This is a genomic window from Thalassobaculum litoreum DSM 18839, assembly GCF_900102465.1.
GTDB lineage: Bacteria > Pseudomonadota > Alphaproteobacteria > Thalassobaculales > Thalassobaculaceae > Thalassobaculum > Thalassobaculum litoreum.
Genome location: NZ_FNBW01000022.1, coordinates 1 through 48,254, shown reverse-complemented (window position 1 = coordinate 48,254; position 48,254 = coordinate 1). Strand labels below are relative to the sequence as shown.

Here is a 48,254-nt window from a genome sequence, read left to right as displayed (position 1 = left end):
GGTCGCGCTGACGCTGGTTCCGGCCTGGCCGATCGTGACGGTCCGGGCGTTCGTGCTGTCGTCGCCGACCGAGACGGTCTCGATATTGGCCAGGGTCGTGAAATTGCCGTCGCCGGTGACGTTGACAGTCTCGGTGCCGGCCGCGGTGACCGTTCCGGAGAATTGCGCGAGCTGCGACGCAGCGATGGTGGCCGTAGCGCCGCTGGCCAGGGTCAGGTTCTCGAAGTTGCTGACCGCGGCGCCGGCGATGCTGCCGCCGTCGCCGATCGACAGGGTGTCGGTGTCGCCTTGCCCGTTCAGCGTGCCGGTCGCGGTGAGGGTTCCGACATCGACCGTGTCCGCCCCGCTGCTGCCGGCGAGGTTCTGGCCTGCCGCACCCAGGGTGAAGGTGATTCCGCTTGCGCCAAGCGTATAGCTCTCGACCGCGGCCTTACCGGTGGTGACGGTGTCGCCGCCGGTCGCCGAGAGGGTGACGCTCTCCGTGCCGGCCGCCGTCACCGTGCCGGTGAACGCGTCGTGCTGGGCCACCGTCATGGTGACCGACGCACCGGTCTCCAGGGTCAGGTTTTCGAAGTTGCTGACGGTGGCGCCGGCGATGTTGTCGCCGGTGTCCAGGATCAGCGTGTCAGACCCGCCAGCACCGCCGTTCAGGGTGCCGCTCAAGGTGTCGACCGCCGCGCTCGACTGCACCGTCTGGTTGGCGCCGTCGTTGCCGGTCATGTTCTGGCCGGCGGTCTGCAGGGTGAGGGTATAGGCCCCGTTTAGGACATAGCTCTCGATGTCGGCGTCGGCGAGGACCTGGCCGTCGCCGTCGAGGGTCGTCAGCGTGATGACCTCGGTGCCGGTATTGCCGTTGATCGTGGTGAAGGCGTCGTGCTGCGCTTCCGACATCGTGACGGTGGCGTTGGCCGCCAGGGTCAGCGTCTCGAAATTGGTCAGCGTAAAGCCGGCGGTGGTCAGGTCGCTGCCATTGGCCAGCACGATCGTGTCTGTGCCGGCGCCGCCATTCGCCACCGAGGTGCTGGTGATGTGGCTGGCATCGGCGATGGTCAGGGTGTCGTTGGTCCCGACGAAGACTGAGCTCGAGACCAGGCCGGCGCCAGTGGTGGTGTTGAAGCCCGCCGCGTTGGTTGTATCGCTCACAGAAGCGGACGTGAACGCGATGTTGTCGAGGCCGACCCGCCAGCTGGAGGTGACGGTAGTCGAAACCGTAAAGCTGGTGACACCGTTCCAATCGGTGGGATTGAGGGTGGCGATCGCCCCGACGATGGATCCGCTGTTGTCGGCGAGGACAACCGCGGTTCCGGTATTCGGCGTGAAGACATAGTTGCCTTCGTTGGCAAGGTTCGCGAATTCCCCGATCTGGAACTGCGTGATGTTCACCGCGCTTTCGAAGGTCAGCGTGTAGCTGACCGAGCTGGCGATGACGCCGGGATCCAGGAAGCCGGAGCTGACGCCGGCCATGGGCGTGCCGTCGCTCTTGACGACATGGATCGTCGTGCCGGACTCGTTCGTCGTCAGGGTGTTGACGGTGTTGATCGTGGTGACGATGCCGAATGTCGCCTTCGCCAAGGTCGCCGGGTAGGCGGCTTGCGCCTTCGTACCGAAAGCGAGAGCGCCACGTGCGGGGATGTGCCAGCCGCCGCCCAGATGGGCTGCGCCGACCGGACCCTCGGAGGCCGCCACCGATCGGCCGGTCAGGGCCGTCAGCGCGGCGACGAAGTCAGCGCCGAGCGCTCCCTGCGCCACCGAACAGCCGTACAGCACGATCTCGGCGTCGTCGGACAGCGCGTCTCGGATCGCGGCCATGAGTGCGGGACGCGCGGCCAGCGCCGCGGCGTCGATCCGCTGTCCGGACAGGGCCAGCGCGCCTGGGACGCCGTGCGAAAGAATGTGAAGTGCCGGAACCTCGCGGCGCCCCGACAGGGTCAGCGCGATCGTCGCGATCGGATCGCCGTTCCGGGGGAGTCGAACGACCTCTACATCTGGCCGCAGCCCGGCGAGCAGCGTGGAGACGTTATCGACATCCTGGTCAACGAACAGGATCTCGGCAACGCCTTTCGCGCGAACGATTGCTCGCCGGTTAGGAGACGTCTTCAACATGGTTCGTTCCTTCTTAACGGACTGAGCACTGCGAGAGCGTCAGGTTCGACTTCCGCGTCCATCACCTGCTGATCACCTCGGCCGGGACCGTGAGAACGGGCCGCTCGCCACTGGTTAAAATCAGCGTTAAATTTCCTTTAAATTGTCTGTAATTATACAGAAAAGGCCTTAAAGGGTGCTTAAAGCACTGAGTTAATTTTATGTTTACAACGTCAAATTTCCCACTAATCCGAAGGGGTATTCGTACTGAACACGATCCAATCAGGGGTTGCCGGTGCCTTTGGCGGATCCTGACGCGGGACGCGCCCCGCCCTTCGGTTCAATGTTCACGTGCACAATGGGACAGCACGACGCTTCCAAGGACGACAGACGTGATGGTTAAGTTGCATTCGCATTTTTCCCGGGTCCGGCCATTGCCTCGGCCGCGACTTGGGTTGTCCGTCCGTCGTAGGCTTGCCGGCATGTGCATGGTTGATCGGTTCATCTACCCCCTGGAGTATCGGCCGTGAACCGGGCGTCGCTACGCATGCTTCAGGAAGGCATCCAATGCCAGCGCGCCGGATTTCCCGGTCGTGCGGCCCGGCTGTACCGGCGCATCCCGCCGGACGACCAGCATTACGCCGACGCGCTCAATCTGCTGGGGATGCTCAGTTACGAAGAAGGCCGGGCGGACGAGGCGACGGAGCTGCTCCAGCGGTCGATCCGCGCGAAACCCGACGCGGCAACGGCCTGGGGCAACCTCGGCGGCGTCGCCCACCATTTGGGCAGGCGGCCCGCCGCGATGGCCTGCCACCGCCGGTCGATCATCCTGGCGCCGGAGCAAGTGGACAGTGTCATCGGCCTGTCCCGGCTTGCATCCGAGACCACCCGGATCGCCCTGCTCAGATGGGCGGTGACGGTGTCGCCGCTCGATGAGACGGCAAACCAGGAGATCGGTACGGAACTGGCCGAGGGCGGAGATCTCCCGGCGGCGATCGGCGGATTCCGCCGCGTGCTCGCCGCTCACCCGACCGCGTCCGCCGCGTTGTTCAGCCTCGGCAACGCGCTGCGCGATCTCAAGCGCCCCGGGGAGGCCGAACGGCTGTATCGCCGCACGCTGTGCCTCCTTCCCGGCAGCGGCAACGTGCAGAACAACCTGGGGCTCCTGGCCTTCGTCAGGGCAGACTGGGCGACGGCCGAAGCATGGTTCTCGGCCGCCAGCCGCGGCGATCCACGACTTGCGGCGGCCTGGTCGAACCGCGCACGCACGCTGCAGAAGCTGGGCCGCGAGTCCGATGCGATCCGTCCCTACAAACGTGCCCTGCTGACCGATCCGACAGACATCGCCGTGTGTTGCGAACTCGCCGGGTTGCTTGAGGCCAAAGATTGGGCCCGGCGTGCCATGGCCCTCGACCCGGTCTCGCCACAGCCGTACAGCCGGATGGCCCTGCTCGCGACGAAGAATGAGGGCCGCGCCGGCGTCCTGGACTGGCTGCATCGCGGCGCGGTGGTCCGGCCGGACGATCCGGATGCCTGGTACAACATCGGCGTCGAGCTCGGCCGCGCCGGCGATCCGCAGGGGGCGGTGACCTACGGCACTTATGCGACCCGGGTGAGCGACACCCACGCCCGGGCGCAGCTCAACACCGCGCTGGCCCTGCTGGCGCTCGAGCGGTTCCAGGAGGGCTGGCACGCGCACACCCGTCGCTTGGAAACCTCCGAGGGCGCGGGACTCCGACGGTTCTTCGACATTCCGGAATGGGACGGAGACCCGATCGCCGGCCGACATCTGCTGTTATGGGGCGAGCAAGGTATCGGCGACGAGGTTCAGTTCCTGACCCTGGCGCCGCACCTGCGCCGGCTCGGCGCCCGGCTGACGATCATCACCGAGGAACGGTTGCGCCCGATCGTGCGACGCAGCTTGCCCGACGCGGCGGTGCCCGATGTCGGCCCGCCGACCGGCCGGACGGAGGATCACCACGGCGCCGACCTGCACCTCGCCCTGGGCGACCTTCCGGATCGTCTGCACCTGTTCTGCGGCGGCGAGGCGATCCCAGAGCCCTGGATCGTCCCCGATGCCGACCGGGCCGCCGCCCTGCGGTCGAGCCTGCAGGCCCGGCATCCCGGCAAGCGGCTGGTCGGGATCACCTGGCGGTCGATCGCCCCGAAGACCGGCGGCCGCCGGACCATCGCGCCGGCCCTGTGGCGTGACGTCCTGGCCGTGCCCGGGGCCGCCGTGGTGTCGCTGCAATACGGCGCGGGTCCGGAGGATATCGCGGCCTTCGGGGCCGAGGCCGGACTGCCGATCGACGGCAGCCACGGGGTGGATCCGGTGCAGGATCTCGACGGCCTGGCGGCCCTGGTTGCGGCGATGGATCTGGTGGTCTGTCCGGCCAACAACACGGTTCACTTTGCCGGGGCGCTGGCGAAGCCGTGCTGGACCCTGGTGCCGACCCGGCCCGATTGGCGCTGGGGACTCGGCCGGTCGGACTCGCTCTGGTATCCGCGGACGATCGTCTATCGGCAGGAGACCGACGACGACTGGTCGCCCGTCATGGCCCGGGTCGCCGCCGACCTCGCATCCTGGATCGCTCAAGGAGCCCCTTAAGCGGCCCTCGTCGGATACAGGCGAAACATGTGAGATGAATGGTGCTGCCGGAGAGATTTGAACTCTCGGCCTCTCCCTTACCAAGGGAGTGCTCTACCCCTGAGCTACGGCAGCATCCTGCGGCGGGTGAAGGGCGATGGCTCGGACCGCCGACCCGCGAGGCGCGCATACATGCCAGAGACACTTGCGGGGTGCAAGTGCGTTATCGCCCCGTCGTCGCCCGGCATGATAGGAAGGGGCGAGACGGCGCCGGCCGCGGTAGCGGCGCCTTGGACGATCCCCACATGCCCCGCAGACGGACGGAGAGACAAGAATGGCCGAGGACAGGCAGCGCGCCGGCGCGGCGAAACCCACCGGCACAGGCCGTCCCGGGACGGGCACGGGAAACCGGACCGGCACCGGTCCCGCAGAAGGCCCCGGGGCCGGAAAGGACGCGCGCACCGCCCGCCTGGAACAGGCCCTGCGCGCGAATCTGCGCCGAAGGAAGGCGCAATCGCGCGCCCGGACCGACGCGGAAGCCCCGGCGAAAGACGAGGACAAGCAGGAATAATCGGCGGAATGCCACGGTTTCGCCCGAATGGGGGTGCATCCACAAGGCGTCGCGCTTGAGCCCTCCCGCCCCCGTCGGTTAGAACCGACCAAACAACATGTTGTGTGATCCATGGACCAGATTCGAGTGCGTGGCGGACGCCCGCTTCGCGGGACCATCCCCATCAGCGGTGCCAAGAACGCTGCCCTGCCGCTGATGGCGGCCAGCCTGCTGTCCGGCAAGCCGGTCAAGCTGACCAATGTCCCGGATCTGGCCGACATCGCGTCGATGACCAGCCTGCTGCGCCAGCACGGGGTGCGGATCGACCGCGACGGCGGCGACATGGCCATGGATGCCGCCCGGATCGACAGCACGGTCGCCCCCTACGATCTGGTGCGCAAGATGCGGGCCTCGGTCCTGGTGCTCGGTCCGCTGGTCGCGCGCTTCGGCCAGGCCCAGGTCTCGCTGCCCGGCGGCTGCGCCATCGGCAACCGGCCGGTCGACCTGCACCTGAAGGGCCTGACCGATCTCGGCGCCGAGGTGAACATCGAGGCCGGCTATATCGAGGCCAAGGCCCCGGGCGGCCGGCTGCGCGGCGGGCGGGTCACCTTCCCGTTCGTGTCCGTCGGCGCCACCGAGAACCTGATGATGGCCGCCGCCCTGGCCGAGGGCGAGAGCGTGCTGATCAACGCCGCCCGCGAGCCGGAGATCAGCGACCTCGCCAAGCTGCTCACCGCTATGGGCGCGGAGATCGAGGGGGCGGGCACCGACACGATCCACATCCAGGGCAAGCCGGAGCTCGGCGGTGCCGAGCACAAGGTGGTCGCCGACCGGATCGAGACCGGCACCTATGCCATGGCCGTCGCCATCGCCGGCGGCGACGTGGTCCTGACCGATACCGACCTGGTGCTGATCGACGCGGCGGCCGAGACCCTGCGCCGGGCCGGCGTCACCCTGGAGACGGTCGAGGGCGGCATCCGCGTCGCCCGCGGCGAGGACAGGGTGCTGGGCGTCGACATGATGACCGAGCCGTATCCCGGCTTCCCGACCGACCTGCAGGCCCAGTTCATGTCGCTGATGACCGTCTCCCAGGGCGCCTCGATGATCACCGAGACGATCTTCGAGAACCGCTTCATGCACGTGCCGGAGCTGTCGCGCATGGGCGCCAACATCACCGTGCATCACGCCTCGGCCATGGTCCGCGGCGTCGAGACGCTGAAGGGCGCCCAGGTGATGGCGACCGACCTGCGCGCCTCGGTCTCCCTGGTGCTGGCCGGCCTCGCCGCCGAGGGCGAGACGGTGATCAACCGCATCTATCACCTGGACCGCGGCTACCAGGACCTGGTCGGCAAGCTGTCCGCCTGCGGCGCCGATGTCGGCCGGGTAGCGTCCGAACGGGCCGCGGCGGAGGAATAGCCATGGCCCGTCGCCCTGCACTCACGCCATTCGGGGACAAGGGGCGGGACCGGCCGCTGCGCGTGCGGGCCGAGGACCTCGAGGACCTGACCGTGGTCGCGGCCTATCTGCAGGACGCCATCGTCCCCGTCTCCGAGATGAGCTACGAGGCCGCGGAGCACCGCTTCGTCCTCGTCGCCGGCCGTTTCCGCTGGGAGATCGCGCCGGACGGCACCGTCGCCGAAGGCCAGGACACGCCGTTCGAGCGGGTGCATACCGGGATTCGCTTCGAAGGGGTGCGCAATGTCCGCACCCGGGGCATCGACCGGCGCGATCCGGGGCAGATGCTGAACCTGCTGTCGCTGGCCTATGCCGACGGAACCGTGGACCTGGTCTTCGCCGGCGACGCGACCATCCGGCTTGACGTGGACAGCCTGTCCTGTCACGTGGAGGATCTCGGCACTCCCTGGCCCACGGTGTTCCGCCCGTCCCATGACGATGGTGACGACAAGGACGGAGCGCCCAAGGCCGACTAAGTGCCGGTGGCGCCAAGGTTTTCTACGGGACGACACCTCGTGAACGCGAACGACAAGCTTGTATTGGCCGTGCCCAAGGGCCGGATCCTGAAGGCGATCGCACCGCTGATGGCGCGGGCCGGGGTCGAACCGGAGGACGCGTTCTTCGACGAGGACGCGCGTCAGCTCCAGTTCGCCACCTCCGATCCGAATCTCGACATCATCCGGGTGCGCAGCTTCGACACCGCGACCTTCCTGGCCTTCGGCGCCGCCCATCTCGCGGTGTCGGGCTCGGACGTGCTGATGGAGTTCGACCATCCGGAGATCTACGCCCCGGTGAACCTGGATGTCGGCCACTGCCATCTCGCCGTCGCCGCCCCGGCGGATCTGGCGGCCAACGAGGACCCGCAGCGCTGGTCGCACCTGCGCGTGGCGACCAAGTATCCGAATGTCACCCGCCGCTACTTCGCCCGACGCGGGGTCCAGGCCGAGTGCATCAAGCTGAACGGCGCCCTGGAGCTCGCCCCGAATCTGGGCCTGTGCCGCCGCATCGTCGACCTGGTGCAGACCGGCTCGACCCTGAAGGCCAACGGCCTGGTGGAGATCGACCGGATCGCCGATGTCAGCGCCCGTCTGGCGGTGAACCGCACGGCGCTGAAGACCCGGCCCGGGCCGGTGAACGATCTGATCTCCCGGTTCCGGGAGGCTGCCCGTGCCGCGTAGGCTGGCGACCGGCGAGGCCGGATTCGCGGCGGCGTTCGAGGATCTGGTCAATTCCAAGCGGGAGACCGAGACCGAGGTCGGCGACGTCGTCGCCGCGATCATCGCCGCCGTCATCGAGGGCGGGGATTCCGCGCTGATCGGCTATACCCGCCGCTTCGACCGGTTCGATCCGGCCGAGACCGGGCTGGCGATCGGTGCGGCGGAGATCGAGGCCGCCGTCGCCCGGATCGATCCGGAGACCCGGGCCGCCCTGGAACTCGCCGCCGAGCGGATCGAGAGCTTCCACGCCCGCCAACTTCCCACCGATTTCGAGATCAACGACCCGGCCGGCCTGCGCCTCGGCCTGCGGTGGACGTCGATCGACGCGGTCGGCCTGTACGTGCCGGGCGGGACCGCCGCCTATCCGTCCTCGGTGTTGATGAACGCCCTGCCGGCCAAGGTCGCCGGCGTGTCGCGCCGGGTGATGGTGGTGCCGACGCCCGACGGGGTGGTGAACGATCTGGTGCTCGCCGCCGCCCGCATCGCCGGCATCACCGAGATCTGGCGGATCGGCGGGGCCCAGGCCGTGGCCGCGCTCGCCTACGGCACCGAGAGCATCGCCAAGGTCGACAAGATCGTCGGTCCCGGCAATGCCTATGTGGCCGCCGCCAAGCGCCATGTCTTCGGCAAGGTCGGCATCGACAGCATCGCCGGCCCGTCGGAGATCCTGGTCGTGGCCGACGCGCAGAACGACCCGTCCTGGATCGCCATCGACCTGCTCAGCCAGGCCGAACACGACACCGCGGCCCAGGCGATCCTGATCACCGACGATGCCGATTTCGCCGACGCGGTGGTCGCTTCGGTCGAGGACCACCTCGCCACGCTGCCCCGTGCTGAGATCGCCGCGGAGAGCTGGCGCGCCCATGGCGCAGTGATCGTCGTCGGTTCGATGGAGGAGGTGCCGACCCTGGTGGACCGGCTGGCGCCGGAGCATCTGGAACTGGCGGTCGAGGATCCGGACGCCCTGTCGAACCGGATCCGCCATGCCGGCGCGATCTTCCTCGGCCGGTTCACGCCGGAGGCGGTGGGCGACTATGTCGCCGGCCCGAACCATGTGCTGCCGACCGCGCGCACGGCCCGGTTCTCGTCGGGTCTCGGCGTGATCGACTTCATGAAGCGAACCACCACCGTCGCGGCCGATGCCGATGGGCTTGGCGCGGTGGGGCCGGCAGCGATTAGACTGGCGGAGACAGAAGGCCTGGACGCGCATGCGCGTTCGATCGCGGTTCGACTGAACCGGCGCTGAACAGCTAAGGAGGGCGCATGTCGGGTGACGGCTCCGACACCGCGCCGCTGGATCCCACCGGCGATGACGCGCGGATTGTGCACATCTCCCTCGACGAGCGCACGGTGGTCCGCCGCAGCGCCGAGGTCGAGCAGGAGCGCGCGATCGCCGTCTACGACCTGCTGGAGGACAACCGATTCCGCCCGCACGAGGCCGGGGCCGGCCCGTACCACCTGCGGCTCTCCGTCGAGGAGAACCGGCTGATCTTCGACATCCGCGACACCGGCGACACCCCGATGACCCGGGTCCAGCTGCACCTGGCCCCGTTCCGCCGGGTCGTGAAGGACTACTTCCAGATCTGCGAGAGCTACTACGAGGCGATCAAGCGGCTGTCGCCGTCGCAGATCGAGGCGATCGACATGGGCCGCCGCGGCCTGCACAACGAGGGCTCGCAGATGCTTCGCGACCGGCTGGAAGGCCGCATCGCGCTCGACCATCCCACCGCCCGGCGGCTGTTCACGCTGCTCTGCGTCCTGCATATCCGGGGATGAGCCGGTGGCGGTGACCGATCCCTTCGCGACCATCCAGCAGCCGAGCGCCGTGCTCTTCGCCTGCAGCATGAACGCGGTGCGCTCGCCGATGGCCGAGGGCATCCTGAAGGCCATGGCCGGGACCCGGATCTATGTGGATTCCTGCGGCGTGGGTCGCGGGGATCTCGACCCGTTCGTGATCGAGGTGATGAACGAGATCGGCATCGACATGGGACGCCACCGGCCGAAGAGCTTCGACATGCTGGAGGACGGGTTCTTCGACGTCATCGTCTCGCTCTCGCCGGAAGCCCAGCACCGGGCGATCGAACTGACCCGGACCATGGCCTGCGATATCGAATACTGGCCGACCCTCGACGTCACCGTGATCGAGGGCAACCGCGACACCCGGCTCGACGCCTACCGCGCGGTGCGCGACAGCCTGGTGGAGCGGATCAAGGCGCGGTTTGGGTATCTCGACTCACCCCAACCGTCGTCCTGACGCACGTCAGGATCATGCCTCAACCGTCCGGGTCATGGTCCTGGATCAAGTCCAGGACGACGGAAGGTTATTCGGTCCTGTCCCCCTGGTTGGCGAATTCCAGCAGCACATCCGCGTGGCACGGTCCGTCCAGTGGGCACCAGCAGGCCAGACGCAGGCCGCGCAGATCGTCCAGGCGGGCCAGGATCTCCGCGCGCCTGTCCGGGGCGACATCCCGGTGGTCGGTGCCGGCCAGCCAGGCTCGGAAGGCGGCAACCACGGGCGGCCGCCAGTCGCCGGTGCCACCGGCCTGCCGGAACCATTCCGGGGTGAACGGGTTACCAAAGACATGCGGCCGCGCGACGCTGCGCGCATCCGGCGGCAGGCGCCATCCAGCCCGGCGGCTCAGGCGAAGGCGTTCAGGCATTTGTCCGGCCCGTTGATCTCGACGGTTTCACGCGCGATGGTGACCGGTGACGTTCGGGAAAACAACTTGACCTTTGACCCCGGCACCCGCACTTAAGGCACGCTCAAAACCGCGACAAGGAGCGATAATGGCAAAAGAAGACATGATCGAGTTTTCCGGCACTGTTGCCGAACTGCTGCCGAACGCGATGTTCCGCGTGAAGCTGGATAACGACCACGAAGTTCTCGCCCACACCAGCGGCAAGATGCGCAAGAACCGCATCCGCGTGCTGGCCGGCGACCGGGTCAATGTCGAGATGACCCCGTACGACCTCAGCAAGGGTCGGATCACTTTCCGGTTCAAGTAACCGTTCAGGGCTGGTCCGTACGATGACCGCCCCGCTGGTCTTGCGCCCGCCCCAGGGCGCCCCGTTCATCCTCGCATCCGCTTCCCCCCGCCGCAGCGCGCTGCTGGCGCAGATCGGGCTCGTGCCCGACCGGGTGGACCCGGCCGAGGCGGACGAGACCTCCTACCCCGCCGAGAAGCCCCGCCCCTATGCGGCACGCATGGCCCGGGCCAAGGCCGAGGCCGTCGCCCCGCGCCATCCGGGATGCTTCGTGCTGGCGGCCGACACTGTGGTCGCCTGCGGACGCCGCATCCTGCCCAAGGCGGAGAGCGCGGCCGAGGCGCGCCGCTGCCTCGACCTCCTGTCCGGCCGGCGCCACCGGGTGCTGGGCGGGATCTGCCTGATCGACCCCCGGGGCCGCCCGCATGAGCGGGTGGTGGAAACCCGTGTCGGCTTCAAGCGGCTGTCGGAAGCGGAGACGGCCGCCTATCTGGCGTCCGGCGACTGGTCGGGCAAGGCGGGCGGCTATGCCGTGCAGGGGCTGGCGGCCGCCTATGTGGACTTTCTCAACGGCTCCTATTCCAACGTGGTCGGCCTGGCCCTGGCGGAGACCTACACGCTGCTGAGCGGCCTCGGCTTCTCCCATGTCCGGAGCCCGGACGGGGCGCCGGTGTGAGCCCCGCCGGCCGCGCGATCCTCCACGCCACCCCCGGCGTCACCCGGGTTCTCTTCCTGCAGGGCGGCGAGATCGTCGAGATCTGGGTCGAGGGCGACGACGCCCCGAGCCTGATCGGCGGCGTCGCCCTAGTGACCGCCCGCACGGCGGGCGGCGCCTCCGTCGCTGACCTGCCGACCGGTTCGGGATATCTGCGCGACGGCAGAGCCAATGACGGCGAGAAGCTGATCGTCCAGGTCACAGGCGACGGGCCGGGCGGCAAACGTGCCGTCCTGCGTCGGCGGGTGGAGCTCGCCGGCGACGGCGTGGTGCTCACCCCGTTCCAGCCGGAACTCGGCATCGCCGCTACGGTGACGGGCAAGGCGCGGCGAGCGGCGATCCGTACCGCCGTCGCACTGGCGCTGCCCGACGGCATCGGGGCGATGGTCCGCAGCGCGGGGGCCGACCGGCATTTGGAGGACCTGGCCGCAGAGGCCGCCCGCCTCGCCGGTCTCTGGCAAATGATCACGGACAAGGCCACCCTGGAAACCCCGCCCTGCTGGCTGCTGCCACCGCCGGACCTCGCCGATCGCGCGGCCGCCCACCTGCCCGGCGCGGAGATCGTGGTCGACCGCGACGGCGCCGCCTTCCGCGCCGCCGGCGGCGAGGAGGCGCTGGACCGCGCGCTCGCCCGCAGCGTGGCGGTGGCCGACGGCATCGCTCTGGTGGTCGAGGAGGCGGAAACCGCGACGCTGATCGACGTGAACCTGGCCCGCTCACCGCGAGGCGAGGCGCTGGTGGGGGCCAATATCCAGGCGGCCGTCGGCGCGGCGGCGGTCGCCCGGCTGCGCGGGCTGCGGGGTACCCTGCTGATCGACCCGCCGCGCATGCGGGGGCGCGCGGACCGGGACCGGGTCGCCGCCGCCCTGGCCGAGGCGACGGCTTCGGACCCGGCCCCCTGGCAGATCCTCGGCTGGACGCCGGGCGGCATGCTGGAATGCCTGCGCGAGTCGCCCCGGCGACCGCTGTCGGAAGACATGCTCTCGCCGTTGGGGGAACGGCGGCGCTCGGCGCGCGCGCGGGCCTGGACGGCGCTGGCCCGCCTGGCGCGGGAGGTCGGCGGCATCGCCCGGCCGCGCCTCAGCGTGCCGGAAGATGTCGCCGGTTGGCTGGAGGGACCCGGCGCGTTTATCGTGGCCGCGGAGCGACGGCGGCTCGGCGCGCTCACTGTGGCGGCGGACCCGACGCTCGGCCCGGAAGACAGCCGGATCGACGGCAACGGATAGCAGAGAGGAGCGATGGGCGAGATCCACCCGATTGGCAAGGCGCGCAAACTGAAGTGCCCGATCTGCGGCAAGCCGAGCGAGGCGACGGTCCGGCCGTTCTGCTCGCCGCGCTGCAAGCAGGTCGATCTCGGCCGCTGGCTCGGCGAGACCTACCGCATCCCCAGCGAGGACGTGCCGGACGAGACCGAAATCGACGCCCTGGTCGCCCGCCTGGAGCGCGGCGAGGAATAGGGCCGGCGTTTCTTCAGCTCTCATTCGCTCTTCCCGGCCTCGCGCCGGAAGGCCGCCTGGGAGAAACGCCCTACCCGTCCGCCTGCACCCAGAACTGGTACATGCCGAGGAACAGGTCCGGGTGGTCGGCCTCCAGCACGTCCCAGGCCTCCAGGTCGAGGCCGCCCGGGTCGTCCGGGTTGCGCCGCCGGTATTCCGTCAGGATCGCCGGGTCGGGCAGCTCGAAGCCGAGGAAATGCAACCCCAGCTCCTCCAGAGCGTCGCGGATCCACAGCGGATCGACCGTATGCTCGCAGGTGTGCAGCAGCGCGTCCCGCACGCCCGAGGCGGCGTAGAAATCGGCCGAGCGTAGCAGCGCCCGTCCGGGATGCCCGTCCGCCAATCCATAGGTCCGACGGCGGGCCGCGCGCACCCGCTTCATCATGTCGCCGCGATCCGGCAGGTCGCGACGGATCTCATCGAGCGGCATCCGGGCGCGGCGGCTGTAGAAAGCCAGCCGCATCAGCCCGCGCGGCGCCAGCAGCCGGCGCAGCACCCGCCAGCCGCGCATCGGTTCGTCCAGATGATGCAGCACGCCGGAGCTCTCGATCAGGTCGAACCGGTCGGGGATGGAGTCCATGTCGAGGATATCGGCCTGGGCGAAGCGGATGTTGCGTACCCGCAGTTCGCGCGCCATCCGCCGCGCATAGGCGAGCGAGGCGCGCGACAGGTCCACGGCCAGCACCTCGGCATTCTCGTAGCGCAGGGCGGTCTGCAGCGCGTGGCGGCCGGTCCCGCAGCCGGCGACGAGGATCCGCGGCAGCGTCTCCTCGGTCCGCACCGGCTGCTGCAGGGCGAGCACCTGCCCCAGATGCCGGCCGATGGTCGTCCGCGGCCGGCGCGAGAGGCTGAGCCAGCGCGGATAGGGATTGTCCTCGTACTGGCTCTGCACCGCGCGGGAGACCGCGTCGGTAACCTCCGCGGCGTTGACCTCCTCCCCCAGCCGCCACTCCTCGCGGGGGTGGATCAGCGAGCGGCGCAGCAGCAGGGCGCGCGGTCCGGTGTCGCCGGCCTGCATCGCCCCGGCCTCGCGATACAGCACGTCGATCTCCGGATCGGTCTCCAGCGGCATGTACATGGCGCGGATCAGGGCCCGGTGGGGGGTCTCCACGCCGCGTCCGTGCAGGTCGGCGAGGTGGATCAGCAGGTCGCGCTCCTCCTCGGTCTCGAACCAGACCCACTCCGCCGCCCGCGCCTGCAGGGCGATGGCCGCCAGCCAGTCCGCATCGACCCGGCCGAGATTGCCGGAGACCGCATGGTCGAGCAGCCACGCCCGGCTGCGGGTCAGCCAGGCCTCCATCCCCGGATGGGCGACGATCGACCAGGACAGCGCCGAGACAATCAGCTCGTCGGCCAGGAAGGTGGTGATCGGCTTGAACCCTGCTCCGGCCGGCTTCTCCGGAAAGCCGCGCCGGGCGGTCTCCATCTCGCGCCGGATGGCCGGATGGCTGGCCCAGAGGCGGATCGCCGGGTCGGACAGCGCCTGCTGGTCCACATCGGGATTGGCCTGGAGCGCCGCCAGGGCCGCGCGCGCGCCGGGATGCGCCTTGTTATAGGGGCAGCGGCGCAGGGCGCGGACCAGCGCCTCGCGCGGTTCATAGGCGTCCGGCTCGAGCCGCCAGGCGTCGATCCGATGCTCCAGCCCACCCCGCAGATCGCCGGTCGCCTCCAGCGCGGCGGCGAGGTTGGCATGGGCTGCCAGATAGTCCGGTTTCAGGCGCACCGCCCGGCGGAAGCAGGGAATGGCCTCCGCCACCTGCCCGGCGGATTTCAGCGCGACGCCCAGGTTGTTGTGCACGTCCGGGAGCTTCGGATAGAGGCGGATTACCGCGCGATAGGCGTCGGCCGCCTCCAGGTACCGGCGGGCACGGAACAGCATGCCGGCATTCTGCAGGGCACCCGCCACCGCGGCATCGCCCACCACCGGGGCGGCACGCCCGGACGGCGGCTTCGCGGTCGGTCTCGCCGGCAATGTCCCCGGGGGCTTTCCTGGCAGCTTCATCGCGGATGCAGATCGAAAGCGACGGAGATCCGCTCGCCGGCCCCCTCGAACGGCACCGTGCGATGCCACACATAGGACGGGAACAGCACGATCATCCCGGGCGTCGGACAGACCCGGTGGACAGTCGCCGTGCCCCGGTCGGGAATGCCGTAGCCCGGATGGTTGAACTCGATCCAGCCCTCGTGGGCGGCGTCGTCTTCGCGCAACACCTCCGGCATCTCCACGTAATAGACGCCGGACAGCCAGCCGAGATTATGGATATGGCCGTCCTGATGGCCCTCCGCCCGCAGGATGTTGCCCCAGACATCCAGGGCATATCCGCCCGGCCGTCCGTCGATATGGGGATGGCCGGGCAGCGCCGGCAGGGCGTCGCCATAGGCGGCGATGGCGGCATCCAGGGCGGCGTGGAAGACTCGGATCGCCGGGTGGTCGTGGTTCAGCAGGTCGGTGACGATGGAGCCGCCGCGGATCGCCCGCTTGTTCGGGTCGTAGTCGTCGCGCCGCCGCGGGTGGGTGCGGATGGCCTCGGCGAAATCGGCGTTGAACGCCTCCAGGCTGTCGTAGCCCTGGGGGACCGGCAGCATCATCGGCCGGGTCAGGGTGCCGAATCCGGTCAGGGCGTCGGCGGGTTTCGGCCGGCCGAGGTCGAACAGCGCGGTGGTCTTCAGGGCGAGCGCGCGGATATGGGTCGGCCGGCTGGCCAGGGTTTCCTCGCACAGCGCCAGGGCCGCCTCGGCCTGGTCCAGCTTGAGCCGGGCCGTGGCCAGGTTCATCGCCACCGGGATCTCGCCCGGCCGGGCGGCCAGGGCGCGGGCATAGGGCACGATCGAGCCGGCGGCGTCGCCGAAGGCGCCCTGGCGCAGATTGCCATACGCGAACCACAGGGCGGAGGTAGCCGGGCTGACCGCCAGCGCCCGCCGATAGGCGTCGGCCACAACCTCCCGGTCGGCCTCCTCGAATTCGTCGAGCAGACGGGCGTCCAGCTCCAGGGCGGGCGGATAGTCCGGGGCGGCCCGTTTTGCCCGGTCGACAAGCCGCCGCGCCTCGCCGGCGGTGCCGGCGCGCATGCGGGCGCGGGCCAGCAGGCAGTTGGCCACGGGGTTGTCCGGCTGGACGTTCAGGATGGCGTCGCACAGGGCGGCCCCTTCGGACGCCTGACCGGCGTTGAAGTGACGGATAGCGAGGCGGAGGGCATCGGCGATCTGCATGGTCCCGGCAATGTACGGGCCGGACCCCGTCACTTCAACGCCCGCACGCCGGGTCGCGGGCCGAGGTGAAATTTCCCGCTCAGACGTGCTGGACAGGGTGGATCACGGCGGCTATATACGCCGTCGCGCTTCGGCGACGCCCAGGTAGCTCAGTTGGTAGAGCAGCGGATTGAAAATCCGCGTGTCGGTGGTTCAAATCCGCCCCTGGGCACCATTTCCCCGCTCCACCTGTCTGACCCCTGGCTCCGCGCCTAACCGCGCGTCGGTCGATCTGCATGGCGCTCGCAGCCAGCGCTCCCGTGCGCCTCGTTGCCGCCGCCGCCCGTGGCGGCGACGCGGGATCGTCATCCGAGGTTCAGAATTCCGACCGCCCCGCTTCACCCGGGTGCAACAGAGGCCGGATAAACTGGCTTACGGTCCCTTTCGGACGCCCGCCGCCCCTCGGCTCCCGCCCCGGCGCAGCGCGGACATTCTTATCCGACAACAGGAGTTCCCACCGTGTCCGATCTTCCGATCCTTGGCGCGGCCATGCCGCTGAGCGTGGTCGAAACCAACCGCGACTGGCTGCTCGAGAAGCCGCGCGACCTCGAACTCCAGGACTTCTTCGACGCCAAGGTGCTCAACGGCGACTGGATGCCGCTGGTCGAGCGCGCCAGGACGCTGCTCGACGGCCATACCGGACGGCTCGGCATCCACGGCCCGTTCTGGGGCTTCACCATCGCCTCCCAGGATCCGGACATCCAGGCGGTGGTGCGCAAGCGCCTCCTGCAGGGGCTGGAGGTCTGCGAAGCCCTCGGCGCCACCCAGATGGTCGCCCACAGCCCCTTCACCACCTGGGGCCACAACAATTACGACAACCAGCCGGAGTCCCGGGAAAAGCTGATCGGTCATTGCCACGATACCCTGCGCGAGGTGGTCGCCCGGGCGCAGGATATCGGCGTCACCATCGTCATCGAGAATATCGAGGACGTCGATCCGGCCGACCGGGTGACGCTGGCCGACAGCTTCGGGTCCGAATCGGTGGCCGTATCAATCGACACCGGCCATGCCCACTACGCCCACGGCTCCACCGGGGCGCCGCCGGTCGACTATTACGTCACCATCGCCGGCAACCGGCTTGAGCATATCCATCTGCAGGATGCCGACGGTTATGCCGACCGGCACTGGAGCCTGGGCGAGGGCACGATCCGCTGGCACGCCGTGTTCGCGGCGCTGGCCAAGCTGACCAGCAACCCGCGCCTGATCATCGAGATCAAGGACAAGACCAAGGTCCAGCGCTCCGCCGAATTCCTGGCGTCGCTCGGCCTCGCCCAATAGGGCACGCGGAGACCGCACCGCCTCCGTCGCGAGCCGGTGCGGCCCTCGTCGCCGCCGGTCGGCATAACAAATTGTCCATGTATTCGTAGCTTTTGAGTCTCTTCCGTAACGCACTCTTCTTAAGTCCGTCACGCGATCGTTTGGGATGTTGCGGCACTGATACGCCCACAGATCGGCGCGGGGAATGTCTTCGTAGCCGATGTCTTCCTGATTGCATCCATAAGGAGACGGCGCATGAGATTCCCCATCCTTGCCGCGGCCGCAGGCATTGCTGCGCTGGCGGCCGGCCCGGCTTCGGCCGACCCCATCAAGTTCGAGTACTGGTACGGGTTGAGCGGCCATCTAGGCGAGGTCGTGCAGCAGACCTGCGAGCGCTTCAACCAGTCCCAGAGCGAATTCGAGATCGTCTGCGTCGGCCAGGACGGCTACGCCCAGGCGGTGCAGAATTCGATCGCCGCGTTCCGCGCCGGCAAGCACCCGACCATCGTCCAGGCCTATGACGCCGGCACCGCCGACCTGATGATGTCGGGCGAGTTCTATCCGGTGCAGCAGATGATGGCGGACTTCAACATCGCCATCGACTGGGACAACTATTTCCCCGGCATCTCGAACTATTACGCCTCCTCGAAGGGCGAGCTGTTCTCCATGCCGTTCAACTCCTCCACGGCCGTGATGTACTACAACATCGCCGACCTGAAGAAGGCGGGCGTCGATACGCCGCCGGCGACCTGGGAAGAGTTCGGCGCCGATCTGGAGAAGCTGAAGGCCAGCGGCAAGGAGTGCCCCTTCGCCTATGCCCCGTCGAGCTGGGTCGATCTCGAGCAGTTCTCGATGGCCCACAACGTGCCGATCGCGACCAACAACAACGGCTATGACGGCCTCGACGCCGAGCTGGTGTTCAACACCACCGTCCATGTCCAGCACATGGAGAACCTGAAGCGCTGGCGGGATGACGGCCTGCTGCAGATCCGCACCTCCCAGGGCGGTCTGAACGCGCGCGACAGCTTTGCCCAGGGCGAATGCTCGTTCTATTTCGGCTCCATCGCCAGCCACGCGACCGTGCATTCGGTGGCCACGTCGGACCTGACATGGGATGTGGCCATGCTGCCGATCTACGAGGGCTACGAGCGCCACAACACCGTGGTCGGTGGCGCCTCCCTGTGGGTGCTGTCGAAGAAGACGGAAGCCGAGTATCGCGGTGCCGCGGCGTATCTCGGGTTCCTGGCGACGCCGGAGAGCGAGCGCTTCTGGTCCTCCAACACCGGCTACATCCCGGTCACCAAGACCGGTTTCAAGAACCTCAAGGACAGCGGCTTCTACGACAACGCGCCGTACAAGGGTCGCGAGGTCGCCATTGAGTCGCTGACCTACACCGAGCCGGGCCCGCTCACCCGCGGCATCCGCCTGGGCGGCTTCATTCAGATCCGCAAGGAGTGGACCGGCGAGATCGAGGCGGCCTTCGCCGGCAAGAAGACCATCCAGGAGGCGCTGGACGCGGCGGCCGAGCGCGGCAACGCGGCGATCACCAAGTTCGCCCGGCTCTACAAGGGCAAGTCGCTGCCCTGATCCCACGACGTCACGACGACGGCGGCCGCCCCATGCGGCCGCCGTTCCCTCTTTCCGGTACCGGGTGAGCAGCCGCCATGCGCCGAGCCTATTTCAAGAACAACTGGATCGCCGCCGCCCTGGTCGCCCCTCAGTTGCTGATCATCTTCGTGTTCTTCTACTGGCCGACCGCGCAGGCGCTGTATTGGGCCTTCACCCTGGAACAGCCCTGGGGCGGCGGGAACCAGTGGGTCGGACTGGAGAATTTCCAGGCCATCGTCGAGGACGAGTACTATTGGAACTCGGTGATGGTCTCGATCATCTTCGCGTTCTTCTCCACCCTGCTGTCCATGGGCATGGCGCTGGTCCTGGCGATCGCCGCCGACCGCCAGCTCAACGGCTACAAGTTCTACCGGGTCGGCCTGATCTGGCCCTACGCGGTGGCGGCACCCGCCGTCGGTCTGGCCTTCCGTTTCATCTTCAATCCCTCGGCCGGCCTGCTGTCGCACCTCAATCAGATCTGGCCCGGCATCTGGGATCCGATCATGAACGGCGACCACGCGCTCGCCATGGTGATCTTTGCCGGCGCCTGGAAGCAGGTGGCCTACAACTTCATCTTCTTCCTCGCCGGCCTGCAGGCGATCCCGCGCTCGCTCACCGAGGCCAGCGCGATGGACGGGGCCGGGGTGCTGCGCCGGGTCCGCGACATCCAGCTTCCGCTGCTGGCGCCCACCGCCTTCTTCCTGCTGGTGATCAACATCACCGACAGCTTCACCGACAGTTTCGGCATCGTCGACACCATGACCGCCGGCGGCCCGGCGCGGGCGACCGACCTCATGGTGTTCAAGATCTACGAGGACGGCTTCCGCGGGCTCGACTATTCCGGCGCCGCCGCCCAGTCGATCATCCTGATGCTCCTGGTCATGGTGCTCACCTTCTTCCAGTTCCGCTACATCGAGCGGCGCGTCCACTACACCTGAGGGCGGACCCATGATCGAACGCGCGCGCGGCCTGAACATCGCCACCCAGATCATCCTGGGCGCCGGGCTGCTGACCCTGCTGGTGCCGCTCTACCTGACCTTCGTGGCGGCGACGCAGACGCTGCCGGAGGTCAACCGGGTTCCCCCCACCTTCCTGCCGGGCACCCACCTGTTCGACAACCTGGCGGAAGCCTGGGTGCGCTCGAATTTCGGACAGAAGTTCGTGAACACCATGATCCTCGCCACCGGCGTCGTGGTCGGCAAGATCACGGTCGCGGCGATCACCGCCTTCGGCATCGTCTTCTTCCAGCACCGCTTCCGGATGCTGATCTTCTGGCTGATCTTCATCACCCTGATGCTGCCGCTGGAGGTCCGGATCGTGCCGACCTATTCGGTGGCCGCCAACGCGCTGTCGCCGTTCCAGCAGATCCTCGACGTGGTCGGCCTTACCTGGCTGCTCGAGGCGCTGACGGGCATGCGGGTCGCGCTCGAGTGGAACCTGCTGAATTCCTATACCGGGCTGATCCTGCCGCTGGTCGCCACCGCCACCGGGACCTTCCTGTACCGCCAGTTCTTCATGACCATCCCGGACGAGCTGGTCGAGGCGGCGCAGATGGACGGCGCCGGGCCGCTGCGCTTCCTGTGGGAGGTACTGATCCCGCTGTCGCGCACCAACATCGCGGCGCTGGCGACGATCATGTTCGTGTATTCCTGGAACCAGTACCTCTGGCCGCTGCTGATCATCACCGACCCCAACTACGGCGTGGTGGCGGTGGAGCTCGGCCAGCTCGTGCCGGATTCCAACACCACCGGCGGCGGCATCCCGCACTGGAACCTGGCGATGGCCGGCACGCTCATCGTCATGGTCCCGCCGGTCCTGGTGGTCATCTTCATGCAGCGCTGGTTCGTGCGCGGCCTCATCAACACCGACAAGTAGTCAGCAAGGAGAGCGGCATGGCCGATATCAACATCCGCCGGGTCGAGAAATCCTATGGCGACACCCGGGTCGTCCACGGCGTCGACCTCGACATCCGCGACGGCGAGTTCGTGGTGATCCTGGGGCCGTCGGGCTGCGGCAAGTCCACCCTGCTGCGGATGATCGCCGGGCTGGAGGCGATCTCCGGCGGCGAGATCGCCATCGGCGGCCGCGTGGTCAACGATCTGGAACCGCGCCAGCGCGGCTGCGCCATGGTGTTCCAGAACTACGCGCTGTATCCGCACATGAGCGTGGCGGAGAATATCGGCTACGCCCTGAAGATCGCCGGCATCGGCAAGGCCGAGCGGCGCGCGCGGGTGCAGTCGGTGGCCACCGCCATCGGTCTTGAGGACTATCTCGACCGCCGGCCGGGCCAGCTCTCCGGCGGTCAGCGCCAGCGGGTCGCCATGGGCCGGGCGATGATCCGCGAGCCCAAGGTGTTCCTGTTCGACGAGCCGCTGTCCAACCTGGACGCCAAGCTGCGGGTGCAGATGCGCCTGGAGATCCGCCACCTGCACCAGCGCCTGGCCGCCACCTCGGTCTTCGTGACCCACGACCAGATCGAGGCCATGACCCTGGCCGACCGGATGGTGGTCATGAACCAGGGGAATATCGAGCAGGTCGGCGCGCCGAGCGACGTCTACGACCGGCCGGCCAGCACCTTCGTCGCCAGTTTCATCGGGTCGCCGCCGATGAACCTGCTGCCGGGCCGGATGACCGAGAGCGGACAGCATGTGGAACTCGCCGACGGCCAGCACGTTCCGATCCCGACCGCCCTGGCCCAGGGGCGCGCCGGCCGGCCGGTGACCCTCGGGATCCGGCCGGAGGACATCCGACACGGCCCCGCTGCCGGCGGGTCCGGCCTGACGGCCAAGTTCGATTTCCTGGAGGAACTGGGGATGGGTCGGCTGTTTCACGGCACTCTCGGCGGCCAGGACATCATCATGCACGCCACCGACAAGACGCCGCCGGTCTTCGGCACCGCCGTCGACATCGCCTTCGATCCGTCCCGCCTTCACCTGTTCGACGTGGAGACGGGCAAGCGGCTGGCCGGCGAAAGCGGCCGGGCGGACAAGGAGCAGTGGTCCGGCTACAGGGCGACGGCCTGAGTCAGACCCGGCTCGCGGTGACCGCTCTGGCTCAGACCACCGTCCGGTCCCAGACGTCGGCGACCGTGTCGTAGCAAGTCTCGAACCGCTCCAGTCCGTGGCGCCCGCCGTTCACGAGGGCGCGGGCGTCGGCCATCCTGTCCTCGGTCAGAGCGGCGCGGATCCGCCCTTCGCGCTGCTTCAGGAAAGACGCCAGAATGCGGCCGGCTGTCTTCGGATCGTTGGCTCGACCCGGGTCGGCGATCAGATCCACGCCGATGCGGCCGCCGACCTCGTCGTAGTTAAAGCGGCCCGTCAGTTGGATGAAGCCGCGCCCACGGAATCGCTTGCCGTCGCCCGGCTCGGTATTGCCCAGATTGCCACGGTCCTCGTAGAGATCGTAATCGGCCCCTTGACCCGGCCTGCCGAACTTGGAGGTATTGTAACGGTGCGGCGGCTCGGAGACCGGCACGAACCCGGCGGTTTCGGCCTTGATGGTTGCCAGCGCCATCAGGATCATGTCGCGGTCGTCCAGCCCCTCCTCGCGCAGCCCGTCCCGAACGTGGATCATGTGGCTGTCGATGTTGCGGGCCGCACTGCGGTCGAAGCCGGTCTTGGCGATCTTCTTCAACCTCTCGAGGGTCAGCGTGGCGGCTGCGCCTGCGGACGCGACGGGCGAGGCAGGGGTCGACGCGCTCGTCGACGGGCTCGCCCCTTGCGTCCTGCCGATGCTGTCGCGCGTTACGAGCTCCACGCCGAAATGCTGCAGGATGCGGTCCATCGGGCAGATATACGTCTGCGGATCGGCACGGTCTGCATGATCGCCCCCGACCACCAGACCGACGGCGTTGTGGTAGCGATCGACGATCAGCGCCCCGCTATCTCCTCCCTTGGTGAAGGCATTGCAGGTGATCATACCCCCGTAGTTGATGTACCGGACGGCGGTCCCGTCCTGCATCCTGATTTTGTGCAGCATGGCGTTCAGGGTCGTCACCCGGGTCGTAGCCTTCCAGGCGCCGTCCACATAGGCGAACAGCTTGTCGCCGATCTGAGGACTTGGATTGACCCCCTTTGGCGGACCGCGACCGTCAATGTCGGCGGTGATCGCGGGGGTGGTGATCCGGGCGATCGCCGCATCGATCTGCGTCAGGCCGGCCGGATTGAAGTTGAGCGGCTTGTAGGCCGTCAGAGCGGCGATCACCCGATGGTCGCCATTTCGCGCGACCTCGAAGACCGGCGTCCCCGGCGCCGCCGGCCTGAGCCGAGAATAGCCGATTACGTGGGCGCTGGTCAGCAGGAACAGACCTGAGGGTCCGCGGCGCGGCGTCACAAGGCAGCCGAAGGTGCCGTGCAACCCGCCTTCAATCTTGATCGAGGTACCGCCGGCCGCCGGCTGGGTGAACTGGAGCCCCGGCTCACCCACCTCGTCCACATCGGTCGGGATCGCCGCGTCTAGGCCGGGGAGGCGCAGGATCGCGGGGACGGCGTCCTCGTCGCCGTCTACCGGAAGCTTGCGGTCGATGAAGACCTTCAGCACCAGCTCGCCGGTGCTGTTGCCGTTCACCGTGTTGATCCCCATGGCGAGACCACGGAAGCCCTCGTTTCGCATCCACGGATGGGCCGCCCGCAGTGCGTCGCCTGCCGGCCCCAGCTGCGACAGGGCTTCAATCGCCGACCGGATGTCCTCCTCGCAGGCCATGATCAGTTACCGCGCGGCGCATAGTCGCCATCGCTGGCCGCCGCCAGGATCTCCGCCAGGGCTGCCGAGGGTGTTGCGACGATGCTCTCGACGAGCTGCTTGCTGAGCAGCCCCTCCGGCCAGGTGCTCTCGAGATCCGCGATCGGCAAGCCGATCGTCTTGAGATGCGCGGCGACCGCTGACCGGGTGGCTGCATCGATCTTGCCACTCTGGGTCACGCCGAGGGACGCCTGGATCTCCTTTACCGCCGCCTCGTTCGCGGCGAGCGCATCCTCGAACGTACTCTGCGGCCCTGCCGGCGCCACGGTAGCTGCCGCGGGCGGCTGTTCCAACGTCACCCCAAGAAGCTGGACCACCGGCTCGGTGAACACGGCCACCGGATTGGCAATGTCCTTGGCGTTGGCGGTGAGCCAGGTGCAAAGCCGGCTACGCGTCGTCTTTCCAATGGTTCCGTCTACGGCGGTTCCGGTCAGACCGATCGCCGTCTGCAGGGCCCTGACATTCTTCTTCTTGCGTTCCTTTTCCGGCCCGTCCGGGTCGCCGGCCGAGACGAGCTCCAGTTCCAGCGGTGTCTGCGGTGCCTCAGCCAAGGTCTTATCGACCTGCGCGATGTTCGAACAGGCGAAGGGTCCACCCGTCAGTGCGTTGGTCTCCGCCGGCTTGTTGCCGGGCACGACCAGCTTGACCAGCGCCTTGCCGGGGCCCTTGGCTTCGGCGATCAGCAGGGTCGCGGTCGCGCCCTCGGCGACCGTGCCCTGAACCGGGTCGACAGTGACCGTGTAGCTGCCGCCGGCCACGCCGATATCGACATTGAGCCCGGCCGGCCGATTGCCGACGATCTGGGCGGTCGGAATGCCGCCCTCCGACTGCACCGAGAATTCGAACGGCGTGCCGGGGGTCAGGGTGACTTCGGTGGTGGCCGGGGTCACCGAGAAGTTGGTATCGACCTGATCGACCGTGCAGGCATCCCGCGAGCCTACCTTGGCGCGGCGGGCATTGACGATCTCGACGAACCGGTTGACCGCCTCGGCCGCCTGCCGAAGCTCCGCCGTCTCGGACTCGATGGCTGCGGAGACGCCGCCCGGATCCACCGCGGGTAGCAGTAGAAAGCCGATGCCGCCCTGGGTTCCTCCCCGCGAATCGTCGTCCTGTTGCGGCGGCGTGAAGCTGCCGAGCGGCGACAGGCCAGCCGAGTTGATTGATCTCGCGGCGCTCAGGATCTGGGTCGGGTCCGGGAGCCGGGCGACGATCTGCGTGTTCACCTGATTGACGATGCCATCGACGGTCGTGACCAGCTCGCTGGCCGCCCGATTCAGGTCGCCGTCGAGGGCGAAGCCGGCCTCCCGCGCGGTCCGGGCGAAGGCGATCGCCGCCTGGGCGTCTCTCTGCACGGCCGCCGCCACCCCAACGCTGGCGAGCTTGCCTTCCAGGCTGACGATGCGGCTAGTGAGGCCCGGAGCCGACGCTGTGCCGTAGAGACTTGTCGTAAAGCTTTCGTACTCGCCCTTCGTGACGAGCATCGGACCGACGCTGGCGACCGCACAGGTCAGGGCCTTGGCGCCCGCCATGTTGATCCGGTCGCGGACACCGTCGACGAACAGGGTGCTCGCCGTGTAGGCGGTGGCGCCACCGATGCTGAGCCCGGAGAAAAGCTCCGTGGTAGAGCCGTTGATCCCGAGATACACAAGCGTCGCGGTCAACGGGATCAGGGTCAGTGCCAGACCGGAACGGACCTTCGTCTGGTTGTCCACGGACTGGTAAAGCTCCGCGCGCCAGTCATTAGCGTACTTGATCGATTGGGGAAGGTTGCCCGCGAAGCTGTCGTCGACCGCCATGAAGGCCGGCCGACTCACCGAGTCCGGTGCGTGAACCGGAACGAGCACCCCGCTGCAGGACGTCATGAACAGGCTTGCGCTCAGCACCGCTCCCCGCGCGGCCTTGCGCAGAATCGGATCGGCAATGCCTTTCTCAAGGAATTCTCGTCGCATATCAAAGCCCCCCAGCTTGCATGCTCAGACCCAACCGGTCACCCGTCGGTGCGTGATCCCGCCTGTTGGTTCGTCGCCTCCTTGGCATGGCACATTTCGTCGCCGCATATCGCGGTCAGGTCGGGTCGACCCGACCCCCGATGCCCACCATTTGAGAGAATATCACCTTTTTATATACAATTTAAAAGAGTTCATATTATCCAACAAAAACTCGATGCAAGATCACTCTTCCCAATCCACCCGCATTCGGCTGACCGAGCCGATGGTCTCCTTGGACGGAACACGAGCGGCTGTGACGCCGCTGGCGCGCGCGGAGCTGGTCGCCCCGGATGGCGCGCCTGCGCCGGCCGAGGCCGCGCGGAATCTGGCGGCGACCGGGGAGCGGCCCGGCGAGCCAGTCTCGCGCTACGAGATCGCCGAGCGGCTCGGCAAGACGGTCGACCTACCCGACCATCGCGATGTCGACCAGGCCGTCCGCCGCCTGCGCCGCAAGATCGAGGCGACCATGGAGGTCGAGGCCCCGATCCCCTCGGCCCATGCGGTCGGCTATTCCTTCATCGGGCCGATCGGACGGGTCTGAGGCCCGCCCACGCGATCCGTATGCCGGACCGAACGCGCAGACCCGGTTGCCGGATCGCACCGGACCGGGCCTAATTCCCGACGACCGTCTTCGCCCTGGAAGCCCGCTTGACCGACCTGATCATCGATCTGCTGCCGCTCTTCATGTTCCTGACATTGATGGGCCTCGTCTTCACCAGCTACCCGATCGGGTTCGCGCTGGGCGGGACGGCGATCCTGTTCGGCTTCATCGGCATGGGGCTGGACGTGTTCTCCTATCCGGAGTTCTTCGTCTTCGTGCCGCGGGTGTGGAGCATCGCGGAGAACCTGCAGATCATCGCCGTGCCGCTGTTCGTGTTCATGGGCGTGATGCTGGAGCGCTCGCGCATCGCCCAGGACCTGCTGGAGGCGCTGCAGATGCTGCTGCGGCCCGTGCCCGGCGGCATGGCGCTGGCGGTGACCCTCATGGGGGTGATCTTCGCCGCCATCACCGGCGTGGTCGGCGCCTCGGTCATCATGCTGACCCTGATCGCCCTGCCGACCATGCTGAAGGCGGGGTACCGGCCGTCCCTGGCGCTCGGGACCATCGCCGCCTCCTCCACGCTGGGCATCCTGATCCCACCCAGCATCCTGATCGTGTTCCTCAGCGAAATGATGCAGATCTCCTTCGGCTATCTGTTCGCCGCGGTGATCTGGCCGGGACTGCTGCTCTCCGGCCTCTACCTGCTGTACATCGCCGGCTACGCCTTCCTGGTGAAGGGCGCGGCGCCCCGCCTCCCGCCGCCGCCGAAGGACCGCGACCCGCGGGAGTTCTGGGGCGTGCTGGCGCGCGGCATCGTGCCGCCGGCGATCCTGATCTTCCTGGTCATGGGCTCGGTGCTGTCCGGCCTGGCCACCATCACCGAGTCGGCGGCGGTTGGGGCTGGCGGCGCGCTGCTGCTGGCCTGGCTGCGCGGCAATCTGCGCGACGGACGGCTGCGCGAGAGCCTGCACCGCTCGGCCATGACGGTCGGCATGATCTTCGTGCTGTTCATCGGCGCCACCAGCTTCGCCTTCGTGTTCCGGATCCTGGGCGGCGACGAGATCGTCTATCTGCTGATCGACGCCGCCCAGCTCGACGCCTGGGGCATCCTGATCATGGTGATCGCGCTGATCTTCCTGATGGGGTTCTTCTTCGACGTGCTGGAGATCATGCTGATCGCCATCCCGATCTTCGGCCCGATCGTCGCCCCGCTGGATTTCGGCCCGCATATCGCCCAGGGCGACGTGCTGTACTGGTTCGCCGTGCTGGTGGCGATCACGCTGCAGACCTCGTTCCTCACGCCGCCGATGGGCCTGTCGCTGTTCTACATCAAGGGAGTGGCACCGGCGTCCATCACCATGCGGCAGATCTATGTGGGGATCGTGCCCTTCGTGATCCTGCAGATGCTCTGCGTCGCCATCGTCATGGCCGAGCCGGAACTGGTGACCGCCCTGCCGCACTGGCTGTTCATCGACTGAGGAGGGGACCGCCATGACCGCCCGCCCCGACCGACCTACCCCCTGGCGCCACATGCTGCGCGCCGCCGACGCACTGGAGCGGCCGGCGGTATGGGTCGGCCAGGCGGTGTCCTGGCTGTTCCTGCCGCTGATCGCCATCATCCTGTTCGACGCGCTGGCCCGCCGCTACCTGCGCAAGTTCGAGTTCGTGATGGAGAGCGACCTGCATTTCTACCTGAACTCGCCGGCGATGCAGGACGCGGAGTGGCACCTGCACGCGATCATCATGCTCTGCGCGCTGGGCTATGCCTGCGCCTGCAACGCCCATGTGCGGCTCGACATGCTGCGCGGAAAGCTGGGGGAGCGGGGCCGGCTCTGGGTGGAGTTCCTGGGCGGGCTGTTCCTGCTGCTGCCGTTCGTGGCGATCTTCACCGCCGACTGCTTCGACTTCTTCTGGATCGCCTGGGTGCATGACGAGACGGCGGGCGAGACCAACGGCATCGGCGAGCGCTGGTTCATCAAGTTCTTCATGGTGCTGGGACCGGGCCTGCTGCTGCTGGCCGGGCTGTCGGTGGTGCTGCGCGTCTTCGTACGCCTGTTCGGCCCGCCGGAACTGGCACAGGAGACCCGGACCGAGGCGATCACCGAACGGAATTTCTCGGCGTTCAACTGAGAGGGGGCGCCTCCCCTCATTCCCCCTTCTTCACTCCCCGGATTTATTCCGGGGCCCACCCTTTCGCATCTCGGGCGCATGGGGTCGTGCGAGGCCTTGCCGTAGGCCCCGGAATCAATCCAGGGAATGAGAGAGAAAGGGTTCGTAGGGAGCGACATCCGCAATGGAAACACCCCCGGGAACAGGCCCAGGGGTGTCCGATATCCCGAAAAGCCCGCTGCCCTCACTTCATCGGCGAATGCGCCGAGGGGAACCAGAGGACCGAGTGCATCTCCTCCAGGAAGCCGCCGGCGTCCTTCAGAAAGGCCTGCCATTCCGGGTCCTTGGCACAGGCGTTGCGGGCCTCCATGCGTTGCTCGAAGCTGTCATAGACCCAGATGTGGGAGACCTCGTTCGGCTGCCCGGCCTCGGTGTGGAAGATGCCGACATTCTTGGAGTACTTCTCGCGCGCCGGCTGCACGGCCAGGAATTTCTCCAGCCACGGCTTCGCCTTGCCGACCTTGGTGCGGTAGTAGCGGTATTCGTAGATGTGGCCCTCGCCCGACGGCGGGGCCAGCGGCTTCATCGGGTTCAGCAGTCGGATGTCCTGGCGCAGGATCAGCGGCCCGGCCTGGGTCAGGTACTTGTTCTTCCAGTCGGCGTTCTCGCCCAGGGCGGCGCGGCGCTCGGCCCGGTGGTTCAGGTCGTTGTAGGACCACAGGTGGTGCACCTGGTTCAGCGCCCCGATCTCGGTCAGCCAGTAGCCCTCCAGCGTGCCGTAGTCGTTGCCGCGGATCGGCCGGCCGATCTCGCCGGACAGGCGGGCCAGCTCCGGCGCCTTGCCGGCCGGGGTGGTATAGGTGCGCAGTTCATAGATCATTCGGGTCTCCCTCCTCATGCCGCCGGGCATCGCCGCCGGCGGTCGTTCAATACGCGATCAATCGGGTGGCCATCATCGGGTCGGTCGCGGACGGGCAGTACCGTCCAAGTCGGCACGGGTGCCTATTCGGCGGCAAGCGGCGGGACCGCCTCCTCCATCGTGTTGCAGATGCCGTGCACCCGCGTCTGGCGCATGCGGCGGCGGTAGGCATCGGCGTCGTAGCCGGCCCCGCGGTGCAGCAGACAGCGGTTGTCCCAGATCACCAGGTCACCGGCCTGCCAGGGATGGCGGTAGATCGAGGCCGGACGGGTCGCCTCGGCCAGCAGCGCGTCGAGCAGCACCCGGCTCTCGTCGTGGTTCCAGCCTTCGATCTCCTTGGCATGGGAGCCGATATAGATGTTGCGCGCGCCGGTGCGGGGATTGGCCCGGACCAGCCGCTGGCGTACCGGCGGCAGCGAGGCGGCGTGCGACTCCGACACCGGCGCCACCTTGGAGCGCGAATAGACGTAATCGTGGATGCAGACCAGCGGGTCGAGCCGGGCCTGCTCGTCCACCGACAGGCGGCCATAGGCGGCACGGCCGCTGACGAACTCCGTCTCCCCGCCCTGCGCCGGCACCTCATGGGCAGACATGATCGACACGAAGGTCGGCACCGAGCGGAACGACGAGTCCGAATGCCAGAGGTTGTTGCCGGTCTGGAACACGGTGCGCTGATGGTCGTTGCCGTATTTGGTGCCGTCCTCCATCACGTTGCCGATGGTGTGGAAATGCTCCACCTGACCGGTCGTGCCGAGTGTGACGTGGTTCGCCTCCGGCTCGCCGAGCGCCCTGGTCAGGGCCAGCTGCTGGTCGTCCTGAAGGTGCTGACCGGGGAAGACGAGAAACGAATAGGCGTCGATGGCGTCGCGGATCTCTTCGACCAGGGCATCGGTCAGGGGCCGCTTCAGGTCCGGGCCGGTCAGGCGTGCGCCGAATTCGTCATGCACGGGGGCAATGGTAAAGGCCGTCATGGGTGCTCCTCCCTCGCGAGGTCCTCGTCGGGACGCCCGTCATTGGTTGAAGCAAGCCTGGGCCAACACCGCAGCCGCCGCAAGACACGGAGTCGCGCCGGTCCGTGTGCAGCGCAAGGGTCAGCCCCAGTGGTCGCGGGGCAAGCCGTCCGGCGCCATCACCGGGTCCAGGCTGAAGTAAAGCACGCCGATGGTCATCGCGATGCCCGTGCCGCCGGCGGTGATCGGACAGTGGACGCTCTGATAGGTGCGCCACGACTTGTCGACCGCCCAGATCACATACCCCCGGCGGAACACCGGACGTCCCTCGCGCGCCGGTCGACGAAACGTGTCCAGCACCTTTTGCTGGGCGCCGCTGTAGTTGCTCTCCATCACGGTCCGGCCGGTGTAGTCGCGGTTGAGGAACCCGGTGACCGCCGTCCCCACCAGACGGTAACGGAAATCCGCCGCGTCCTCGAGCATATCCATGATGATCACATGGCCGAACCAGGGGGCGAGTTCCTCAAACTCGAAATCGGCCCGGTCCGGGACTGCACGCGATCCCCGCTTGCCGTGCCAAAGGTCCGCGAAGCCGGCGACCATGGGGTGGTCGCAGTGATCGACGACGTCGTGCTCGCGTGAGTCGTCGAAGGAGCCTGCCTGCGATGAACGCTTGAGTGATTTCATCTGGACTCCCGACCGTGCGCACCCCCTCGCGCACCAAACTGCCGATGGGAAGAGGACGTCCTGACTCTAAGGACTGTTCCTTAACGCGGCGTTACTCCACCCGTTCCACCCGTGCGCTCGGGCCTCAGTCTTCGAGGTCCACGAGACGGGGACGCAGCCGCGTCCGCACCGGCTCCAGCGAGACCAGGCAGCCCAGCGCCATAGCCGAACGCCGTATGGCTTCGTATTCCCCCATCAACATCATGACAGGCATACAAACACTACAAAGAACTCGTTCACATCGCATCGAGTCAACGTGATGATTACCACGAATCAATTCTGAGACTCTCCCCGATATTTACCTCATAGTTTTGGCGGGAGACGCATTCGGGGGATCGCGGCCTCAAAGACTCGACACCGACAGACGACGGGAGTGCCAGCACCTTTTCGGTGCCTGCCTTCCCTCCCGTCTGTCGGTCCGCATCTTCCCCGATGTCGTGCACCGCTATGAGTCCGGGGGGATGGGACCATGGGGAACTGGTCGGTGGCGATCGTCGACAGCGGCGTGACCTACGAGACGGAGGCCGTCTACGGATACAGCATTTTCGATTACGACTATTACGGCGGCGACAGCGATACCGACGGCGGCAGGATCAGCTCGCACGGCTCCCGGGTCGCCGAGGCGGTCGAGGTGACAAATGGGCAGCTCGAACGCCTCGACCTGCAGATCTCGAACAACAGCGGCTCGGTGATCTCCAGCATCGCCATCCGCAACGCCCTGCACGACGTCAACAATCTGGCGAACGAAGGCTGGCAGATCGGCTCGGTGAACATGAGCTTCGGCGGATACTCCTCCTATTGGACGAGTTATTTCCGCTCGCAGATCTCCCTGCTGCACGACCAGGGCATCTACTCGGTCGCCGCTTCGGGTAACGGGGGATACCGGACCTATCTCGAGTATCCCATGTATCCGGCCCGCTTCGCCAACGTGCTGTCCGTCGGCAGCCATGACGGCCACGGCAACCCGTCCTGGTTTTCCCAGAACTACGGTGGCGGCGTCCACATCCTCGCCGACGGCGAGAGCTTCCCCAATCAGGGCGATTTCGGCACCAGTTTCGCCGCGCCGCAGGTCGCCGCGACCGTCGCGACGATGCAGGCGCTGGTCCAGGCCACCACCGGCAACCGGCTGAGCTTCGATGAGGTCGTCGATGCCCTGCAGCAGGGCGGCCACGGTCCACGCTCCGCCGCTGATCCGGCCGACCATCAGACCACCTACTACCTGCTCGATCACGCGGGATCGGTGACCTACACCCTCGCCGCCCATGTGGACCCGAACGTCTCCTGGCTCGAATACATCGCCTCATATTCGGATCTGGAGGCGGCATTCGGACGCGACATCGTCGCCGCCCGCGACCATTTCATCCATAACGGCGTGTGGGAGGGCCGCATCGCCGAGTTCGACGGGTTGGAATACCTGGCCTCCTACGCCGACCTGCGGGCGACCATGGGGACAGACCGGCAAGCGGCCGCCAGCCACTACCTCGACAGCGGTCGCTCGGAGGGGCGCAACGTCACCTTCGACGCCGACGAATACCTGGCCGCCAATCCGGACCTGGCGGCGGTGTTCGACGGTGACCGCGATAGAGCGACGGAACACTACATCACCGCCGGCGCCGCCGAAGGACGTCCCACGAGCGGCCAGGGACTGTCGCATGCCGGCTTCGCCCCGGAGGCGGAGGACGGCACCGAGTTGTCCCGCTCGACGGCGACCCATGGCCATGTCGGCGTCGGTCAGTCGGCGAGCGCGTCGATCGGCGCCGACGGTGACCGGGACTGGTACGCGACCGAGCTGACCGCCGGACAGACCGTGGTGGTCCAGCTGCGCGGCGCGTCCGGCGAGGGCGGGACGCTCTTCGACCCGGATCTGTTCGTCTATGATGCCGACGGCCACTACATGGCCTACGACTTCGACGGCGGTGCCGGCCGCGATGCGCACCTGGCCTTCACCGCGCCCGTCGCCGGGACCTACTACCTGGAGGTCGACGGCTATCTGGGACATACCGGCAGCTATACGCTGGAACTGACCCAGGCAACGGCCGCCTCCATGGACGACCTCGCCGCCGGGGTGGATCTGGCCGACCGCGATCCGGCGACCTTCGCCGATGTTCAGGTCGCCCTGCTCTCCGACGGCCCGCTCTCCACCGATCCTTTCGGGCTGCTCTGAGCCGCCGCCGCCGGCGATCCTGGATCAGGCCGTCATATCGCGGACCCGTTCCGGGCCGAACACCACGCTGACCACCGTTCCCTTGCCGGGCTCGCTCTCCAGCCCGACTTCGGCGCCGTGAAGTTCGGCCAGCATCTTGACGAGGTAGAGCCCGAGACCGGTTCCCTCGGCCTGGGACAGCGCCGGGTTCCGGGCCCGGGTGAACGGCTCCCAGATGGTCTTCTGATCCTGCGGGTCGATGCCCGCACCCGTATCGGCCACCGCCAGGGAGAGCGCCCCGTCGGCAGCAGGTTCAAGCCGGACCACCGCCTGCCCGCCGTGGGGCGTGAACTTCAGGGCGTTGGAAACCAGGTTGGTGAGGATCTGGCGGATCGCCTTCGCGTCGGCGTAGAGCGCCGGTACCTCGTCCGGTACGTCGATCTGCAGGCTGACCCCCTTGCGGTCGGCCTCGACCCCGAGCACCGTCTTGATCGAGGCGATCTCGCGGGCGATGTCGACCCAGCTTTCGTTGATCTCGAAGCCGCCGCTCTCGATCTTCGACAGGTCGAGCAGGTCGTTCACCAGGGCCAGCAGGTGCTGGCTGCTCTCGTGAATGATCTCGGCATATTCCTGCTCGCGGGTCTTCTCCTGGTTCGCACGGTGCTGCAGTTTCAGGATCTGCGAGAAGCCGATGATGGCGGTGAGCGGCGTGCGGATCTCGTGGCTGATACGGGCAAGGAACGCACTCTTCGCCCGGGTCGCGTGCTCGGCGCGCTGCAGGGCAGAGCGAACCTGCTGATCGCGGTTCACCAGATCCGAATTCGCGTCCGCCAGATCCTGCGCGCGCGATACCAGCGCATGCTGAGCCTGCATCGCCCGGGTGATCACCACCGCGCCCGCAGCCAGCGCCAGGATCAGCAGCACGACCGCCGGCACGGCGAGGTCCCGCAGGGCGTCGAGCCCCGCCTTCGGGGGCTCCCAGTCGAGGATGGCCACCTCGGTTCCGTCCGACCGGAAAAGATGCACCGCCTGCTCGGAGGCCGTCTCCAGATCGAAGACGATCCGCAGGTCGCTCAGCGCGAAGCGCTCGGCGGTACGGGCCAGCCAGGCGTCGTCCAGCGGCCGCAACACGATCAGGATCGGACGCGGGCGCGGCTCCAGTTCTTCCAGTGTCGGCTTCTCCGGCGTGATCGCCGCGACACCGGCGACGTACGGCCCCATCGCCGTGCGCACCAGACAGGGCAGCCCATCCGGATTGTCCATTGGCGACGCCCGCGCCTGCCCGATTACCGCCGCCAGGTCTCCCACCACCCGCCCGGCAGTGTCGTCGGGGAAGGCGGGCCGATCCGGATGGGTCCAGGAAAAGGCAACGCCGTCAGCCTCATCGATGACGATCGTACCGGTGACCCCGAAGGTTTCCGAGATGTAGGTACCGAGATCGTTCTCCGCCCAGGGTCGGTCCAAATCGACCAGAACGTTCTCTATCGTCACATCCCAATAGGCATAGTCCTTGGCCAAAAGACCCATGTCGCGCGTGACATCCTCGATGGCGGTGCGCGCCAGGCGGTTGGAGGAGCGCGCCGCGGTCCGGTCGATCTCGACAACCGCAAGCCACAACGCGCCGCCCGCGAGCGCCACCGCAAACAGCACCAGCGCGCCGACCGGAACGAACAGCCTCCATGCGGGCGAGCCGGTCGCCCGAGTCACCCTAGCTTGGTCCCCGTTATTGCCTGTCACTGCTGACTCTTCCATCCTCGCCCCATGCCCCGACGCTACCATCGCGATGAGAACCGGCAAAGCGCCGCAGCGTTTGTGAGATTCCGCACATTTCAGGTCATTGCCTTGAAGATCGTCGCCCGTGCCCGGCACCCGTCGGCACGCTTAGGACCCGCGTGCACAGGGCGCCGGACATACCGTCGAGGGTCCATCAGATCGGCGGCGACGAGGCCCCGCCTCGCCTAACCGCCGGCAGGCCCATTCTGCGATCGACGGTCGATAACGAGCCTTAGGAAAGCTTATGCTCGGACAGGAAGTCCGGCTTGAAGACGAGACCGTGGCCGGGCCGTTCCGGCGGGGTGTAGACGCCTGCCTGCGGCAAGATCGGCTCCACCCAGGCATCCTCCATCCAGTCGACGTATTCGATCCAGTGCGGATTGGGGATCGCCGCCATCAGGTGGACCATCAGTTCCGGGAAGAGGTGCGGCGCGATCCGCATGCCCGAGGTCTGCGCCATCGCCGCGATGCGCCGAAGCTCGGTGAAGCCGCCGCGCATCACGTCGGGCTGCAGGATCGGGATCTTGGGATGGGCGAAGAACGGCCGCAGGTCGTAGCGGGTGAAGTGGGTCTCCCCACCGACCACCCGCAGGTCCAGCGCGTCGGCGATGCGGAAATATCCCGCGGTGTCCTCGCAGTCGACCGGCTCCTCCAGCCAGTACACGCCGTGATCCTGGAACCGCCTGCCGACGGCGATCGCCTGGTCGGCCGTCCAGCCCATGTTCACGTCGATGCAGATCTCCGTCCCCTCGCCCAGGGCGGTGCGCATGGCGGCGACATGGGCGATGTCGGTGCGGTCGTCGTAGAGATGGCCGGCCTGCATCTTGATCGCCTTGAAGCCGCGCTCGACATAGCGCTTGGCCTTGTCGACCATGCCGTCGCCGCCGAGGCCGCGCCAGCAGCCGCTGCCATAGGCCTCCAGCCGCTTCGCCGATCCGCCCCACAGCCGGAACAGCGGCAGCCCGGCCAGTTTCGCCGTGGCGTCCCACAGGGCGATGTCCAGGGCCGACTGGGCCATGACCGTGATGCCCATGCGACCGATCCAGTAATTCGCGCGCCACAGCTCCTCCCACAGCGCCTCGACCTCGGTCACGTCGCGGCCCAGCGCGTGGGGTTTGACCAGTTCCTCGATACAGGCGGCGATGGTCTCCAGCCCGCCGTTGAGGATCTGCAGATACCCCATGCCGACCACCCCTCCGGCGGTCTCAACCTCCACGACGATCAACTCGCGCAGCCGGCTGTAGCTCGGCGACCAGCGCGGCGGGTCGATCCACGGCGCGCGCAGCTTATGCACCCGGATATCGGCGATCCTGCGATCGGTGGCGGACATCCCTCTTCCTCCCACTGCTTATCTATTTTGCGATCAGGATAGGCGGGCGCGCGGACGGGCTCTACCCCCGCTCGTAGCGCGCTGGTACCGTCGCCCGCCGATCCGCGATGCAAGACGGGCGGCGGTCCAGGGGCAGGAAACCGAGGAGGAAGAGGGATGAACCAGGCAACCGTGCTCGCCCAGGTGGCGCGGAGCTTCGCCGGCCGGCCGGCTTTGTCATTGGGCACCGAGACGCTCTGCGACTATGCAAGCTTCGCCGAACGGGTGGCACGCCTCGCCGGCGGTCTGCGGGAACTCGGCCTTCAGGACGGCGACCGGGTGGCGCTGGTCATGAAGAACAGCCCGGAGTGCTGGGAATCCCTTTACGCGATCTGGCATGCGGGGCTGGCGGCGGTGCCGGTCAACGCCAAGCTGCATCCCAAGGAACACGCCTTCATCCTGGAGAATTCCGGCAGCCGGGCCTGCCTCGCCACCCCGGAGCTGGCCGCCGACCTCGCCGGCATCCGCGGCGAGACCCCGGCGCTGGAGCACCTGATTTCCACCGACAGTGCCGACTACGCATCGCTCGGCGCGGGCAAGCCGGCCGCGCTGGCCGACACCAAGCCGACCGAACTCGCCTGGCTGTTCTACACCTCGGGTACCACCGGGCGGCCGAAAGGCGCGATGCTGACCCACCGCAACCTGATGTCGGCGGTGATGAACTATTACGGCGACGTGGACACCATCCTGCCGACCGACAGCATCATCCACTCCGCGCCGATGAGCCACGGCTCCGGTCTCTACGGCCTGCCGCACGTGGCCCATGGCGCCAATACGGTGGTGCCGAAATCCGGCGGCTTCGACGTGGCCGAGACCCTGGCGCTGATCGAGCGCTGGCCGGGCGTCTCGTTCTTCTTCGCGCCGACCATGGTCACCCGGCTGATCAACACGCCGAACATCGACAAGGCGGACCTGTCGAACCTGAAGACCATCGTCTATGGCGGCGCACCGATGTATCTGGAGGACGTCAAGCGCGCGCTGGCAGTCCTGGGTCCGAAGTTGGTGCAGATCTATGGACAGGGCGAGGCACCGATGACCATCACCGGCCTGCCCAAGCATATCTTCACCGACACCGGCCACCCGCGCTACGAGGCCCGGATCGGCTCCACCGGCTTCCCGCGGACAGACGTGGAGGTCCGCGTGGTCGACGAGGACGGCAAGGACGTGCCGGTCGGCGAGCCCGGCGAGGTGATCTGCCGCGGCGATGTGGTCATGGTCGGGTACTGGAACAATCCGGAAGCCACCGCGTCGTCCCTGCGCGACGGCTGGCTGTGGACCGGCGATGTCGGCAGCTTCGACGAGGAGGGTTTCCTCACCCTGAAGGACCGCTCCAAGGACGTGATCATCTCCGGCGGCACCAACATCTACCCGCGGGAGGTGGAGGAGGTGCTGCTGCGCCATCCGGCCGTGCTGGAAGCCGCGGTGATCGGCCGCGAGCACCCCGACTGGGGCGAGGAGGTGGTGGCCTTCGTGCGCCCGCATCCGGGCCAGACGGTGACGCCGCCCGAACTCGACACCCTGTGCCTGGAGAACATCGCCCGGTTCAAGCGGCCGAAGGAATATCTCCTGGTGGACGACCTGCCGAAAAACAACTACGGCAAAATCCTGAAAACCGAACTCCGCAAACTGGCCGCGCCCGCGGCCGACTAACCGAACGGGAACCCGCATGGACAATACGCCCTGGGGCTGCGACAGCGATTACGGTGTGCTGCGCGACGTCGCCCTTCGCTCGCCTGAGCATTTCGGCTGGTTCGGCGCCAACGCGGTCGCCAAGGAGACCCTGCGCAAGGGCATCACCTTCGACGCCAAGCTCGCCGCCGACCAGCACGCCGCCTTCGTCGCGGCGTTCGAGGATGCCGGCGTGCGGGTGCATATGGTCGACCCCGACCCGGCCCTGCGCTACCACGTCTATACCCGCGATCCGGCCATCGTGACCCCCTGGGGCGTGCTGATAGGCCAGATGCAGCGCGAGCAGCGCCGCGGCGAGGTCGCCCCGACCGTCCGCTTCCATCAGAAGACCGGCATCCCGATCTGGAACTGGGTGACCGCCGGCTCGCTGGAGGGCGGCGACGTCCACCTTCTGCGCCCTGGTGTGGCCGCCATCGGCATGTCCGGCAACCGCACCACCAAGGAGGGCGCCGAGCAGGCCAAGGCCTGGTTCGAGGCTGAGGGCTGGGAGTGCCGGATTGTCCCGATCGCCGAACACTTCCTGCACCTGGACCTGCTGATTTCCATGGTGACCGAGTCCCTGGCGCTGGTCTGTACCGACGTGGTCGAACCGGAAATCGTGAACTGGCTGGCCGAACTCGGCATCAAGGCGGTGCCGACGACCTATGCCGACGCCATGCGGCTCGCCGGCAACTGCCTGTCGCTCGGCGACGACCGGGTTATCTCGTCGGCGGAAGCCGAAACGGCCAACGCGCAATTGCGCAGTCTCGGCATCAAAGTATACGATCCTGCCCTGACGATGTTCACGCTCGCGGGCGGCGGGCCGAGATGTCTGTCGCAGCCACTCAGGAGAGAGTCCGTCAAGGCAGGCTGAACCGGTCTCTTCGTCGTCCCCGCCGCGCCTCGGCCCGGTAGGGGCGGCCTCGGTCCGGCGCCAAGCACCCGCCTCAAGAGGACAGTCACCCGCCGATGGTATCGAAGAGCCTCAGGATCGACCGTACCTCCTTCACCGAACTGGTGGAGAAGCACGAGCGCTATCTTCAGAATCCGAAGTCGGGCGAGCGCATCAACCTGATGGATGCCACCCTGACCGGCATTCAGGCGACGGATATCGACATCCACAATTCGGCCTTCACCGGCGGCATCTTCATCAACTGCTCCTTCTGGCGGGTGAATTTCCAGGAGGCCAATTTCGAACTCTGCGACATGAGCGTGTGCACCTTCGAGGGTTCCAACATGCGCAATGCCGACATGCGCGGCGTGCGGATGAAGGGCTCGAACATGAAGAAGGTCGACCTCAGCGGCGCCGATCTCGGCCCGGCCACCTCCGCTCTGCCGGGTGTGCAGGAGAATGCCGATCTCAGCGACGCCGACCTGGAGCGCGCCGAACTGCGCAAGGCGGTCCTCGCGGGCGCCAACATGCGCCGCGCCAACCTGTTCGAGTGCAACCTGGAAGGGGCGGTCCTGAAGGACGCGAGCCTGGAGGATGCCAATCTCTCCGGCGCCAACCTGAGCGGTGCCGATCTCTCGGGCGCCAAGCTGAAGGGCGCGCATCTGCGCAACGCCAAGCTGGTGGGCGCCAATCTGGAGGGTGCCGATCTGGAGGGTGCGAAGGGGTTCTTCGGCCTAGCCGAGCTCGACGCGCCGACCCAGGGCAAGCTCGCCGCGCATATCGAATGGGTGATGAGCGAAGGCCGCGAGGGCCAGCGCGCGATCCTCAAAGGCGCGAAGTTCATCAAGAAGAACCTCGCCTATATCGAGCTCACCTGCGCCGACCTGTCCGGGGCGGATCTGAGGTTCAGCAACCTGACCGGCGCCTATCTCGCCGGGGCCGACCTGCATGGCGCCGATCTTACCGGAGCCACGATGACCGAGGCCGATCTGCGCGGCGCCGACCTGACCGGCGCGGTGCTGGAAGGGGTCGATCTGAGCGACGCTCAGACCAAGGAGCTGATCGTGCGGTCGCGCAACGGCACCACGAAGCTGAAAACCCGCATCGACGTCTATCCCTGACCCCTTCCGGCCCTGACCCCGCCGGTCGAACCGAATCTCGCGACCCGCGCCGCCCTCGCATCCAGTCTCGCGCGAAGACGGCGGCTTTATCTTTTCCCTAAGGTTGAATACTATCGTCTTCAAGTGGACGAACTGAGGGGCAGTCGAATGAACGGCGGGCCTGCAGATCGCGACGAGCCGGACCCGACCCCGCCTAGCGAGCGGCGCCATGCAGACCGTGTCCGGTTACACGGCTACGCCTTCAAGACCGGCAATGCCGCCTACCGGGTGCTCGACATCTCCCTCGGTGGTCTGCGCATCGCCTATGGCGAGACGGAGAAGCCTGCACCGCCCGGCTCCGAGATGGTCGGCGTGCTGACCGGCGGCCCCGCACGACCCCTCACCCTGAACACCGAGATCGTCTGGGTCGACAGGAACGCCCGTCAGATCGGCTGCACCTTCCCGGTCCTTGGCCACAACATCGCCGGCGACCTGCTGGAGATCCTGCTATAGAGCGCGACCGGTTCAGAGCGAAGCGGTCTGGACAGAGAGTCGCCCTCTAACACCATAGAGTTAATGCAATTTCACACGGGTGGATGCTTCCAGCCGATCGTGATTTGCTCGACCGCTACTCGATCATCCGCTCCAGCGCGTCCAGTCGGTCGGCCTCTCCGGCCGGCTTGTCCCAGCGGATCCGAGAGATCCGGGGAAAGCGCATCGCCACGCCGGACTTGTGCCGCGTCGACCGGTGGACGCTGTCGAAGGCCACCTCCAGCACCAGCCCGTGGGATACCTCGCGCACCGGGCCGAAGCGCTTCACCGTGTGGTCGCGCACCCATTTGTCGAGCTGCTTCAGCTCCTCGTCGGTGAAGCCGAAATAGGCCTTGCCGACCGGCACCAGCTCGCCCGCTCCGCTGTCCGGGTTCTGCCGCCACGTACCGAAGGTGTAGTCGGAATAATAGGAGGAGCGTTTGCCGTGACCGCGCTGGGCATACATCAGCACCGCGTCGACGGTCAGCGGCCCGCGCTTCCATTTGTACCAGAGCCCCTTGGGGCGGCCGGCCACGTAAGGGGCGTCGCCCCGCTTCAGCATCAGCCCCTCGGTGGCCGTGCCCCGCGCGCTCACCCGCAGCGTTTCAAGGTCGTCCGCCCCTTCGAAGGAGACCAGGTCGGACACGTCCATGCGCTGCGGCGCCTCGCGGGCGAAGAAGGACTCCAACCGCTGCCGCCGGTCGTCGAACGGCAGCTCGCGCAGATCCTCCTCGCCGTCGAACAGGATGTCGTAGAGTCGCACGAAGGCAGGGTATTTTTTCAGCATGGGTGCGCTGACCGTTTTGCGGTTCAGCCGCTGTTGCAGCTCGTTGAACGGCCGCACTTCGCCGCCGGCGACCACCAGCAGCTCGCCGTCCAGCACGCCCTGGAAGGTGACATGGTCGAGAATGTCGGGGAAGGTCGCGCCGATATCGTCGCCGGTGCGGGAATACAGCCGCACCTCGCCGCCGCGCGCGGCGATCTGCACCCGGATGCCGTCCCATTTCCATTCGGCCCGGAACTGCGTCAGGTCCAGCGCCTGCGCCTCGCCCTCCTCCAGCGGATGCGCCAGCATGGGTGGTCGGAAGATCGGTCGGTCCTCCAGGTCGGGCCGTTCGGCGCGGCCGTCGAGCCAGGCAAACAGCTCCTCATAGGGTGGCTCCAGCCCGTGCCACAGCTCCTCGATCTCCGCTGGATCGACGCCGCCATAGTCGGCCATTGCCACCTTCGCCAGCCGGGCCGACACCCCCACCCGCAACCCGCCGGTGATCAGCTTCAGCAGCGCCCAGCGACCGGTCGCGTCCAGCGGGTCCAGCCACTCCTCGACGACATCCGCCGCTTCGGCCCGCTTGGCGGCGTGCAGCCGCTCCACCACCTCGGTCAGCGACGGCCAGTCCCGGTTGGTCGGCCGCTGCGGCCAGATCAGCGCCGTGGTCTCCGCCAGGTCGCCGACATAGTCGTAGGACCAGCCGAACAGCACGGGATCGACTCGGCGCATGGCCAGCTCGCGCACCGCGCCCGCCTTCACCCCCTTGAAGCCTAGCCCGCCGGTCAGCGCCGCCAGCGCCCAGCCCCGGTCCGGGTCGGGCGCGCTGCGGAAATAGGCGACCAGAAGCGCCAGCTTCGCGTTGCGCGACGGGGTGTAGATCAGCCGGTCCAGCAGCTCGGCGAAGGGTTTCATACCGTCTGTCCCGTCACTGCCCCTCCTCCTCGTAGCCGACCAGGGCAAGCGCCCGCGCCTTGTATCCGCGCGCCGAGGCGGCATGCATCAGCGCCTCCTCGCTGCCATGGGTGATCCAGATCTCCGGCGCGCCCACGTCATCGAAGGTGTCAAGCAGCTCGTCCCAGTCGGCATGATCGGAGATGATCAGCGGCAGCTCGACGCCGCGCTGCCGGGCGCGCTGGCGGACCCGCATCCAGCCGGACGCCATGCACACCACCGGGTCCGGCAGCCGGCGGCCCCAGCGGTCGGCGATGGCCGAGGGCAGGGCCAGCACGATCTCGCCCTTGAACTCGTCGCGCGCCACGCCCTTCTGCCCGGCCGTCGCCGGCAGCAGCTCGCCCAGCTCGACGCCATGGTCGCGGTACAGGTCGCAGAGCGCCTGGAGCGCGCCGTGAATGTAGATCGGCCGCTGCCATCCCGCCTGCCGCAGCAGGGCGATCAGGCGCTGCGCCTTGCCCAGCGCATAGGCGCCGATGACGTGGCAGCGCTCCGGGAACAGGGCGACGCTGTCGAGCAGCTTGGCGATCTCGGCGCGGTCGTCGGGATGGCGGAACACCGGCAGGCCGAAGGTCGCCTCGGTGACGAACACGTCGCAGGGCACCGGCTCGAAAGCGGCGCAGGTGGGGTCGGCCCGGCGCTTGTAGTCGCCGGAGACGACGATGCGCGCGCCCTTGTACTCCAGGCACGCCTGGGCGCTGCCGAGTACGTGACCGGCCGGGTGGAGGCTTACCGTGACGTCGCCGATCTTCAGGCTTTCGCCGTAGCGGACGGCCTGCCGGCTCTGCTCCGGCTCCGCGCCGTAGCGGGCGGTCATGATCGCCAGGGTCTCCGGGGTTGCGGCGACGGCGCCATGGCCGGCGCGGGCGTGGTCGGCATGACCGTGGGTGATCACCGCCCGGTCCACCGGCCGCACCGGATCGACATAGAACCCGCCGGGCACGCAGAAGAGGCCCTGCGGGCGGATTTCAATCCAGGTCTGGGGATGGGGGGCGGCGATGCTGGCGGTCATGGGCGCAAGGGTAGGCCGTCCCCGGCCCCCGTCAACGGCGGCCGCTCACCGCACCGCCGCCGGTCTCTCACGTTGCCGAGGCGCGCCTTGCGGCCGAGACAGCCGACGTGATGGCAATGCATGCGGTCGGCGGCAGACCCAGCGGGCCGAGCTCGGCGATCACCAATTTCGCATCACGACATTTTCGCGGGTGCGGAACTCGCGGGAGGCCTCCCGAAGCTCTTCCGCCACCGATTGGCCCGGTCCAGATCGCGGGCGGTCATAGCCGCCAAGGCTGTCTCGGGCGTGTGGTCGTAGTCGGCCTGCGCACCGGCGGCGAGTGCCGCGATCCGCATCGTGTACCAGGCGGTGATGCCGCCCGGCGGTAGCGGGCCGGTAAATCTCGGAAAGGCCGGATCCTCGCCCGGTTCCTCCAGCCAGTGCCGCGGCAGTTCCGGATCCAGCACGAAGCCACGGGCCGCCCCGACCACGTCGACCATTCCCGCGCTTATCGCCGCCAGGGCCTGACCTCGCGTCTTGAAGCCTCCCGCCGCCATGACCGGCACGGCGACCTCCGACCGGACCCGCCGGCAGAAGCCATGAACCCCGCCGCCGTCGCCCTCCGAGGAGGACGGCGCGCCCGGGAAATAGGTTCCCTCGCTGATCTCCAGCAGATCGACCCCCCGAGCGTCCAGGGTCCGTGTTGATGGACACTAGGTTTTAGAGGACCCGGACCGTTCCGCCCTAACCCGGCCTGAACCCGAAAAATGGCGGCGGCGCAAGGCATTGGAGGGCAGGTGTCACCCCCGGGCGGCCGCGGCGGGTTCTGGAGTAAATCCGGCGATCTCGCGCCTGATCGCGCCGGACAGGCGGTATTTAAGCGTTCGGCGCATAAACGTTCAAGCGGCGTTTAAATCCAGGCGTTCTGCGGGTTAAGCCGTCATTAAGTGGCGCCGACACCCTCTCGCAGCGGTGTCTCAAGGTGGGAACTGCGCCCATCTGCGGCGCTCTCAGTTCCCACCTTCCGTCAAAGTATTGGTGCAAAACAACTTTCAGAGCGTCGCGGCGCCGTTGCGATGGAATCAAGGTGGGAACTGATTCTCCGCCGCCCCAGCCGCTCAGAACATCCGACCCACCCACCTTACCCGACCGATGATCACGAGCTCCTCGGCGCGCTGACGCGAGAGGTGTTCGGGCTCGTAAAGGTCGCGGTTGTCGCTAATCAGGTCGACGCCGTCGAAGGTGAACCGAAGCCGCTTGATGAAGGCGGTGTCTCCAAGGGCGAAGGCCACAATCCCATCGCGAGGCTCGCGCCGGTGCTGGTCGAGGAGAACCAGATCGCCATCCCCTATCGTCGGCTCCATCGAATCGCCCCGCGCCTCAAGGATGACCAGGCCATCGGCGCTGTTCCGTCCAAGCTTGTGGGTGATGAAGTTGCGGGTGAACGGGATGTGATCCAGCAGTCGCGCCCGCTCATTGAATGACCCCGCGCCGGCAGCCAGGGCTGCGTCATAGCGCGGAATCAGAACGACCTCATCGGATTCGGTGTGCTCGATCACGGAGGCGGCCCCGCCCGAATCGGCAGTCGGCACATAACGCGAGGGTGCGGCCTGAAGCGGCGCCTTGTGCTGCTTTGACGGTGCCGTCAACAACCGTCGGTCCGACGGGCTCTTAACGCCTTGGCGGCGGTAAAGCTCTAAGAGCTGGTCGTTCAAATCAAGAAAATCTTGCAGAGTATTAAGAAACTCTAAGAGTGAATTTGCCTCGTCTGTATTTGTGCCTGAGGACCGTATGACGTTCTCAATGTACTCAATCTGCTCTCTTAATGCTTGCCGCTCAAAAACACAGTCGTTTTCACATCGGGCGCCGCCTGTTGCTAGCCACTCCACAGAAACGTTCGCGGCGTCCGCAATTGCGATCAAAGTAGGCAGCGTCGGGTCACCGCCATGCTCAAGCCTGTTTAATCCCGATTGAGAGACGCTTGCCTTCTTCGCAAACGAGGCCGCGCTCTTCTCCGAAGATAGGATCGCACGAAGCCGGCGATTGAAGCCCTGGCGGGCTTCGTCAGTGGAAAAACCACCCGGAACCTCTTTAATCGGTTCTATTTTCTCAAGTCTTTTCGTCATTAGAGCCAGATCCGATCTACAAACGCATATGCGATTGATCTGTTGCATCAAACGCATTTGCGGTTATCATCAACCTACGAACGCATATCGAGTCGCTCGAACTTGGCCGGCCCCTACAGGCCGGCCGCACCACAGGAGAAGCCCATGGCGAACCACCGCGCCGCGGACAAGGCTCCGGAAGAGATCCGGTTCCTATTGAACCGCAGGGGCCTGACCTTCGCTGACGTCGACCGCAAGTACGGTCTGACAATTGGGACAGCCAGAAACGCTCCACGTTACCCGCACCTGAATGGCGAGTTGGCGATCGCGGAGTGCCTCGGCATGTCGCCGCGCGAGATCTGGCCCAGCCGTTACGACCCGAGCACGGGAGAGCGCCTGAAGCCTCAACCCGGTTCGCACTATACGGATCGCCCGAAGTTTCGTCAGCAACGCCAGCGGAAGGTGGCCTGACATGGGTTTCGCGCGCTTGTTCAAGGGGCTTCAGCGCCCAGTCCAAGTCGACAATATCGACGCCAAAGTCCAGCGCGTCATACAGCGCATGCCCCGCCGCCGCGGCCCGCAATCCAAGCTCTGGTCCGACGGGGAGCTCCGGCGGACAGCTATCGAGTTCGCGCTTTCGGACCGAAGTCAGACTTACGACTTCATGGTCGCGGTTTTCGCAGAGCGATTTGGCCCCGATCGAGCGCCAAGCAAAGCCGCCCTCTGTAGGTTTGTTAGGCATATCGACGCCCTGCGCGTATCTGGGGCGCTCGACTGATGGCGCGCTGTATGACGCGTCCGCGCATCGTTCGTCGCCCTGGTCGATCCACGACATCGTTCAACGACCAGAAGGCGGCCCAGGATCATGTGAAGGCGGTACGAGCGCATCGCGAAAGATCTCGGAGGCTCGCTCAGTCGCCAGCCGATGAAACCCTATCGCCACATGGTGCTGAAGCACCGAGCGGTCAGGGTCGCCCTGACGATCAAGGGCATCGGTGAACCCGGTCATGCGCTCCAACACCCATTCGGCACGTTCCGGCGCCAGCGCCCCGCCGCGCACCAACTCCGCCATCAAGAGTCCGAAGGCCACGCACCAGGTCGTGGTCGCCTCTAGCGCCAAGTCGTCGTCGATAACCATGCCCTCAACTCCTGCATTCGTTGGTCGTATGCGCATAGTCCGCGATCCCGTCTTGATAGACAGCGTCAAAACGGGGGGGGTGTCGTGACAGTGGCCGGCTCAGACCAGATCCACACGATCCCTCTCGACCAGATCGACGTCGTCGACCGGCTGCGGGCGGTCGACCCTGCCCATGTCGCCGCAATCGCCGAAAGCATCCGAGACATCGGGCAGAGCCAACCGATCGAGGTTCGCAAGGCGCCCGGCAGCGAGAAGCTGCTCCGCGATCGGTACATCCTGGTGTCCGGCGCTCACCGCATCGAGGCGGTGCGCGGCCTCGGGCGTATCGACATCCAGGCCCGTATCGTCACCGCGACCGACGATGAAGCCCGGCTGCGCGAGATCGACGAGAACCTTGCGCGCCACGACCTGAACCCACTGGACCGCGCGACCTCATATGCCTTGCGCAAACAGTATTACGAGAAGCTGTATCCAGGGGCGGTTCAGGGCGCAGCTGGCCTGCAAGCCATTGAAAAAGCCCAAACGGCAAAAATTGCCGTTTGGTCGCCTGTGCTCTCCTTCGCCGCTGCAACCGCTCGGTCCACTGGCCGCGCCGAGCGCACAGTGCGGCGCGCCGTCGATATGTACGACCGCCTGGCGCCAAAGGTCCGTGCCCGTATCGCCGGCACGCGGATTGCCTGTCAGGAAGGCGAGTTGTTCCGGCTTTCCAGGCTGACAGTCGAGGAGCAGGCGCAGGCGGTCGAGCTGATGTTGACCGAGGGCGGCCCGCGCAAGGTAGCAGACGCCACCGCAGCCATCCGAGGCCAGCGCCTCACATTCCACCAGCCCGATGGCGACAAATCCAGCCGTGCCGCCGAGCGCGACGTCGCTCGCCTCGCCACTTGGCTGCGTCGGGCCCCTAAGCGGGTCCGCAATATGTTCTTTGCGCTCATCCGTGACGAGTTCGTCGCGTGGCTGGCCGAGCGCGACCAGCCGGAGGACGACGGATGATCGACCTCCGCGATCGCCACCAGCTTGTCCGTCACCGCCGAACCGGCGGTTATCCTGTGATCCTCGCCGATCCCAACTGGCCCTTCGACACGCACAGCGAGAAGGGCCAGGGAAAGAGCCCGAGCCGGCATTACGACACCATGTCGATCGGCGAGATCTGCAGCGTCGACGTCAGCCTTCTCGCGGCCAAGGACGCCACGCTGTTCCTGTGGGTGACCTGGCCGCACATGCCGTCCTGGACGCGCGTGATCGAGGCCTGGGGCTTCGAGTATGCCGGCCTCGCCTGGGAATGGCGGAAGTACAACCCGGAGACCGGCAAGTATGCCTTCGGTCCCGGCTACGGCACCCGCAAGAACCTGGAGCCGTGCCTGCTCTGCACCCGCGGCAACCCCCAGCTCCGCAAGCCGACTGCCTTCTTCGGCGACGTCGAGATCCCCGAGGGCGTTCACAGCGTCCGCGACTTCATCGACTGGTGGCCGCACGACGAGATCCGCTCTCCCCGGCGCGGCCATAGCCAGAAGCCGCCTAGCCAGTACGAGCGCATCGAGACGCTGTTCGACGGCCCGTATCTGGAGCTGTTCGCGCGCAACACCCGCCCCGGCTGGAAGTCCCTCGGCGACGAGGTCGCCAAATTCGGTGAGGTCGGATGATGGCCAAGGC

General features: G+C 67.3%; 44 protein-coding genes and 2 tRNA genes. 29 read left to right on the top strand and 17 right to left on the bottom strand.

The window, feature by feature from the left end:
• On the bottom strand, window positions 1–2,103 hold a 2,103-nt coding region (locus BLS34_RS24105), incomplete at its 3' end, for a DUF4347 domain-containing protein (RefSeq protein ID WP_093154502.1).
• Between the two features lie 505 nt (window positions 2,104–2,608).
• Between BLS34_RS24105 and BLS34_RS24100 the strand changes: the two genes are divergently transcribed.
• Window positions 2,609–4,690: a tetratricopeptide repeat protein gene (locus BLS34_RS24100; RefSeq protein ID WP_139189458.1), complete on the top strand. Its 2,082-nt coding sequence runs from the start codon at window positions 2,609–2,611 to the stop codon at window positions 4,688–4,690.
• A gap of 39 nt (window positions 4,691–4,729) precedes the next feature.
• On the opposite strand, the gene BLS34_RS24095 is transcribed toward BLS34_RS24100, so the two are convergent.
• Window positions 4,730–4,804 (bottom strand) — tRNA-Thr (locus BLS34_RS24095).
• 199 nt (window positions 4,805–5,003) lie between these two features.
• Here BLS34_RS24095 and BLS34_RS24090 point away from each other — a divergent pair.
• From BLS34_RS24090 to BLS34_RS24060, 7 genes are all read left to right on the top strand, one after another.
• A complete protein-coding gene (locus BLS34_RS24090) occupies window positions 5,004–5,240 on the top strand; it encodes a hypothetical protein (protein WP_093154497.1) in 237 nt (78 codons plus the stop codon).
• Window positions 5,241–5,351: 111 nt separating this feature from the next.
• On the top strand, window positions 5,352–6,635 hold the full coding sequence (murA, locus tag BLS34_RS24085; RefSeq protein WP_028795319.1) for a UDP-N-acetylglucosamine 1-carboxyvinyltransferase: 1,284 nt from the start codon (window positions 5,352–5,354) through the stop codon (window positions 6,633–6,635).
• A gap of 2 nt (window positions 6,636–6,637) precedes the next feature.
• Window positions 6,638–7,150 carry a DUF2948 family protein gene (locus BLS34_RS24080; protein ID WP_051244961.1) on the top strand — a complete coding sequence of 171 codons (513 nt, stop codon included), beginning with the start codon at window positions 6,638–6,640 and terminating at the stop codon, window positions 7,148–7,150.
• 39 nt (window positions 7,151–7,189) lie between these two features.
• Complete coding sequence (gene hisG, locus BLS34_RS24075; protein WP_038015154.1) at window positions 7,190–7,852, top strand: ATP phosphoribosyltransferase; 663 nt, start codon at window positions 7,190–7,192, stop codon at window positions 7,850–7,852.
• Window positions 7,842–9,137 carry a histidinol dehydrogenase gene (gene hisD / locus BLS34_RS24070; RefSeq protein WP_093154494.1) on the top strand — a complete coding sequence of 432 codons (1,296 nt, stop codon included), beginning with the start codon at window positions 7,842–7,844 and terminating at the stop codon, window positions 9,135–9,137. The genes hisG and hisD overlap by 11 nt, the downstream gene beginning before the upstream one ends.
• Window positions 9,138–9,154: 17 nt before the next feature.
• Window positions 9,155–9,667 (top strand): UPF0262 family protein, encoded by a 513-nt coding sequence (locus tag BLS34_RS24065; RefSeq protein WP_051244962.1) that lies wholly within the window; start codon window positions 9,155–9,157, stop codon window positions 9,665–9,667.
• Between the two features lie 10 nt (window positions 9,668–9,677).
• Entirely contained in the window at window positions 9,678–10,145 is a 468-nt protein-coding gene (locus tag BLS34_RS24060) for an arsenate-mycothiol transferase ArsC (RefSeq protein ID WP_028795324.1), read from the top strand.
• A gap of 67 nt (window positions 10,146–10,212) precedes the next feature.
• On the opposite strand, the gene BLS34_RS24055 is transcribed toward BLS34_RS24060, so the two are convergent.
• Complete coding sequence (locus BLS34_RS24055; protein WP_028795325.1) at window positions 10,213–10,551, bottom strand: DUF4326 domain-containing protein; 339 nt, start codon at window positions 10,549–10,551, stop codon at window positions 10,213–10,215.
• 127 nt (window positions 10,552–10,678) lie between these two features.
• Here BLS34_RS24055 and infA point away from each other — a divergent pair, with 127 nt between their 5' ends.
• Genes infA through BLS34_RS24035 form a run of 4 tightly spaced genes read left to right on the top strand, consistent with a single transcriptional unit; the run spans window position 10,679 to window position 13,048 of the window.
• Window positions 10,679–10,897, top strand: a complete 219-nt coding sequence (gene infA / locus BLS34_RS24050; RefSeq protein WP_028795326.1) for a translation initiation factor IF-1 — start codon at window positions 10,679–10,681, stop codon at window positions 10,895–10,897.
• 22 nt (window positions 10,898–10,919) lie between these two features.
• Window positions 10,920–11,552, top strand: coding sequence for a Maf family protein (locus BLS34_RS24045; protein WP_093154492.1), 633 nt, complete (start codon window positions 10,920–10,922; stop codon window positions 11,550–11,552).
• The gene (locus BLS34_RS24040) at window positions 11,549–12,817 is read left to right on the top strand and encodes a ribonuclease E/G (RefSeq protein WP_093154490.1); all 1,269 of its coding nucleotides are present in this window, start codon (window positions 11,549–11,551) and stop codon (window positions 12,815–12,817) included. Before BLS34_RS24045 ends, BLS34_RS24040 begins: the two co-directional genes overlap by 4 nt.
• A gap of 12 nt (window positions 12,818–12,829) precedes the next feature.
• On the top strand, window positions 12,830–13,048 hold the full coding sequence (locus BLS34_RS24035) for a DNA gyrase inhibitor YacG (RefSeq protein ID WP_028795329.1): 219 nt from the start codon (window positions 12,830–12,832) through the stop codon (window positions 13,046–13,048).
• 70 nt (window positions 13,049–13,118) lie between these two features.
• Here the strand turns inward: BLS34_RS24035 and BLS34_RS24030 are convergent, their stop codons facing one another.
• The gene (locus tag BLS34_RS24030) at window positions 13,119–15,059 is read right to left on the bottom strand and encodes a methyltransferase domain-containing protein (protein ID WP_175474370.1); all 1,941 of its coding nucleotides are present in this window, start codon (window positions 15,057–15,059) and stop codon (window positions 13,119–13,121) included.
• Window positions 15,060–15,085: 26 nt separating this feature from the next.
• A complete protein-coding gene (locus BLS34_RS24025; RefSeq protein ID WP_139189457.1) occupies window positions 15,086–16,330 on the bottom strand; it encodes a 2OG-Fe(II) oxygenase family protein in 1,245 nt (414 codons plus the stop codon).
• 105 nt (window positions 16,331–16,435) lie between these two features.
• On the opposite strand from BLS34_RS24025, the gene BLS34_RS24020 reads away from it, so the two are divergent.
• The 6 genes from BLS34_RS24020 to BLS34_RS23995 all read left to right on the top strand — a co-directional run bounded on the left by BLS34_RS24020 (window position 16,436) and on the right by BLS34_RS23995 (window position 22,224).
• Window positions 16,436–16,511: transfer RNA gene (locus BLS34_RS24020), tRNA-Phe, on the top strand.
• Between the two features lie 284 nt (window positions 16,512–16,795).
• A complete protein-coding gene (locus tag BLS34_RS24015; RefSeq protein ID WP_093154482.1) occupies window positions 16,796–17,614 on the top strand; it encodes a sugar phosphate isomerase/epimerase family protein in 819 nt (272 codons plus the stop codon).
• Between the two features lie 234 nt (window positions 17,615–17,848).
• The gene (locus BLS34_RS24010; RefSeq protein WP_093154480.1) at window positions 17,849–19,180 is read left to right on the top strand and encodes an extracellular solute-binding protein; all 1,332 of its coding nucleotides are present in this window, start codon (window positions 17,849–17,851) and stop codon (window positions 19,178–19,180) included.
• A gap of 77 nt (window positions 19,181–19,257) precedes the next feature.
• A complete protein-coding gene (locus tag BLS34_RS24005) occupies window positions 19,258–20,139 on the top strand; it encodes an ABC transporter permease subunit (protein WP_051244967.1) in 882 nt (293 codons plus the stop codon).
• A gap of 10 nt (window positions 20,140–20,149) precedes the next feature.
• Window positions 20,150–21,076, top strand: a complete 927-nt coding sequence (locus tag BLS34_RS24000) for an ABC transporter permease subunit (RefSeq protein ID WP_093154477.1) — start codon at window positions 20,150–20,152, stop codon at window positions 21,074–21,076.
• Between the two features lie 17 nt (window positions 21,077–21,093).
• Window positions 21,094–22,224 (top strand): sn-glycerol-3-phosphate import ATP-binding protein UgpC, encoded by a 1,131-nt coding sequence (locus BLS34_RS23995; RefSeq protein ID WP_093154475.1) that lies wholly within the window; start codon window positions 21,094–21,096, stop codon window positions 22,222–22,224.
• A 31-nt stretch (window positions 22,225–22,255) separates the two neighbouring features.
• On the opposite strand, the gene BLS34_RS26580 is transcribed toward BLS34_RS23995, so the two are convergent.
• Window positions 22,256–23,902, bottom strand: coding sequence for a hypothetical protein (locus BLS34_RS26580; protein WP_093154472.1), 1,647 nt, complete (start codon window positions 23,900–23,902; stop codon window positions 22,256–22,258).
• Between the two features lie 2 nt (window positions 23,903–23,904).
• On the bottom strand, window positions 23,905–25,890 hold the full coding sequence (locus BLS34_RS23985; protein ID WP_175474369.1) for a hypothetical protein: 1,986 nt from the start codon (window positions 25,888–25,890) through the stop codon (window positions 23,905–23,907).
• Between the two features lie 292 nt (window positions 25,891–26,182).
• On the opposite strand from BLS34_RS23985, the gene BLS34_RS26095 reads away from it, so the two are divergent.
• From BLS34_RS26095 to BLS34_RS23970, 3 genes are all read left to right on the top strand, one after another.
• Entirely contained in the window at window positions 26,183–26,470 is a 288-nt protein-coding gene (locus BLS34_RS26095; protein ID WP_175474368.1) for a winged helix-turn-helix domain-containing protein, read from the top strand.
• Window positions 26,471–26,577: 107 nt separating this feature from the next.
• Window positions 26,578–27,948, top strand: coding sequence for a TRAP transporter large permease (locus BLS34_RS23975; RefSeq protein WP_028795364.1), 1,371 nt, complete (start codon window positions 26,578–26,580; stop codon window positions 27,946–27,948).
• A gap of 13 nt (window positions 27,949–27,961) precedes the next feature.
• Entirely contained in the window at window positions 27,962–28,600 is a 639-nt protein-coding gene (locus BLS34_RS23970; protein WP_038015157.1) for a TRAP transporter small permease subunit, read from the top strand.
• A 223-nt stretch (window positions 28,601–28,823) separates the two neighbouring features.
• On the opposite strand, the gene BLS34_RS23965 is transcribed toward BLS34_RS23970, so the two are convergent.
• From BLS34_RS23965 to BLS34_RS23955, 3 genes are all read right to left on the bottom strand, one after another.
• Window positions 28,824–29,459, bottom strand: coding sequence for an NIPSNAP family protein (locus BLS34_RS23965; protein ID WP_028795365.1), 636 nt, complete (start codon window positions 29,457–29,459; stop codon window positions 28,824–28,826).
• A 122-nt stretch (window positions 29,460–29,581) separates the two neighbouring features.
• Window positions 29,582–30,469 carry a TauD/TfdA dioxygenase family protein gene (locus tag BLS34_RS23960; protein WP_093154466.1) on the bottom strand — a complete coding sequence of 296 codons (888 nt, stop codon included), beginning with the start codon at window positions 30,467–30,469 and terminating at the stop codon, window positions 29,582–29,584.
• A gap of 120 nt (window positions 30,470–30,589) precedes the next feature.
• Window positions 30,590–31,135, bottom strand: coding sequence for a PAS domain-containing protein (locus tag BLS34_RS23955; protein WP_093154463.1), 546 nt, complete (start codon window positions 31,133–31,135; stop codon window positions 30,590–30,592).
• 508 nt (window positions 31,136–31,643) lie between these two features.
• Here BLS34_RS23955 and BLS34_RS23950 point away from each other — a divergent pair.
• Complete coding sequence (locus tag BLS34_RS23950) at window positions 31,644–33,338, top strand: pre-peptidase C-terminal domain-containing protein (RefSeq protein WP_093154461.1); 1,695 nt, start codon at window positions 31,644–31,646, stop codon at window positions 33,336–33,338.
• Between the two features lie 24 nt (window positions 33,339–33,362).
• Here BLS34_RS23950 and BLS34_RS23945 read toward each other — a convergent pair whose 3' ends face one another.
• Both BLS34_RS23945 and BLS34_RS23940 read right to left on the bottom strand, forming a co-directional pair.
• Complete coding sequence (locus tag BLS34_RS23945; protein WP_175474367.1) at window positions 33,363–35,024, bottom strand: sensor histidine kinase; 1,662 nt, start codon at window positions 35,022–35,024, stop codon at window positions 33,363–33,365.
• A gap of 298 nt (window positions 35,025–35,322) precedes the next feature.
• Window positions 35,323–36,420 carry a mandelate racemase/muconate lactonizing enzyme family protein gene (locus BLS34_RS23940; protein ID WP_093154456.1) on the bottom strand — a complete coding sequence of 366 codons (1,098 nt, stop codon included), beginning with the start codon at window positions 36,418–36,420 and terminating at the stop codon, window positions 35,323–35,325.
• A 156-nt stretch (window positions 36,421–36,576) separates the two neighbouring features.
• Between BLS34_RS23940 and BLS34_RS23935 the strand changes: the two genes are divergently transcribed.
• From BLS34_RS23935 to BLS34_RS23920, 4 genes are all read left to right on the top strand, one after another.
• On the top strand, window positions 36,577–38,109 hold the full coding sequence (locus tag BLS34_RS23935; RefSeq protein ID WP_093154453.1) for an acyl-CoA synthetase: 1,533 nt from the start codon (window positions 36,577–36,579) through the stop codon (window positions 38,107–38,109).
• Between the two features lie 16 nt (window positions 38,110–38,125).
• Window positions 38,126–39,001, top strand: coding sequence for a dimethylarginine dimethylaminohydrolase family protein (locus tag BLS34_RS23930; RefSeq protein ID WP_093154450.1), 876 nt, complete (start codon window positions 38,126–38,128; stop codon window positions 38,999–39,001).
• A gap of 95 nt (window positions 39,002–39,096) precedes the next feature.
• Complete coding sequence (locus tag BLS34_RS23925; RefSeq protein WP_093154448.1) at window positions 39,097–40,140, top strand: pentapeptide repeat-containing protein; 1,044 nt, start codon at window positions 39,097–39,099, stop codon at window positions 40,138–40,140.
• A gap of 147 nt (window positions 40,141–40,287) precedes the next feature.
• Window positions 40,288–40,632 carry a PilZ domain-containing protein gene (locus BLS34_RS23920; protein ID WP_028795370.1) on the top strand — a complete coding sequence of 115 codons (345 nt, stop codon included), beginning with the start codon at window positions 40,288–40,290 and terminating at the stop codon, window positions 40,630–40,632.
• 115 nt (window positions 40,633–40,747) lie between these two features.
• On the opposite strand, the gene BLS34_RS23915 is transcribed toward BLS34_RS23920, so the two are convergent.
• The 4 genes from BLS34_RS23915 to BLS34_RS23900 all read right to left on the bottom strand — a co-directional run bounded on the left by BLS34_RS23915 (window position 40,748) and on the right by BLS34_RS23900 (window position 45,487).
• Window positions 40,748–42,331, bottom strand: coding sequence for a cisplatin damage response ATP-dependent DNA ligase (locus BLS34_RS23915; protein WP_093154445.1), 1,584 nt, complete (start codon window positions 42,329–42,331; stop codon window positions 40,748–40,750).
• Between the two features lie 13 nt (window positions 42,332–42,344).
• A complete protein-coding gene (locus BLS34_RS23910) occupies window positions 42,345–43,382 on the bottom strand; it encodes a ligase-associated DNA damage response exonuclease (RefSeq protein WP_093154442.1) in 1,038 nt (345 codons plus the stop codon).
• A gap of 173 nt (window positions 43,383–43,555) precedes the next feature.
• On the bottom strand, window positions 43,556–43,927 hold the full coding sequence (locus BLS34_RS23905) for a hypothetical protein (RefSeq protein ID WP_093154440.1): 372 nt from the start codon (window positions 43,925–43,927) through the stop codon (window positions 43,556–43,558).
• Window positions 43,928–44,479: 552 nt separating this feature from the next.
• The gene (locus tag BLS34_RS23900; RefSeq protein ID WP_175474366.1) at window positions 44,480–45,487 is read right to left on the bottom strand and encodes an XRE family transcriptional regulator; all 1,008 of its coding nucleotides are present in this window, start codon (window positions 45,485–45,487) and stop codon (window positions 44,480–44,482) included.
• 144 nt (window positions 45,488–45,631) lie between these two features.
• Here BLS34_RS23900 and BLS34_RS23895 point away from each other — a divergent pair, with 144 nt between their 5' ends.
• A complete protein-coding gene (locus tag BLS34_RS23895; RefSeq protein ID WP_093154434.1) occupies window positions 45,632–45,937 on the top strand; it encodes a helix-turn-helix domain-containing protein in 306 nt (101 codons plus the stop codon).
• Between the two features lie 367 nt (window positions 45,938–46,304).
• Here BLS34_RS23895 and BLS34_RS23885 read toward each other — a convergent pair whose 3' ends face one another.
• Window positions 46,305–46,604 (bottom strand): hypothetical protein, encoded by a 300-nt coding sequence (locus BLS34_RS23885; RefSeq protein ID WP_093154429.1) that lies wholly within the window; start codon window positions 46,602–46,604, stop codon window positions 46,305–46,307.
• Between the two features lie 84 nt (window positions 46,605–46,688).
• On the opposite strand from BLS34_RS23885, the gene BLS34_RS23880 reads away from it, so the two are divergent.
• On the top strand, window positions 46,689–47,594 hold the full coding sequence (locus BLS34_RS23880) for a ParB N-terminal domain-containing protein (RefSeq protein WP_175474365.1): 906 nt from the start codon (window positions 46,689–46,691) through the stop codon (window positions 47,592–47,594).
• Window positions 47,591–48,244 (top strand): MT-A70 family methyltransferase, encoded by a 654-nt coding sequence (locus BLS34_RS23875; RefSeq protein WP_093154424.1) that lies wholly within the window; start codon window positions 47,591–47,593, stop codon window positions 48,242–48,244. The genes BLS34_RS23880 and BLS34_RS23875 overlap by 4 nt, the downstream gene beginning before the upstream one ends.
• Window positions 48,245–48,254: the final 10 nt, after the last annotated feature.

Coding starts and splice junctions, on each gene's coding strand:
- BLS34_RS24090 (WP_093154497.1), top strand. CDS start 5,004: ATGGCCGAGGACAGGCAGCGCGCCGGCGCGGCGAAACCCACCGGCACA.
- murA (WP_028795319.1), top strand. CDS start 5,352: ATGGACCAGATTCGAGTGCGTGGCGGACGCCCGCTTCGCGGGACCATC.
- BLS34_RS24080 (WP_051244961.1), top strand. CDS start 6,638: ATGGCCCGTCGCCCTGCACTCACGCCATTCGGGGACAAGGGGCGGGAC.
- BLS34_RS24065 (WP_051244962.1), top strand. CDS start 9,155: ATGTCGGGTGACGGCTCCGACACCGCGCCGCTGGATCCCACCGGCGAT.
- BLS34_RS24055 (WP_028795325.1), bottom strand. CDS start 10,551: ATGCCTGAACGCCTTCGCCTGAGCCGCCGGGCTGGATGGCGCCTGCCG.
- infA (WP_028795326.1), top strand. CDS start 10,679: ATGGCAAAAGAAGACATGATCGAGTTTTCCGGCACTGTTGCCGAACTG.
- BLS34_RS24045 (WP_093154492.1), top strand. CDS start 10,920: ATGACCGCCCCGCTGGTCTTGCGCCCGCCCCAGGGCGCCCCGTTCATC.
- BLS34_RS24035 (WP_028795329.1), top strand. CDS start 12,830: ATGGGCGAGATCCACCCGATTGGCAAGGCGCGCAAACTGAAGTGCCCG.
- BLS34_RS24010 (WP_093154480.1), top strand. CDS start 17,849: ATGAGATTCCCCATCCTTGCCGCGGCCGCAGGCATTGCTGCGCTGGCG.
- BLS34_RS24005 (WP_051244967.1), top strand. CDS start 19,258: ATGCGCCGAGCCTATTTCAAGAACAACTGGATCGCCGCCGCCCTGGTC.
- BLS34_RS24000 (WP_093154477.1), top strand. CDS start 20,150: ATGATCGAACGCGCGCGCGGCCTGAACATCGCCACCCAGATCATCCTG.
- BLS34_RS23995 (WP_093154475.1), top strand. CDS start 21,094: ATGGCCGATATCAACATCCGCCGGGTCGAGAAATCCTATGGCGACACC.
- BLS34_RS26580 (WP_093154472.1), bottom strand. CDS start 23,902: ATGGCCTGCGAGGAGGACATCCGGTCGGCGATTGAAGCCCTGTCGCAG.
- BLS34_RS23985 (WP_175474369.1), bottom strand. CDS start 25,890: ATGCGACGAGAATTCCTTGAGAAAGGCATTGCCGATCCGATTCTGCGC.
- BLS34_RS23970 (WP_038015157.1), top strand. CDS start 27,962: ATGACCGCCCGCCCCGACCGACCTACCCCCTGGCGCCACATGCTGCGC.
- BLS34_RS23965 (WP_028795365.1), bottom strand. CDS start 29,459: ATGATCTATGAACTGCGCACCTATACCACCCCGGCCGGCAAGGCGCCG.
- BLS34_RS23960 (WP_093154466.1), bottom strand. CDS start 30,469: ATGACGGCCTTTACCATTGCCCCCGTGCATGACGAATTCGGCGCACGC.
- BLS34_RS23955 (WP_093154463.1), bottom strand. CDS start 31,135: ATGAAATCACTCAAGCGTTCATCGCAGGCAGGCTCCTTCGACGACTCA.
- BLS34_RS23950 (WP_093154461.1), top strand. CDS start 31,644: ATGGGGAACTGGTCGGTGGCGATCGTCGACAGCGGCGTGACCTACGAG.
- BLS34_RS23940 (WP_093154456.1), bottom strand. CDS start 36,420: ATGTCCGCCACCGATCGCAGGATCGCCGATATCCGGGTGCATAAGCTG.
- BLS34_RS23935 (WP_093154453.1), top strand. CDS start 36,577: ATGAACCAGGCAACCGTGCTCGCCCAGGTGGCGCGGAGCTTCGCCGGC.
- BLS34_RS23930 (WP_093154450.1), top strand. CDS start 38,126: ATGGACAATACGCCCTGGGGCTGCGACAGCGATTACGGTGTGCTGCGC.
- BLS34_RS23925 (WP_093154448.1), top strand. CDS start 39,097: ATGGTATCGAAGAGCCTCAGGATCGACCGTACCTCCTTCACCGAACTG.
- BLS34_RS23920 (WP_028795370.1), top strand. CDS start 40,288: ATGAACGGCGGGCCTGCAGATCGCGACGAGCCGGACCCGACCCCGCCT.
- BLS34_RS23915 (WP_093154445.1), bottom strand. CDS start 42,331: ATGAAACCCTTCGCCGAGCTGCTGGACCGGCTGATCTACACCCCGTCG.
- BLS34_RS23910 (WP_093154442.1), bottom strand. CDS start 43,382: ATGACCGCCAGCATCGCCGCCCCCCATCCCCAGACCTGGATTGAAATC.
- BLS34_RS23900 (WP_175474366.1), bottom strand. CDS start 45,487: ATGACGAAAAGACTTGAGAAAATAGAACCGATTAAAGAGGTTCCGGGT.
- BLS34_RS23895 (WP_093154434.1), top strand. CDS start 45,632: ATGGCGAACCACCGCGCCGCGGACAAGGCTCCGGAAGAGATCCGGTTC.
- BLS34_RS23885 (WP_093154429.1), bottom strand. CDS start 46,604: ATGGTTATCGACGACGACTTGGCGCTAGAGGCGACCACGACCTGGTGC.
- BLS34_RS23875 (WP_093154424.1), top strand. CDS start 47,591: ATGATCGACCTCCGCGATCGCCACCAGCTTGTCCGTCACCGCCGAACC.